Genomic DNA, 57,671 nt, shown 5'->3' on the forward strand with positions numbered 1-57,671 from the left:
AAAGGGCCGACCGCTAAGATTCTTATGGAATGGTGATTAAGCAAAACAAAATAATACAAGGCGAGAAAGAATATACATCAATAAGTATTTACTTATCAAGGCATAATTCATCTTTTTTAGAAAAAGTGACGCCCGATTACTGAGTCAATTGCCATATCAACGAATTTTGACAAATCAGCCGACTCATAAGTTGGCGACTTCAGGATTTTGCCATCGGAAATTCGATATCCGATCATACCATCCCGACCTTCAGCAACACGGAATGCCAGGTCATCTTTGTCGTATTTGCACTTCGCAACCAACTTCATGCGCAGTTCGGCGTCAGCCGGCCAAAGTTTCGTCATATTGCTGCGATGGACTTCGGCCACCAGATCAACGACAGGGACATTCATCAAATCCGCCAGGTGATAAACCATCTGTGACGCCACGTAGATGCGATTCATTGCGCCACGCAAATCCACGGCTAAACTGGTGGAGTCTGCATACCCAGAGCGGATTTTGGCCGCAATAACCTCAAGCTCTTCTGCGGCCACCCCAAACTGAGACAGCCCGAGGATGATATCTTCCTGCGGCTTTTTGCTATGAGCGTGGACGTAGCTGGTGTAAATATCTTCGCTCTGTTCTTTTGTGAAGTGAGCCATGGCGTTAACCACACCGCCACGCACGCTGATCAATGTGCCAATACCAACGTATAAACCATCGGCCATAGCATCCAGAACTTTATCCATGTCCAGATGTTCAACAGCTTCGGCAGCTTCGTCTACAGCCTCTTCACGGATGAGACCAGCACGAAGCTCTAAAAGCTCAGGCGTGATGTCGGCTGCGATCGGATGTTGAAATAGTTCGTGAAACTCTGACACCATCTCGCCGATTTTCATCGTAATGTCGGAGCCACCAGGGTAGATCTCGTAAAGCGTGTCTATTTTTGCGCCATTTTTGGCTTCAGATTTCAGGCGAGATTTCTCTAATACTTTCTTTAACATTTTTAATTCCGTGCATTTGAATGATGTGATTATTGTGACCCAGAGAGCCAGGCCACAAAATAAATCAAAAGGCTTACAGGTCGCCAAATCCGCCAAGCATTGATGTATCAACGGCTGCGTCAATTTGCCCCACCAGATACGAAGGGATCTCCGTTTCCTGCGGCGCCACCTGAACGTTGTCGGTGAACAGCCAGCTGTTCATCCACGGCAGCGGATCGAAAGTGACATCGTCAAACAGAGGGTTGAGATGAAGTCGCTTCATCGCCAGATTTGTGCGGTACTTCACGTACTGTTTCAGGATCTTCGCATTCAGACCAATCATCGAGCCGTCTTTGAACAGATAATCAGCCCAACGCATTTCCTGCTCGGCCACGTCGAGCATCGTCTGGTAGACAAACGGCTCTTCTTCTTCGGCGATCTGCTTCCACAGCAAACCTTCGCGACCATTTCGCATATTTCGCAACATGCGCTCAGTGCCTTCGCAGTGTAGCGCCTCGTCACGCGCAATCAGTCGCATAATCTTCGCGTTGCCTTCCAGCAGCTTTCGCTCGCCAAACGCGAACGTGCAGGCAAAACTGACATAAAAACGAATCGCTTCCAGCGCGTTTACAGACACGAGAGTACGGAACAGCTGGCGTTGCATCGGGTATGGCTTCCCGTCGAACTCAGACGCGTACAGACGCTCAAATTCATCTTCCCCGAGATGCTCGCGAGCGCAGACCATTTGATAAAGCTTGTCGTACTCTGCCGATACGCTCGATGCGCGGCTGATAATCTGTTCATCAGTTACGATGCCGTCGAAAATCTCGCTTGGATCATCAACCATGCCTCGAATGATATGGGTGTAGCTGCGGCTGTGAATGGTCTCGGAGAAGGCCCAGGTTTCAATCCACGTTTCAAGCTCCGGGATGGAAGCCAGCGGCAGCAGCGTAACGTTAGGGCTACGGCCTTGAACGCTGTCTAATAGTGTCTGGTAGCGCAGGTTACTGTTGAAGATATGCCGCTCATGATCGGCCAATTTCGTCATGTAGTCGATTCGGTCTTGCGAGATATCCACCTCTTCCGGGCGCCAGAAGAATGACAGCTGTTTCTCGATCAGCTTCTCAAATTCACGGTATTTCTGGATGTCATACCGTGAAACGTTGACTGAATTGCCGAGGAACATCGGCTCTTTCGTCGCGTCGTTTGCGCCGAGACGGAAAGTTGAATAAGACATGTGTTTCCCTTTGTTATTTAATAAATTCTATGCCACTTCAGCTATCGATAACGCCATGATATGTGGACTTAACAGGCTCTCAAACGGAGAAGAAAGGTGGGCTTTCGCCCACCTGGTTATCAAATTTTGCAAGCGCCACCGCACTCGTCTTCCTCCTCGATAAATTCGGTCGACGATGGAAGATGGGCCTGATGTGTGATCTTGTCGTCTTCGCGAGAGCCGGCACCATCGCGGGTGTTGTGGTAATAAAGCGTCTTCACACCCATGCGATACGCATCCAACAAATCAGTCAGCATCTTTTGCATTGGCACGCGACCGGAAGCAAAGCGCGCCGGGTCATAGTTGGTATTGGCAGAAATAGACTGGTCGATGAACTTCTGCATGATCGCTACTTTTGTCAGATAGCCAAAGTTATCCTCGATGTCCCACAGGTACTCGTAAGCGTCGCCGATGCGAGAAAATTCCGGCACGACCATCTTCACAACACCATCTTTGGACGACTTCACGGATACCGGGCCACGCGGTGGCTCAATGCCATTGGTGGAGTTGGTGATCTGACTGGACGTCTCGCAAGGCATTTGGGCGGACAGAGTGGAGTTGCGTAGACCGTATCGCTCAATATCTTTTCGCAACCCATCCCAATCCAGAAGAAGAGGGTGGTTGGCATTCAGTTCTGAGGCGTCCAGCTGCTTGCGGTAGTGATCGATAGGCAGCAAGCCTTTCGCATATTTCGTCTGACCAAACCATTCACATGCTCCCTTATCTGATGCAAGCAGGTTACTGGCCTTCAGCAAATAGAACTGAACCGCTTCAAATGTTTCGTGAACCAGTTTGTTTCCATCAACGCCGGAATACTTCGCGCCGTTCTTAGCCAGCCAGTAAGCGAAGTTGGTTACACCAATCCCTAAGCTACGACGCGCCTTGGCTGGTGTTTCCGCTGCAAACATCGGATAGTCCTGATAATCAAGCAGACAGTCCAGCGCAGAGACAGCGTAGAAGGCTACTTCTTCCAGATCTGCCAGAGACTCAAGGGCGCCAAGATTGAATGCGGACAGAGTACACAGCGCGATTTCGCCGTTCGGATCGTCAGTAAATGCCAGCGGCTTAGTCGGCAGGGCAATTTCGGCGCAAAGGTTCGATTGCTTAATGGGTGCCACAGCCTCATCAAAAGCGCCATGCGTATTCATATGGTCGATGTTGGCGATGTAGATGCGACCGGTCGATGCACGTTCCTGCATAAGCGAAGAGAACAGATCCACTGCAGGCACAGACTCTTTGCGGATTGACGGGTCATTTTCGTACTGAACATACAGACGCTCAAACTCATCCTGGTCAGCATAGAAGGCATTCAGAAGACCGGGGACATCGTGAGGGCTAAACAGCGTGATAGCCCCACCCTCGATCAAACGACGGTACATTAAGCGGTTCAATTCAACACCGTAGTCCATGTGACGCACGCGGTTACTGTCAACGCCGCGGTTGTTCTTCAGTACCAGCAGACTATTTGCTTCCAGGTGCCACAGTGGATAGTAAGCCGTTGCCGCCCCGCCACGGACACCGCCTTGAGAGCAGGACTTCACTGCCGCCTGAAACAGCTTCAGGAACGGAATAACACCCGTATGGGTCGCTTCACCGTTGCGAATAGGACTACCCAGCGCACGGATGGAACCGAAGTTAACGCCAATGCCGGCACGCTGGGAGATGTACTCCACAATGGCCGAGGTCGTTGCGTTGATGGACTTCAGTGAATCACCGGACTCGATCAGAACGCAGCTTGAGAACTGGCGAGTAGGGGTGCGAACGCCAGCCATGATCGGGGTGGGCAATGACAGCTTGAACGTACTGGTTACGTCATAGAAACCTTTGACCATTTCCAGACGGGTTTTGCCCATATCGCCATTATTCCAGTCCTGATATAGACACATGCCCACCAGCATGTAGATATGTTGAGGTGACTCATAAATTTCCCCGTTTACTCGATGTTGTACCAAATATTTGCCGCGCAGCTGGGTCGTTGCTGCATAGCCGAAATTATCGTCACGTTCAGGTTTCATGTACGCGCCCAGCTCGTCGATCTCTTCGCAGCTGTATTTATGCATGATTTCGCTATCATAAACGCCGCGAGTAACGTTCTTCAGGATGTGCTCGTAGAAGTCCGGGTATTCGTATTGGCCGTGAGCATCTTTGCGAATTTTGAAAATACTCAGACGCGCTGCAACCTGGCTGTAGTTAGGGGAGTCGGCACTGATAAGATCGGCGGCAGCTTTGATTAGAGCGTCGTGTACCTGGCTAGTCGTCATACCGTCAACGATACTCGCCGCGGCCCCCATGGCGACGGCAGAGGCGCTTACGCCATCAACGCCGTCCGTTGCCCACATAACGACGCGGTTATACTTCTCTTCAGACAGTGCTTCGGCACTGCCATTCCGTTTGATGATTCGAATCATGTTGTTGTCCAAAAGAAAAAAGCCACTAAATGTAGTGGCCTATAGTAATAAGTAAATGTTTACTTATCAATGAAGCAAACTTAAAAGAATGCTCTCATCATAGAAACAGCTTGGCGGTATTGATCTGTTTCCAGTCCGGTGTAAACAGCAGCCAATGCGTCAGCCGGGTGCTCGTTTTTACTGACAATGCTCACTTCACCTTTAACCTTCTTCGTAAACCAGCCAGCATCCGGGTGTTTAGATACTGCCCACTCAATGATGGTATTTTTGGAGGTGTCTTTTTTTCCGCCGATATGCATTTTGATGTCATTTGGTGTCAACTGAATAATAGGTTTATCGATACACGCCAGAACACCGAGGCACAGGCCGTAGGATGTTTGGGCGCGGGAGGACTGGCTACCCACTGGCAGCTCCGCAAACACGATATTTACGCTATCAACGATGGGCTTAATGCCGCGCCAGATTTCGTTTGCTCGACGCAGATCGTCGCTATTGGTTCGAACAGTTTTTTTTGCTGAAGTTGCCTCTGTTTCAATCAGTTTAATTGACACGTCGGTCACTTCAGCAGTATCCAGATTCAGCGAACCAGTGACGATCCCAAAGTTACGCAGACTTGGGTCAAACCCTGCGAATTTAATAATTTTATTACTCATGTGCTTTCCTTTGTTGTTACCACGTTCCCCAAATGGGGTTAGCTTTGCGAAGCTCTATCACCTCGCTAAATTCATCAAGTTCGCATCCCGATGCCTGAATCTCTGAGAAACCGGCAATGACATCGGGCCACATTTCAGCGATGCAAACGGCCAGTTTTTTCATAGTTTCACTGGCGTACTGAAGGCTCTCTTTTGCGTCATCTGGGACGGCAGTCGACACGATGAAACCTGTTTCAACTTTGTCATCGAAGCGTATGCCGAAGTGAAGAACACCATCGCCAATCAGCGTTACCGGCATTTCCACCTTCGAAAATGCCTTTGATTTATGTCGTTGCCCAAATCGAGCCATGTCATTCTGAACGCGACGAACAGCCATCCTCGCGCTCATATGCTGGATACGGTCAGACAAATGGGCAGACTTCACCTGGTTAAAAACAATATCAGTATCTTCCTTGCTCGAAACGATTATGCCGCCACCCATATGATCGGCACCAAATACATTCCCCATGTAGACAAGCGCTGAATCACCTATCCACTGAGCATCAAACAAGGCTTCGCTTGCCTCAATAATGCGCTGGCGTGTCAGCTCGTCTTTGTAATGGCTTGTGAAAGAGCCAAAATCTACAATACCGCCAAAGCGCATAGCCATTACCCGCGCTGCAGCAACGCAGGTAACGATCTGACCAAACTGATTGCCAGTCGGATTAAACGACATAGCTGCGACCCTCTTTGATCTCCAGCGTCACCGTTTCGCGGAACCACGACTTCATCTCCTTGTGCGAGACAATCATCACCGTGCCACGCTCACGTGCCTTCGCCTCCAGAATCCCCATTAGACGCTCAAGTCCTGCCGAATCCAGCGCATCGTCGATCTCATCGCCGATAAACAACTGAATGCTTTTGCTGGCCCGGTTCGCGACCATATCCTGAAGCGCCAGCGCACAAGCCAGACGCACTTTCCGCTTTTCACCACCGGACAGACCACGGAAGTCTTTGCTGAACCCAGCCTTCTCAACGGCAATGTTGAACTTGTCGCGGATCTCTCCTTTCTTCGTGGTGTCCATCGTTGACCATACCGCAGAGATATTGCCATCCGACATCGTACTCAGGTACTCCGCCGTTCTGTCGTTCAGGAATGGTGTTACTGCCGTCAGAATGTGCGAGCGAACGCCGGATGGGGAGTAAATCTGACGTGCCTTCTCAAGCAAAAGCGCCTGATCTTTCATCCCTTCGATTTCGCGTCGGATCTCTTTCAGCTTCTCTTTGTGGATTGCCAGATTTTCGCGATGACGGGAAATGGCTGCATTGTGAGGGTTAACTTCTTCCGAGATCGCTTTCACTTGTGCGTTTGCGCGAGCCAGAGCACTCTCTGCCGCTTTTATTTCGACTTGCCGTGACTTTACGTTACCCAGACTGCGGGTAAGCTCAGAAATGCGCTCAGTGATTGCGGAGACGTCGGGGGTCGAGGCGACAAGACGATCACGCAGCACGACGATTTTATCGTGACGCTCCGTTTTGGCCGCTAAATCCGCTGTTAGTGATTTAGCTTCGTCTACATACTTACGGACTTCGCCGACGTAGTTGTCATGAACGTGAGACAGATCACCGCTAGTGTATGGCTTACCGCACGTCGAGCATGGCTTGCCTACGCTTGAATTGACATTATCCGCATTCAGCTTGGCTTTTTTTGCTGCGCTAACGGCTCTGTCGCGGGCTGATTCAGTCGCTCGGATCTCCGCCGCTGCATCAGCCACCATTGTGTTCGCTGCCTGAACTTTCTTATCATGTTCAGCCCTGCCGGAAAGCTTTTTCTTTTCATCCGTGATTTGGTTCTCAATTTTGTTGATGGTGGCCGGGATGTCGGCCATTTCCATGCTGGCCTCCGTTACCTTGACTTCGATCAGCGTCGCTTCGGCTCGTGCTTCATCGAGCCTAACGGAACGTGTTCTCTCCCACGCCTCGGCAGCGGCTGTACTGGTCTCAATCTCCGTCTCTGTTGAAGTGATAAGCGATACTGTGCTTTCAGCCTGAGCGTTGGCTCTGTCGAGTCGAGCGCTCATCGCATTAGCTCTGTCGCGGGCGATAGCATAAGCCTTTGTCAGACGGTCGATGCCAGCTGCTTCTTCAACAATCGCCTTCAGGTTTTTATCCGTCATACCTGGCAAATCCGGCATGGCTTCCTGACTGGCATAGATGGATGCCATGAATACTTCTTTCGAAGAGCCGATCAGCCGCTCAACCAGTTCCTGAGTCAGCGTGTCCTTGCCTTTGGTCAAATCACCGTCTTCACTGCGGACAATGAGACGATTTTTGAATTCTTTGTGAGCACGGTGACGAATTACCGCATATTGCTTACCTTCGTCTTCAATGGTCACGGAAACGCGGCAGTTCTTTGGCGTCGTTGAGTTTAGAACGTCATCGCCCTTGTATCCAGTGGCTGTTTCCCCGTACAAACACCACATCAAAGCATTCATCAGCGTTGATTTGCCGGCGCCATTACTCGCTGCACTGGAGTCCGCGGCGTTAATGCCCTGAATCAGAACCAAGCCTCGGCTATCCAAATCAACGCTGGCCTCAGCAATGACCATAAAGTTTTCAACTTTCAGATTTAGGAATTTCATTCAGACGTCCCCGCGCTTTCCGCTTCTAATAGGATTTCGTTGCATAGTGAGTCGAGCTTAGCCAGATCGAAGCCGCCATCCGTATCGTGGACAACCTTGCAGTAGGCACTGATTGATTCAGAGAGACTGTCGATTTTGCTGGTGGATTCGGTGCTTGCAGTTCCAGCCATCATCGACGCTTTTTTGATGAGATTTGTCACAACACCCACGGCACCCAGCGTTGCCAGTTGCTCTTTTATTTGCACTGCCTCGGCGTCGTTCTCAATGACTGCGCGATAGCGAACATAATTGCCGCGAATGTCGTCTTCAGTCACATCGCCTTCCAGAGATACAAACTTCGGTGCCGATGTTTCGTGCTGCGTGAATGAACCGTCTTCCTGAACCAACATAAACCCGGCCAACGTACCAACGTCGCCCCAATTCTGGTGGGTTAACGCACCGACTGACACGACACCAGGGATTATCTCTTTGTGATTGTGATAGTGGCCGGAAAGAACCAGACGGAAGCCGAGTTCCTTCAGATCGTTTGCCTCAATCCCTGCGTCTGGCATTGTCGGTATGGCTTTGTTGATGCCTGTGTGGATCACAATGTCGTGAATGCCTGGGCCAGCTTTCTCACGAAGAGATTTCATATCCGCCAGCAATTCGGCATGACTGTTACGCCAGCTGATAAAGTGGACTGTTACATCATCAATTTTCACGCTCTGTGCCGGGCCACAGACGATATTTACGCCAATCGACTGCAATGATGCCGCCGCATTTGCCGAAAATACTGAGTCATTGGTTTCCAGGTCGTGGTTGCCGGCCAGCATCCAGACTTCCAGACCGATTTCGTTAACAATGGTTTTGTACGTTTCAGTGACGAAGTGGAGCACGGAAGGGGTGATTGAGCCGCGCGTATGGAATGTGTCGCCAGCAACAAACATGTATTTTGCGCCAGAAGCTTTGATCGCTTTTGCCGCCTCGATGGTTGCATCGAGCTGAATTTTTAAACGAGAATTCAGACCGCTGACGCTGATTGTCGAGAACGCAGACCAGCTATGATAGTGTGGGTCTGAAATCACACCGTATATCGTTTTCATGTGTTTTCCTGTTGTTGTTTTATTCGATGATAGAGTGGGTTAACAGGCCACCAAGCGACTTCATCAGGTGCATATTAAACACCAACAATAAGTAACCACTTATTTATCTAAGAGCATGATACCGAAGTGCGATAGGCTATGCTATATCTTTTGAGAGGGGGAGGTATGGCAAGGAGGTGGGTAGTCTATTGGCTACCCAGTTTGAATTTTAACCTCTGTGGATAATAGCTTCGTTGAGGTGGTGGATAACGCTATCGATGTAGCTTTTATCCGTACTGGTTAAGGCTTGGGACTCACCAGAAGCGCTATTTAAAAAGACAAGATATTCTGTTTTGAGGCCCTTGAACCAGAAGATGGCAAAGAGAACGACCAGTACACCGATTGCTTTAAACATCAGCGTAGCTGCTAAGAAAATCATTAAGATACCAATGATGCCAGTAATAATTGGGCCAACCTTGGATGGAATCTTTTCTCCGCGCTTTACTGACGTAACACCATGCATAGCGTAAGTCGTGCTGCCTACCATAAAACGAGCGTTAGTGATACTCACATTACCATTACGATAAAACTCTATTTCTTTATCTTCCATTGTTTATACCTATGTGCATACATGTACATTAGAAACAAATTGTAATTGTATTACGATAATAAGTGAATTTTTAAGATGTGCAATGTATGCCGTTGTTTTTTTGAAGATACACAATAAGAAAGCCCCTAAAACGCTCCCCTGAGAGATTTAGTGGTTACTTTGGGCGAGTTGGGGGTTAGAGAGAAGGCCCCTCAGAATAGCGGAGGGGCTGAATATGCGCGGTTAAATCTTCTCTTCGAATCTACGTCTTAACTCATCGAGACTCACGACGTTATCTGGCGGGGTGACGTCCTCCATCATTCGAATTTCTTCTTCGGTGTGATATTCCCAATCGTGCTCGTGCTTTAGACTCTTCAGGTAGATTACCGTCAGCAAGCTGTCTTCTTTCAGGAAGTGGCCGTATGACTTTTGGATAACGGTTTTTACCTCGTCCTGAGTTTTTCCGCCGAGACATAGATGGTTGAACCTGGCGTTTATCTTGAGCATTTTGTCGACGGGGCCAGAGAACACCTTTGCGACGCGCGCAAAGCGTATGATCTCACCGTTCTCAGCACCAACCAGGCAAACAATAGAATTTTCACTAACGCGGTTGACCCAGGTTACGCCGCTGCGCATTGTGTTGAAGTATGCCTCCTTTAAACCAAGATAAGGTTTTCTGAAGGAGATGAGCGGGACGTATCGTTTGCATGTATTGATTTCAAATGACGCTCCCTGTTCCAGCAGTGATGCCCGAGTCTTGTAGATCGGGCAGGCGGTTTTGATGCCGCAAACCTCACACATGTCCCTGGAAGCAACCAGTTTAGAGTCAGGCTTGATGGTGTAAGTCCCATCTTCAAGTCTTCTGATGTAACGCGACTGTTTGATATTCATTTGATGCTTGGCCTTGTATTTTTTATCACATTAAACCAAAAACAAGGCTCACGTACTAAAATGCCTTGAAAAGTTATCCACATATCAACTGGATAGATCCCAATAATAAGATCCCTATATAGATCATACATTAGATCAAAAGAGATCCCCGATCCTCGCAACCCGCGCCACGCCTGCTCTGAAAGACCATTGGCGTATGCTGTCAGCGGAAAAATATATGCTGCGAGCGGCGTGCGATATGCTGTGGACTGTTTTGTGTATGCTGCTAACGGTAAATGAAGTATGCTACCAGCGGTTTAAGCAATGAGGTGTCCACATGTCCACAGGCAAAAAAAAGAAGAAAGAAAACATACCGTTAATCGATGATGATGACGCGATCGACGAAAGTGTTCCGGCGTTATTCACAGGCGACCTCACCCCTAACAGCAACAATACCGTACAACCCATTGCGTTGATGAGACTTGGATTGTTCGTTCCCACGCTCAAAGGCACGAAGAATAGTAAACGAAATAACTCCAACCAGATAGACGCCTCAAAAGAACTGGTGCAACTGGAGGTTGCGAGATCTGAGGGTTATTCCGATATCAAAATAACCGGCCCACGTCTCGATATGGATCACGACTTCAAGACGTGGGTTGGTGTCGTCCGATCACTTGCCGAGTATGGGGAGGCCAGTGGGCGCGTTGAGCTAAGCATCACGAAGTTTGCCAAGTTCTGTGGGTATCCATCTTCCCAGATACGCAAGACGCTGCGAGACAGGATTACGAACAGCCTGCTGAAGATAATGCGCACAACGCTTTCGTTCCAGCGCACATACGAAGAGAAGAACGTGGACGGCTCGAACAAGATATCTCTGCTCATGGTTCATCTGGTGAATAGCGTGGATTACAATGAGAAAAATGACACCATCATATTTCACGCCGAACCAAAGCTGTCAGAGCTATACCGGTTTGACCACAAAGTTCTTCTCCAACTGAAGGTCATCAACAAACTTCCACGTAAAGAAACCGCCCAGGCGCTATACACCTTCATTGAAAGTCTTCCGGCGCGGCCGGCGCCAATATCTCTGGCTCGTTTGCGTGCGAGGTTGAATCTGAATAGCTCAAGCATCAGCTCCCAAAATCAGACCATTCGAAACGGTCTGAAGTCTCTTAAAGAGCTTGGCTACCTCGATTACTCAGAGGTGAAGCGTGGTCGCTCTGTATTTATTCAGATTCATGGACGCAACCCGAAACTTAAAGTCATTGGTGAAGAGAAGCCGTCGAAGCCTGAGAAGCCTGCAGAGCAAGTGGAAGGGCCACAAGAGAACGGCGAGCTGGAAGTCGTAAAACAAAACATGATCAAGAAGATAGCTGAACTTTCTGCGGATTTGACGCCTGAGAATATAAAGCTAATTGAGATACTTAGTAACGGTCTGAAGTTGCTTTGATATGCTCTGAGCGGTGCAATATATGCTGTGAACGGCAAATGGTATGCTGCCAGCGGTGATTTGACTATTAGATATGCTGTCAGCGGTGATTAGGAAGGTCTGGAATCGTTTATTCACACCAAATTTAAGCCCTCGAATAGAGGGCTTTTTTATTTCGTATGCTGTCAGCGGTTGTGGATATGCTGTCAGCGGCTCAATGTATGTTGCCAGCGGTAATTGATATGCTGTCAGCGGTACGCTATGCCGCCAGCGGTGACTTCGATCAGGAGTCATTTTTAGAGGGTTCCATTTAGCCCCCTAGTGGTTACTAACCTGTGAGACGTTGATATCAAAGGGTTAGTAACCACTAACATTTATCTAATGTCAGGTGATCGATGAGAGAAGATTGTAGAGACGATGTGATTTAGCCTTCGCCTTCGTCTCACCATTTTCAATCATCTGCCACGAGCGGTAGCGATACACAATCTGGCAGTCGTCACGCTCCAGTCTTGTTGAGAAGTCTTCCGGGCGAGTAAATCCTTTTGCACGCCAGTATGGTCTAATTTTTTCAATTTCCATGCTGTTAGCGATGTTGTTCATTACGCAACCTTTTCACATTCATCAAACACATATCCGAAGTCATCGTAAATAACACCAAAGGTGTCTTTACGCATAAAGTAAGCGGCGCCAGAATGGTAAGCGGCCAAATTGCCTTTGTTCTCCGATAGTATAGGTGAGCTGATTATTCTCTCACCTACAACAGCGTAGAACTGGTGAGCATCTGCCGTCAGGATAGCTTCAGCAACACGATGTGGCGTGCCTGACATTTCGCCATTTTCTATGCGCATAATGTTCATCTGGCATTTCATCACGGCTGAGTTGCCTGCATTCGGTAGTGCAATCAGGATAGCCAGGGTAGCTGCAAAAATCGTTTTCATGATTAGAAGAGCTTCCCAAGAGTGATAGCCAGAAACACGCCCACCAAAACATCTACAATCCGACCATTAACCGGCGCTAATGCTTTTCTAAAACTGCCAACGAATACGCTATCAAAGAGCAAAAAAACTGATGTAGCTAAATACAGGAACGGCATAATACACCTTATTAGATAAATGTCTACTTATCAATTAGAACGAGGAAAGACCAAGGATGCGGGTCAAATGTGCCGCATCTTCGTCGCTAATAAAGCGTAAGTCCTCGATATACCAGCATTCGCCGTTACTCCAGCAAACACCATCCTCGTCAACCGTAACGGTATCTTCGCTACCATAAAGCGATGGCAGGATCTGATTAGCGATTACCTGCAGGTCATCATCGCTCGTTCCTTCAGGCACGTCTAAAATAGAATAAGGTGAATATGACGTATTAAGTGATGCGCAAACTTGTAATAAAGCCTTCATGTGCTTTCCTTTGTTGTAATAAACAAGTTGTTATCTTATGTGTCTAAATGAGGTTGCAAAAATAAGTGACACGGTCACAGAATTATCTTTCTACTCACCTATTACTCTGTAATGTCACTGTTTTTTACCTCTGTGAATGTGCCATGAAGGGACGCAGCAAAAAAGACGAACGTATCGCGACCGAAGTCGTCTTTCGTGTGTATAGCCTGCCCATCAGCGTCTGAGTAACCGGAGTATGTTTTCCCCGGAGTAAACCAGTTGATGCCTGGGCGTGTGCCGGTGCATTCGATAGTGATCATGTTTTGCCTTTTATAGTTACAACATACTTTTAGGTAAGAGCTACATCACGCAGCAGCCGCGGATTTTTCTTGGCGTTGCTTTAGCACGCATTCGGCGTGAATGACTCGGAATCGACCTGCGAAGCGTTCAAAATGGCCTTCACCTTTGGCGACCCAATTTTTGCAGTAGTAGCAGCAACCTGGATATTTGTTACGCATTTGGTGTCCTTTCGTGCTTAGTGGAGAACGTGTTTAAAAAGGCTTCCTGCTGGTGGGCGCTCAACTCGCCGTTGAGCTGGATATTAGGCGTCATCACGAGCCTCCAGCATAAGTCTGATTGACTCGTTGAGATCGATGTCTGGCGCTGAAGTTATTTGCTCAAGACCCAGACGCATCGCGGCACCAGCCACATACGCCTCAACCTCTGCTTTGCCAGCTGAGACGATGTTATCGACAGCTTCCTGCGTGAGTTCCGCGCCGAACGCCATATTGCCTGGAAGATTGATTACCGCTCTGGACAGTGATTCGTAAATGGCGCGGAGATCGCGCTTGCCAGCCTTACCGGTAGCAATCAACGCACCGAGCTGGTCGACGAGATTCTCGATGTCGGCAACGTCTTTCCGAACCCGTGCAGCAATATCTTTAGAGAACCGCTCGTGCATCGTCTCAGCCTTCTCTATTTCGGGAAGGTGAACCAGCTTTCCGTCGCGGATCGATGAAAGAGTACATGGGACGCCCTCGCCAACGCCGAAACTGGACACCATCGCCGCCCACTGTGCTGCGCTGAGTTGAACCACCATAAGAGCGCTACGGTCTTCTGACTTTGTGATCCGGTAGCTGTAGCCATCTCGTTCGATAGCCGCTCGATGGAACGTTAATTCAATCAGCTCACTATGATCGATGTCTGAGTCGAACAGATTTGTACCGGACGAACTGACCCGGCCAACACGCACCAGGCCAAACGCTGGGTGCGTCACCATATCCCGGCCTTTGAACGATTCGCCGCTTCTCTCTTCAGGCTTCTGTTTAATTCTCGCCATTGTCTTCTCCTTCACACATTACGGGGTTTGAATCAGGCTCTGAGTAGTCGTAAGTTTCAGAGTCTGCATTGGGGCAGTGGATGACTCTCTGGTAGCCGTCACCCTCCATGGTTTCACCACAGTTCTTACAGACCATAAAAATCTCTGCTCACCTCTGCGGTATCAAACTTGGACTCCACCCAACCTCTTGAACAACCTGTGACGCTAATTACTGACCAATCCTTGCCCGTTGCTATTGTTCTGGCGTTGAACTCGTCCGGCGTCTGTTTCGACATGTAGTTAAATAGCCCGTGGGCATCGTAGACGGGTCTGGCGTCATGCTTGATTCTGGCGTTGGGGTTCTTCGGCGTTTTCTTTAGCCAATAACGGATAACCCCCTCTGCAAATGCCTCCACCTCTGCGGGCGTATTTCCGGGGATATTGGCGACAAGGTGAATATGCGGCATCCTCTCGTGCTCTGCCCATTCCAGCGCGTAGATATATTCTGCGCTGGCGGTTCTTAGACGCTTTATTAACCCTGTCATTGCCTCGTTGAAATATTCCGGTTCAATGTCGCACAAAGGCTTCAGCGTGAAGAAGTAAGGCGTGCCGGGTGTTTTGTTCAGATCGATAAGGCGGGCGTTTTTCCTGAACGTTATACGCTTTGCCGCGCTGTGCGAGAGCCGTCTGGCTTTTCTTTCGGCTTTGCCTGCTTCCATTAATGCCCGATGCTCCGCTGTAATGGTATGTCCTTTTCTGAACGCACCCACGCGAGCCACGCGGCCAGTTTTGGGTGTAGATACTTCCTCAATCGGTACGGCAATCAGGTTTTTGTCGATCCACGATTTATTCATACACACTCTCTAAACAAGTTGTTTTCTTATGGCTGATATTTTACGGAGAAAGAAAAGGCGCCAGAAGTGGCGCCTTTGGGACTGTTCGATTACTTGACGGTAACGAATGGGGTACTGGTCCCTGCGGTCATATACTGCGGTAGGGTGCCATTCCACTTATTGATGGCCTCCAGCTGCATAACTTCCGGGTTCTGGCGGAGAGCCTCGCCGCGGATGCGGATAGATTCAGCATCAGCCTTAGCCAGAGTTTCCTTGGCGTCAGCTTCACCCGCTGCCTGAGCGCGAACCATGTTTGCTTCAGCTTCTTTTTGCTTAACCTGCTGCTCACGTTGCAGCGTGGTCTGGTTCGCCGTTACTTTGGCGTTAATGGACTCGATAACGCTCGGCGGGTACTCCGGTTTACCCATCCAAGACAGACTGAGAACCTGAATTCCAACCGGCCCCATTTCGGTCTGAATAGCTTTCAGTGAATTATCCAAAAGTTCAGTTTTGCCGCCGTCGATAAAGCGGTCAGTGGTCATGCGACTGGCCTGTTTAATCAGTACGTCTGCGATCTTCTGCTTCAGATCGGTTTCGGTGATATCGTCGACGCCTTTACGGTAGGTCTGGAAGATGGTGGTGACTTTGGTCGGGTCTACTTTGTAAGTTACACCAATGTGGTAGCCGATCGCTGTACCATCGCTCATTTGGAAGTTGAAGGCGTCTTCATACGACTTCATCTGCTTGAAGGTAGGGAAGGTGTACAGAGTGGTATTCCAGCCAATCCATTGACGGCCAACGCCAACAACTTCACCAACACCTTTGTCGTCACCTAATTTGTTGACCTTGATACCCACTTCACCAGGCTTAACGTACTCACAGCCGGTCAGCATGGTCATTGAGGCTACGATAGCCAGTGCGATAATTCCCTTTTTCATTTTGTTTTTCCTGTAATTAGTTGATGGATAATGCTTTTAGCCGCTTTATAGGAAGCGAAGGGGGTTGCGAACATCAGCACGAAGCCAATCAGGACAGTGATGTCGCTTTTTTGAGAGATGAGATAGGGGATAACTAACCCTACCATCGTCATCGCAAACCCGATCGTGACGCAGATTTTCAAATACAGTTTTGTGGTCATGTGTTTTCTCTTGTTGAAAAGCTTACACATAATAGATAAGCACTTACTTATCATCAAGCAAAACATATTGAACCCAGTTTTTATCCTGCATAACATGGTCTTTTTAGCGGCCGGGAAGACGAATGACAGACAGAGAGTTGGCGGGGTTAAAAGCCATTGAGCTATGGGAGAATGGGGCCTTTGATGCTGACATGATCCTTATGGTGTTAGGAAAACGAATGGGCATGAGTTCTTCAGCTGAACTCGTTCATTGGCTTTCATCACAAGGCACGATCCGAGGCTCCAAGTCCAAAGAAAAAATTAATGAAAACAGGCATAAAGCTGCCGCGTTATGGATTTCAGGTCTGTATAGCGCTCCCGAATTACTTGAAATGTTTAAAGGCCGTCTGGGTATACAGCGCAAGGGATCTCTTCTTTTCTGGTTCCGGCAAAATGGATACGTAAGAAACTCGGAGTCGCCCGACGCTCCGAAGAATCCGCGAGCAACTTTGAGAGAAAGAGCCGTGGAGTTAAGGAAAGCCGGCCAGCACACAACCCGACAAATCTTTGATGAACTCTCTCCCGAGTTAGGTATGAAAAACGTCGGCGCACTTAGACGCTGGTTTAAGAAAAATGGCATCGTACCTGAGCATCCGAGAAAACCTCGTGAGAAGCCCCCTAAACCGAAACCGGTAAATCCTCGTGTTCAACTTAGAGCTGTATGTACTGATATGTGGGCATCTGGCGAATATACAGGTAAGGACATTCGGTCTCAAATGGGCGAAAAATTTCCATTTGCCAGCCTTGGCGCAATGTATGGTCATTTCTCTAAAGTTGGTGTTAGAAAGGGAAGTAAAGAGAGCGACTGAGGTCGCTCTCTAGTGATTTACGCGTCAGCTGGCTCTAATTCGTCCTTTGACTTCATCTTCGCCTGAATCGACTTAATAGCCTTCACGATTTCGCCCAAATCCTTCTCGCGGTACATATCGACGATCTGGGACTTTGTATACTTCTTATCGCCAATCTCGATGCGCCCGGTGGACGTCTTCGGAATGTATCCCTTATCAAGCATGTACTCTACAAGCGATTCTACGACGTCCAGACCACGCGAAGGGTCGAAGTAGAAGTTCCATTCACATTTCTGGAACGGTGGCGCCACTTTGTTTTTGACGCACTCTGCTTTAACCAACTGACCAACACGATCGCCGCCTTCTTTCAACTGACCGCCACCCAGCTTGATGCGGACGGAAGCGTAGAATTTCGGAGAGTCGCCGCCTGGGGAAGTGGTAGGGTCTCCGAACATTACGCCCATTTTTGTACGAACTTGGTTCAGGAAAATGAGACAGGCATTGTATTTCTGCGCCCACTTAGCCAGCGTTGGTAGATTTGCCGAAGTCGCGCGAGCCAGTGCCGTGTTGTCGTTCATATTCAGCTCGTCTTTCTCTTTGGCCGTGCCATCCGCCATCTTCTCGAACTTCTCGAACTTCTGGCGCGGAACCATTGAGGCCAGCGAGTCATAGACAATGACGATGGGCGCTTCAGCTGGGATCAGACTCTCCTTGCGAACCAGAGACAAGATTTGCCCGGTCAAGTCGATGGCGTCCTCAAAGGTGTCTGGCTGCTTATAGACCCAATTACCTTCATCTTCATCAGATTGAAGTCCCATAACTTCAGCCAGACCAACGTCAAAACTGTTTTCATGATCGAGGAATACGGCGATACCTCCGACCTTCTGCGCTGCAATCATCGCGCGGGTTGCGAGGAAAGTTTTGCCTGCAGACGGAGGTCCAAAAATCTCCACAATACGCCCACAAGGAAGACCGCCTTCCAGATCACCAGAAACGGCTTCGTTTAACGGGGGAAAACCGGTGTCCAGCCATTGCTCGACTTTCTGGATCTCATCATTTCCGCCGATACGTTTTTTCATGGCTACTGCTAATGGTGACTTTTTCATGTGTTTTCCTTTGGTTTTATTTAGTTATGCCGATTTCTTTCTCGGCTTGTTCACGATTAAACGTGATGGTGTCGCAGTTCATCATTTTTGCGGATCGCTCAATGATGGTGAGAATATGGCCTTTCACGATATCTACTTCACGTGCTGTCAGAGCGATTTTGTGACCGACGATGCACGCGTTAAAATCAGACACAACATACTCGCCATAGGTGAAGACTAACTCCTTCGCCAGCGCGGTCGGCGTAGTGGATTTTCCAGTAATAATTGACGCAATCATTCAGCCACCAACCCGCAGCGCTTAACGAACGGCACGACAAAAACATCCATATCGCTGATGATTGACTGGAAACTTAACTGCATACAGATTTGCTTAAATGTTTCCAGGCTTTGCTCACCGCGAATAATCTCCAGCTTCTCCGGGGCGAATTTGGTGTCGATGAGATCCATCAACTTAATATTCCGCATAAACGCTTCAAGCATCCGACAGCCGGTTTTCTCATTGAAAGCGTTCTTTGCCAGGTTATTCACTGCCGTTTTGTTGCGACCTTTGTCCATGACAATAGATCCATCGCAAATCCCCTTAACCAGCGTAACAATGGAGCCATACTCGTTAATCAGATCCATCGCGCCTTTGTCGCCAATACCGCCGACTTGCTGAATGTTGTCCGACTTATCACCCTGCAGCGCTTTACCTTCCAGATAGCCGCGTGGTGTTGGGTAGCCGGTTAACTCAGAAAACGCCTCGATATTGATGCGCTTATGCTTAGCATCCTCGCGCAAACTGACCCATGTTACCTTTTCGTCAACCAGCTGAATCCAGTCGGAGTCCGCGGTTAACAGGTAGATGTGCTCGACGTCTTTCGACGCAACATAACGCTTCTTCAGAATTCCGGCTAAATCGTCAGCTTCACCGTCGATTGCAGTAATCTGATCAACACCCAGCGAGGTGATTGCTTTTTTGATGAAGGGCTTTTGGACTGCAAAACCTTCTTTCATCTGTTTCATTTCTGCGTTGTCGTCACGATTGGCTTTGTAGTCCGGGTAAAACTCGCGACGCTTGTCGCTGAAACCATCCCACAGAACTATTGGTCGAGCCTTCAGAAGCGAAGCATAGCGGCGCATGTTGGTGATAAAACCAAACACTGCGTGGGTCTCCATATCGCCGCTATGGAGTTTTTTTGGTTGCTGCTGGTGGTAGTAACCGAGGCTATTTCCGTCGATTATTAAAATGTTCACGGCATTGTTCTCCACGAATAAATAAGGCGTCCGAAGACGCCTTTAAAATCAACGGCTGGCTTACATTGAAAGCGCGTTAAGTTGCGCGTAAATGTCATCCAGATCTTCGTTTTCCGGCTCAGCTGCTGGCTCGCTTGCTGGCGCTTCTTTTACTTCTTTTACCTCTTTCTCTTCTGGTTCGAATACGGTTTCTTTCGCGTATTCAACTTCTTTATCCAGTAAAGAGGCTTCGGCAGTTGAGTCATCTACGCCAGTAATGGACATGCCTGGAAGAGATGCAGCTGCTTTGCCGGTTGGGGTTGGCAGAGCGCCGGCGCTTGAACCCATAGACGCTGGCAGTGCGATTCCGGTCGCGCGAGCAATCATTTTGGAGGTCGCCATCAGTTTTGTCGGATCGGTCTGGTTTACAAACTGTTCCAGAGACGGCTGGTTGTCCCAGAACTTAGCCGGAACGGCTGTTTTGTTTTTACGCATCGGTTTGACTTTGTAGTCAGTATCCAGACCAGATCCGGTGCGAGTAATTTGATACGCGTAACCTTTTTCGCGGCTCAGCGGTTCGCCGATCTCATCGTTCATATCCTGCATAATGGCGTCCATCAGGTCGTCAAACACGGACATAGGCATATCGATGAGAGAAGTCTTGTCGGTGTCGCTGAAGTCTTCTTTCTGAGACCACATGCCGACAACAGCCATGCGCGGAGAGGCACGCATATCGTCAATGACTTTTTCCATGGCTTTGTTGCCTTTGTACTTCGCTTTAGCTTCCATAACCATTTCGCACATTTCGCACGGCTTATCATGGGTATGCTGAAAGCACAGATGAGCGCTGTATACGTCCTTCCCATCTTCGCCTTTAGATTTGGCATAGTGAATGCCGTACTTGTGGGAGAATGGAATATTGTCAGGGTCGTCTTTGTTCAGGATGATGCGAACGTAGTTTTCGCCTGGTTGCATCTTTTGCAGATCGTTCCCGCGATTGCCGCGTGCGTTTTTCGCAACTTCTTGGCTTTTCTTCAGAAGGTTCATTAAAGCGGACATGTGTTTTCCTTTATTGTTAATGGCTTTTATTGCACTTGGTTATGATAGATAAGCGATCACTTATTATCAAGATACATTTTTAGGGGCGTTAAATCGTTCAACACCTGTTCTTTCGTATTCGGAAATTGCCTTTTTAGACGCCTGAACGATCATGTCTCGACGGTGTCCGAGTGCGTTTACAACCTGCTTGTAAAACTCAGCGAGATACTTCGCGTCATCGTACTTTTGGCGAGCCGAAAGATACGCCGGAGACGACTTTATTTTGGCTTCAATCGTCGATTCGCTGATCTTCACACCGTCGAAACTCAGACCGGCACGCGTCGTCGAATAGAGACGTGCTTCGATGGATTCTAAATCTCGCTTTGCAGCATTCGCGGCGCTTTCAGCCTCAACCTGTTTAAAACCATAAATGGCGACAAGCTCCGGCTGACGACGCCAGACAGCGTCCAAATCATGCGTATCAAGCCTGATGTCATCCATCACTTCTTTGATGATCGCCTTATCCATTACCAGCTCCAGAAAGCGCTAACAAACAGTCCAATCGGCCAGAAGATGCAGCCGATTATCTTCAGCTCAACATCACCGCAACTCGCCGCTTCAGACCAGATTTTCGCGAAACCGATGCCAGCGATTAAGTAGGCTAAAACGAACATTGGAATGGTTAAATCCATAGTAAATCCTTACTTATCTTTGAGCTTAAATATTAACACGAACAATTAGGCTACGTACATTTCTGCCAGCGTTCTTTTTCCGACTCCCCGCCCGGTAATGGCTATACGCTGAGCACGCTGGAGACGGTAGTCTTTGACGCTGGCCGCTTTACCTACCTCGACAAATTCCTCCGCAACCTTTGATATCAGTCGGTCTCGATAAGCCTCAAACTCAGCAAGATGTTTTTTGACATTGCTTGATTTAGCTATCACAGCGACATAATCTCGAACCATCGGGTCGCGCACGCGCTTCAGAATTATCTTTGCTGCGCTACGTGCTGCGCTATTCGCTCGGCGCCCATCAAGCTCCGCCTGCCGCATAGCGAGACGAATGGTGACGGGACAGTCTGCGAACTCCCAGAATGCTGACTTATTTAGAGCGATAATGGCCTTATCGATATACTCCTGTGACACTGTAACCTCGCTCATGACAATGCTTCCTTAATGTCTTCCATAATAAGTTCCAATTTCTCACCTTCTTCCGGTCTGAAGTGAAGTATGCCCGGATTGAATCCGTAAAACACGGTCAAGTCCATTGCGCCAAAGTATTCCTTGCGTCCGACCAAATCCGTTGCCTTGGTTTTGTCGTTGAAGAGACTGGCCGATAGGCGACCACACGTCAGGACGTAGGTTGGTTTAACCAGCTCAAGCTCTTTCTTCATAAACTCGATGTAGGTGTTCTCTGCGTCGCGGGACAGTGGCAACTTCTTATCTTGCTTAATGACGCCGGTAACGTACACCTCGCTCATGCGCAGATCGCCATTAACGAGCATTTTCGCCTTAAAATCTTCGTAGCCGTTCTCCATGAAGATCCCCGTCCTGATATCGTTGCCGTTTGCTGTGTCGAGGATAATCATTATTTTTGGCGATACGCCGATATGCGGAGTAACCAGATCTTCGCCCACCCCGACCTCTTTACGCAGCTCTTCCATCAACATCGATACTTCTGCCTGGCGTTTCGGATTCATCTCGAACGGGCGACTCACTTTTACCGCATCGATAATGAGGCTTCCCATCAGCTCTGATTGAGCCTTGCGGCGGGATTCCGCCATCGCTGGTTCGCTGCCAGGCTCAATACTGGCAAATGCACCAACGGCGTCCAGCGCTTCCTGTACACGGATATTGCACAGTCTGGCTTCGATCGCCTCTTTGAATTGTGCTCTGGACTCAAACTTACCACCTACACGCTCGCGAGCACGCATAATGGCTAAGCTGCCTTTTTCAGAACAACCTTTGACAGCTGAGAAGGGGGCATATAGCGCCGCCCGGCCATCCTTCAGTTCGACTATTTCGATGCGGTCAGTTGAGAGATTGATGTCTGGCGGCATCACGATAACGCCGCGTGCCAGTGCATCCTTTACAACAGCTCGGTGTTTTTCATCATCCTGAATTGTCAGTGCGGCGGCGAAGAATGCAGCCGGATGGTGAGTCTTCAGATACATTGCCTGGTAGCTGATTGCGGTATAGGCCACGGCGTGTGATTTGTTAAAGCCATACGACCCGAATTTCTCGAAAGCATCCCAGACCTCTTTTGCTTTTGATTCGCTGAGTCCGGGCTTCTCTGAGATGATTTTAGTAATCTTCATGTGTTTTCCTTTGTCATTAAACAAGTTGTTTTCAGAAACTAAAAAACAACTTGTTTTCACATTTTACTTATTACTTAGAGGTGTCAAATTCAATAATGTCGGCATCTTCTTTCATGGCTTGCTCGACAGTGCGCTTCTTACCATCAGAGCACGGATGAAGCGCGGCGCGATGAACAGTGACAATCTGGCCGTCGTCAGTCTGGACTTCCAACCAACCAAGCTGCGCACGATCTGAAAAGTCGGCGCCAATCTTTTTCATCTTCTCGATGTCTTTTTTACCAATCGCCTTCCTTACCATATCTGCTTCCGACAGAGAGAAGCCGGCGAGGATCTGCGACGCTTTCATGATTTGTTCCTGATAGACCAAAACCCCGTTGGTTTCTTTGGTCAATTCGTCAAGGCTTGGGTGAAGTGAGTGAGCGTCCTCATAACCACGCGCAACGCTGACGTAGGTGTCCATCATGCCGGACTGCATTGGGCCTGGGCGATATAGCGCGGTAGTTGCGACGGCCATTTCAAACGACATTGGTTTGATGCCGCTTCCAAGGTTTTTAAGCAGGTTTCTCATGCCGCCAGACTCGAACTGGAACACGCCAGTTGTTTCACCCAACGCCATACCCTCAAGGACGCGTTTATCATCGAGAGGGATTGCGTCGAGGTTAACGTCGATCCCCTCGTTCTCTTTGATGTAGCGTTTAGCGAGAGCCAGTAGATCGAGCGTAGCCAGCCCTAACACGTCCAGCTTGATAAGCCCCATTGATTCACAGAAACGCTTGTCAAACGCGATACAGCGCACCCCGTTGCGTAACTCGACTGGTGTTCGCTCAGTCAGTGGTACGCCAGAAACGATGACACCCGCGGCGTGCTTACCATAGCTGCGCATCAGTGACTGGAGTTTGCACGCGGCGTCGAATGCTTCCGGGTTTGCTTTCGCGTATTTGTCGAGGGCGCCCAGCTGCTCGCGCGTCTCTTCGAGAGTTAATCCCTCATCATCGAATGGCTTCAGCTGCTTAGATACCGCCATATCTTCCGTTGACACGCCGTAGATACGCGCTGTGTCTCGGAGTGCCGACGCCATACCCAGATAAGAGAAGTTAGGAATGCCGGCCACGTATTTTTCGCCGTAGTGCTCTTCGAGATATTCAAGTACCCGAGGTCGTTGCGCCTGACTGAAGTCCAGATCCGCGTCAGGCAAGTCCAGACGTTCAGGGTTGATGAAACGCTCAAACAGGAGACCGTGGCGTAGCGGGTCGATGTTGGTGATCCCAATCGCCCACGCAACAAGTGAACCGGCGGACGATCCGCGACCCGGCCCGACCGGGATATCCTGTTTACGCGCCCATGACAGTAGATTTTCAACCATCAGGAAGTAGCCGCAAAATCCCAGCTTTTTCAGAACACTCAACTCATAACGTAAACGGTTGATGTAAACCTGATACTGCTCTGCTGGTGGCTTCCAACCAAATTCAAGCGTTGTTAAACGACGCTTCAATCCTTCTGCCGCCATTCGCGTCAACGTATCACCCTCATCTTCCGCCATAACTGGCAGACTGACCGGCATCTCATGCCAGCGCCAGCTGCACGCCGCAATGATTTCGTCCTGAGTCTCGTTAACCATCGCGGAACTAATACCCTCGATACCCATGCGTTTCGAGAATTCCATCAAGCGAACCAGCAAATGCTTGCGGTTCTGGATAGAGTTGTCGCGCTGGTGTGGGATGTGAAAACGATATGGCTGATCCGTTTTGATGTTATTGATAACCATATGCGCAATGTCGCGCAGGTCTGCGTCCTCTTCTTTCTCGTAATAAGCTGGATAGAACGCAACAGGGGCGATTTTAAGCGCATTAGCCACCTTCATCGCCTTCATGTTCAACTGATCGTAGAGAGGCGTAGCAATCGGATACACAACGCTGTAGAAGTTGTCACGCCCACCAACCTCCAGCAATTTAGTCAGGATTTTAACGAAGTCCTGCCGATGAAATATGCTATCGCGATCAGACGTCAGTAGAAGGATGTTGCCCTTTGAATACGTTTCGGCCAGCTGCTCCAACGAGATGCGCGGGAAAAAGTGAAACTGCTCGCGGCGGTTGCCCAACGTCATCAGCTCACAGAGATCTTTGTATCCTTCATCGTTCTTTATCAGCGCGGTGAAGCTGTACAGGCGCCCAAGTTTGCATACCGGGATCTCTGAACCTTCCTCTTTGGCTTTTCTGACCGCTGCTTCATAAAAAGGATTGTCACTAATGACCAGACGGACGCCGCAAATAACAGCCAGGTCATCGCCAGCCGACTGCTGCAGCGGGATGATTGAAGCCAGACTCATTGTGTCTGCGCTGATAATGGCTGAATAACCTAACTCTTTCGCAGCCTTCGCTACGCGGCTTGCTTTCAGCGCCGATTCACCAAGAGAAAAATCGGTGCGTACCATTAATGCCTTCATGTGCTTTCCTTCGTGGTTCTTTTTTTATTTTTAACGCTGTCAATCGGGAATCCGATAAACTTCCCAAACATAGCCTCAATGTTTTTACGGGCTTCATCATGACAGCGAGATCTGTCACCACATCGGGCGCAGATCTCGCTTTTTTCTGAGGCTGTCAATGCTGAGCCAAAGCAACCTTTATTCATCACCAAAGACGCGCTGCGCTATCTCGGTTGCGGATACCGCACTGGTGGACGGTAATTTATTGATGAAAGACTTCGTAACGCCTTTCTTGAAGTTTTTGTGCGCCATCCCGATCATTGCTGCATTGCGCAGTTCACGCGGCCCGATGGGTTGGCTAATATTTCCTGCCTCATACCCGCTACGGATTCGGGTTGCGAAATCGATAAGCATGGTTGCGTACACTTTCGGCAAACCCATTTTCTCAAGCATCGCGGACTCATGAGACCTATCCATGTACTTGACGTGTGAGACGATACCGAAACGAGAGAAGTTCGCTGCGTTCTGGATATTCGTACCCTGGTACAATCCAGTTTCATCACCGGAGCCATTGGTGTTGCCGGTTCCGATGAAAGCGAATCGTTTATGTGGCTCGACGTAGCGCCACTCCGGGGTTGCTTCTTTGATGATCAGTGGTTCACCTTCCAGCACTGGCTGGTAAACGCCAAGGATTTGCGGGAATGCGAAATCATATTCATCGGCCAGATAAACCCACCCGTTACGCATTGCACTTGCCAGAAGACCTGGCTCGAAATAAGTTGCACCACCACGCACAAGAATCTGGCCGCAGATGTGCGACTCTTCAGTGGACGCGGTGTGCTGCGCACGGATGATCGGTCGGTTTAGTCGAGCGCAAAGCTGAGTTGGTAGCGTACTCTTGCCGGTTCCTGCGTGACCCCACAGATATCCAGGGATACGCATCTCGATCATCATAAGCACGTCTTTAAGCAGCTCGATGTCGCCGAACACATAGTCAGGGTTTACTTTTGGCACAAACTCCGGGAATGGCTTATTGATGTTTACGGTGATGCGCAGCGGCTCGCCAGATGCCGTCTTCAGTAAGTCAGCATCGAGACCGAGTATTTCATGTACTGCGACCTTTTCGACCATATAGTCTTCGAAGCCGGCGTACCCAACGTGAACTGCAGCCGGTTCTTCTTTCTTTTTGGCCTGATGTTCTTTTAGACGTTTGGCGGCAGCGGCGGACATAGTCGGCGCTTCAGGAAATGCAGCAACATAGATTTTCATCAATTCATTAGGCGTCTTGTCTTCGTGTTCTTTCGGGATGCCAGAGCATTTTTTGCCAATAAAATGAGAACCGACATGATGGGTCTCGCCGCCACACCATTTGCACGAAATAGGCGTTTCTTCGATCTCGCGAGATTTTTCTTGTTCAGCGACTGTTTTGTTCTGCATTTCGACCGACATGTGTTTTCCTTTTGAAGTAGTTCTGATGTGTCAATGATACTTATATATAACAGGCAAGGAAATAAGTATTTACTTATCATCCTTGCCCAAAAAAACGGCTACGAAAGTAGGCGTTGCATTTGCTTGATGAGCGTTTCGGCTAAATCACCAACATTGTTCAGACAGATGTTGTCGCGGTAGAAGTGACGCGGAGCGTCTGTCAAAATCCCGATCCCCAGAAGATGGATATCGGTATCCTGCTCAATCTGTTTTGTGACCATTTTCAGGTGGCCAGTCAAACCACGCCCCTGAGCCGCTGGACTTCCGTCACTAAGCACAATCATGATTTTGCGATCTTCCTGGCGGCCAGAGAAATGTTGAAGCAAGGCCAGTATGCTTTCTCCATCGATATTTTCAGCCAGTATCATCGTACCTGCGAGAGCGCCAAGGTTGCATATCGTTTGTTTGCTGGATATCGGCGTCTCCCACCCCTTGATAATTGGCAGAAAAAGCGCTTCAGAGCGGTTAAACTCGGACTTCCCAGGCATCGCCAGAGAAGATGTTGTGAAGCCGGTTATCATAGTTTTCACGTTGATACGCGCCAATGCATCCGCCAGTGTGTAGGCTGCTGCACAAGCTGTCTTGATTTTTTGCCCTCTCATGGAGCCAGACATATCAATAACAATCTGCACGCATGAGTTGACCGCGCGTTTGACCTCCAGCTTGCGAAAAACTCGGTCATCATCGACGGACAGGCGATACAGACTTGGGCCATGCAGTCGGCCGCGACGCTGACCTGGGACAAACTGATTGCGGTTCTGGCTGGCTATCGTTCGCTCAAGATCTTTAGCGAGTGTCGCGACGATGTCATCGCCAATTAGAGGCTTAATATTCTTATTGAAGACGGCCTCATGTTTTGGGATCACCATGTAGTTATCAGCGTCACCGTACATGTGGAACCCTTTCGGCGAAGTGGCCAGAACGTTTCTGAAGAACTCCGATGCGTGCTCAAGCCTCCCCATAAAGTCGTAAGTGCGCTCATACGGACGATAGCCGGTCGACAATTCGGATTCGCTGGAAATAATCATCTTCATTGCCCCTTCCATAGACATATCCATGGCGCCTTTTGGTAGTTTGGTCGACTCCAGCTTTTCCAGATCGCCTTTTGTTGGTTTGGGAATATCACCCGTTCCGCTTTCTGCATCGCTCGGTTCGTCCCCGATACCATCTGACTTTTTGTCTTCTTCGGATTCAGCAGAACCGCCATCTCCTGCATCGGCCGATGCAGCTTCACTTCCTTCGCTCTCGGATGATTCCGGGGAACCATTTTCCTCCCCATCTCCAGGTGCGTCTGATTGTTCTTGCTCGTCAGACTCATCATGCCAGGGCAGATCGCTGCCACTACCACAATCGTCTTCGGACGGTTCGCTTGACGATTTCCCTTTTCCTTTTTCTTTGCTATCTGAACCGTCAGGTTCTTTGCTTTCCATTGGCTTGTCGACCAGCAGTCGGACAATTAGCGCGGCCACTGCCACACTGTCGCTCGTGCTGCTTATTTTGGGGATCATCTTATCGACACCATGTTTAATCAGGATTGATACCGGCTCTTTAACGCTTTCCCAGCGGTCTTCCATGTAGTCGATGAACGGCGTTTGATCATTCCAAGCACGCAGCACGGGAACCAGATAGAACTCCATAAACATGCGGGTCTGATCGCCCAGCTTTTCAGCAATGGCCTCCATTTCTTTAGGAATGAAAACCGTATCGATGACATGCTTTTGTGTGTTGATGAGGTTTGCTCTGGAGCCTTTGAACATCTCCCCCATTTTTCGCTCAATGAAGGTGTCTTCTACGGCGTTCCAGACGAAGCTGGTGGCTTTCGTACTGTCTGTGAAAAGGACGTGAGCGACTTCGTGATCGATGAATCCGCGTACCGCCATCAGGAACTTGTCGCTGGCGTCGTCGGGTATTGATGGTATGCAGATGCAGAGAGGTTCGCCGGCTTTGTTGTATTCAACATATGCCTTATCTCCACGTTCTATGACGGGGATGTTGCGTGCTACCAGCATTGAAACGACGTTTTTAATCGCCTCGCGAAACTTAGTGATATCTTTAACTGAAGTCTTTTTCATGACATACCCATAAATAAATGCTTATTATTTATGGGTATGATAATCACAATCAATGAAAGTATAAAGCCAAAAAGGAAGGGTAAATCTTAGTTGGTGTGAATGCAAATGAGAGTGTAGTTCGAAATTCCCTGTACTAAAGCGAAATCCTTATCTAGATGATTAATATGGAAAAAAAGATCATCGGAGCCTGCTATGTGTCCATCTTTCGCGCCCAGTTCGCAAATGATGTCGGCTCCGATCTGGTCACTCAAAGATATTGCTGATAGTTTTGTCGCCGTCGACATCCAGTTCAAAATTGCATTCATGTTAATACCATTAAATAGTTTATTGCTTATTAGTATGTCTTAAATGATTCATGTCAAAGTTACTATTATTTTTTTAAGATTACAACAAATTTGCACCAAAAAAGCAGACTTAGCCTATTGATTTTTATTCTATTTTGTGGTTATTTAGCGCCGTCACCCAAAGTTGGCGGTGTGTATTTACATTTTTGGTTCAGTGGTTTAGTCTTGAACAATACGTAAATATGTGATTACTTACTAAAATGATTTAATAGTATGTGGTTACTTACTAAAATAATTCAATACAAGGCAGACTATAACATGTACGAACCCAAAGGGCGTTACCGTCCGTTTATGACCGCAGCGATGCTCACCTGTGGCAAAACACAAGCTCAGATTGCAAAAGAAGTTGGATTTGAGAACGCTAACAACATTTCTCTCATCAAATCTGGCCGTGCTCATCTTTCGTTAGACAAGGTCATCCCATTCGCGAGAGCTGTTGGTGCGCCGCCAGACGATTTTATGATGATGTACTTATCCGAGAGATTTCCCGAAATATATGAATTTGTTAAAAAAATAAAGAATGAAAATGATGCTCTGAAGAGCAAGTTAGGCATTACTGATTGATCTTACATGTTTCAATTAAGAATTCAGAGTATGCTGACATTGCCTCGGACATCCGGTCAAGATAGTCGTGTCTGTCATAGACGCGATCTATTCCCTCAAGACTGTGGTTCATGATTTTACGAGCCACGTCTTGCTCTACACCGAGTCGAGAGAGTGTACTTCTGGCCGTCCTTCGTAAATCTCTGATTTCGAAGGGTGCCGGAAGGTTATCGGAAAGATAACCTCTACTCATAATTCTTCTTGATGCCTGAGCTATCAGAACCTTAGATGCAGGCTTCATTGCATTCTTTGGGGAGGGAACCAGCCAATCGCTGTTCCCGGCTGCGGCCATCATTTTATTAATGCACAGCTTCATTATGGGGCTAATGGGTAGTGAATGTTCACGACCAGACTTATTCCTACTACCCTGATTCCATACATCATTATTGAGATCGAATTCAGCTCGTTTAGCCCGGAGCACTTCATCCGGCCGTCTGGCTGAGCAGAGCACGAAACGCGCGGCCCAACGCGTGCTCTCTGAAACATCGGCAAAGTCCCACATGTGCCAAAATTTTTCCAGCTCATCATCCGACAACACACGCTCCCGCGGTCTTGGCTTCAGTCCACCGGCTACTTTGTTAAGAGACATCGCTCCAAGTGGGGAAGTCTCGATCACACCCTGGAACTCACACCACCCAAGGAACTGTTTTAAAACAGAAAAAACGCGCCGGCTTTGTACTAACTTGCCATCCAACACCAGGGCATTAATTAGTCTGTTAACTGTGAGGCGGTTGATGTCCGAAACTTTTTTGTTGCCGATCGCCGGCATTGCGTGAACGAGAATACAGTGAACACCTAGCTCTGGGCGCCGGCGCGTCACAAGGAGTGATAAGCGCGTGAAAAACATAAAGGCTTCACTGAATTTCGAATCGGCATCCATGGTCATCATTTGCGAACCGGTCATGGCTTGGCAGCGCTGGAGATATTGAACTGTTTCAGCAGAACAATTTTCCAAAGCTTTATCGATTTCGAACGAATTTAACATCGCTGCCTCCATGTAACTGTATGCATATACAGTATTTAACGGTATTTTAGTTATAAGGTCAACCAAAGATAACTGGTTTTTTACTGTGATTCCATACCTATAGAGTATGGAATCACAAAAGGGCGATTTGAATAAATTTAGAGGCTGTAGCACAATGGTTGTACATAACATTGGAGAATGCATATGGGCCTTGTGTCACCCATTGAAGAAGATGTTTATCTTGAGGAATCGGGATTCCGACGGAAAAAGTTTGTCTATGACAAGCGCGTTCATCATAGTTATATCTTTGTTGCCGGCGGTGAGGTTTACACCGTAGTTTTCGGGAGCATTAAAGATGAGAAGACGTTTCAGAAAATTGGCTACAGCTTAGAGCCTGGCATGGCTTTCCCTCACAATGGGATGTCAGAGGTTTACTTCGATATTTGGATTGATCGTGAGTCTTTCGGAGATTTCCGGCACGTAAAATTCAAAGGGTTGGCGGGTGGTGTTGTATTGGAACAAGTAGCTTTAGCAATGCTTCAACATTATCAAACCTTTGATATTGGAGGGTTTGTTTTCCAAGCTGCTTCCGGTGGCGTAGCCGATATTGATAGGAAAACTTCCCTCGAAGAGACATACGATTATATTCTTGGGTTAAAACACGAACAACGTTATAATAAGAAAACAGGATTACCTAAAGGTAAACCCAGGAAGCTCCTTCCAGACTTCCTGAAAGTTTACAAAGATGACTCAACCGGGAGGGCTTGTTATGCCGTTACGTCGCAATAAACAGAAGCGTGCACTGGTGCAGAATGGTGAGAAACACCTGCTGCAAAGCCTTGCTGCGGCTACTGCAGCGACCCGCAACGAACAAGTTCTGGTCTTAACGCCAGAAGGTGTTAAATATTGCAACATCATTAGAGAAGGTGGCAATGTTTCAACTACCTCATCCATGGAAGCTTTACACAATAGCTTTGCCCAAAGACAGAAGAAATCCTCTGCTACCATGTTGCGTCGAAAACTGAGCCAGGTATCTCTCAAACGAGAATTCCAGGAAATATAAACAAAGGCCCTGTTCGGGCCTTTGTTGTTTCTACCATTTATTGAATCCAAACTCATCCTTTTCACGCAGCAGTGGTTCGCCACGATACCGGTGTCCTTTCAATGAATCGCGCTTAGTTGGCACTTCATCATAATCAACAGCTGTCTCGAAAAAGTGATGCGCCTCACTCGGATCAGCAAAACACCAGCGATACCGGAATGGGGAGACCTCGTCAATATCCATACAGACTGACGTCGTGAATGCCAGTTTCAGCACGCCAATCCAGCTATCGTCGGCCAGCTGCCGCACTCTCAAAAAACCTTGCTGTAAAAGGTATTCATGCATCTCTTCGGGTGTCATTCGTTTAAAGCTCATTACGTGATCTCATTGGTTTGTGTCGTTTAATTTTAAGCGACTCAAAAAGGTTGACCATGAAAGAAGAGAGGGGCCAAGCGGCCCCTTTCTTAAAGGATGGATGCGATGGTCGCCAGTTCGGTGTATCCGCCAATCGGCTCGCCCTCGACGAAGATCTGCGGAACCGTTCGCACCGGCTTCCCGACCAGCTCGCCCAGAGCGACAGCGTCAATGCCGGCTTCGACAATGTCGATATACTCATAGTCACCATGACCCTGAGATTTTAACTGCTTAGCCAGCTCTACCGCACGTTTGCAGTAAGAGCAGCTGTCCTTTCCATAAATAACGATTTTCATGCTTTCCCTTAGCAAGATAAAGATGTGATGCTTTGACCAATGGGGCCACCACGCATTGACGCCAGTACGCCGATACTAGACGTCTGAACAGGCGGGGTCACTTTTTCAAACACCGTTTTCAGGTGATCTTTAATGCTATCCCACTGCGCTTCCGTTGGGATCTGACCGCCCAGCTCGACGAATCCCTGAAGCCAATATGCAAATTGCTCTGATGTCATATCAGCCTCAAAAAGTGGTCGGTTTTGCGATGCTGCGGATCACGGCCATAAAGCCTTTCTGCAGGTCAGTTTTACCGATAGCCAGCCAGCGTTTATCCGGCAGCTGAAGTGAGTTTTTGGCAAACTCCGCACGTTCCAGTTTCTCGACGAACTCACCCACTTTCTGGGCCAGCTCTTTGCCTTCGTTCATCAGAGCGATTTCTTCGGCCGACAGGTCGCGATAGCCTTTAATTTTGGTGTGCTGATCTTTCACGGCACCATCTCCACAATTACCCAATCCTCGGCCAGCATGTCAGTCTGGGATGCCAGCCATGGCACAAATTTGCCGTCAGCTGTTTTCATACCAATCCAGGGCGCCAGCTCCAGATCGCGAGCAATGCCGCAAGCGACGTCGTATTGTTTGCCGGACACCATGCGCAAGAACATACCTTTGCCGTTCCAACCTTTGCGAGCTACGCGATGGCCATCTTTCAGCATCTCGATTGCGATGCCAAAAGATGCACCTACCCTGGCGGCGTGAATAGTGGTTTCGACTGACAAATAGCCCGATTCAAACGGCCCTTTTGGCGAGTAGGACTCATAACCGTTTTCATAGCGGACGAAATATCCACCAACTTGAGGCTGGTGCTTGTCGAGATAAGTCTGATCTACTTCGACTTTTGCCACATGCTTGCGGAAGGATAACAGCATTGTCTGCCCCTCGATTTTCGCAATCTCAGCAGCTTCCACGATTTTAATGCTTTGGTACTGCGGTAATTTAACTTTTGTCATTTCAATATCCCTATTGATAGGCATTTAAAGCCACTTTGCAGAGTTCAGAGCGGACGCAATCGTCGGCTTCAAACTCAATCAACCCAACGTGCGCGTTTGGTTTAAAGCGGCGCAGTGCGTCGGATAGCCCGGACTCTTTATTACCAGGCAGGTCACACTGCGTCACATCGCCGTTCACGATAACCGTAACGTTCTCACCCATGCGGGTCAGGAACATCTTCATCTGTGACGGTGTAACGTTTTGCGCTTCATCCAGAATAACCACTGCGTTTTCGAACGTCCGGCCACGCATGTAAGCGAACGGGGCGATTTCTACTTTGGCAATCTCTGGCTTGAGACAGTATTCGAGGAAGGATGCGCCCAGACGCTTCTGGAGAACGTCATAGACGGGGCGGAAGTATGGGGCGAACTTCTCACCCACATCTCCCGGAAGGAAGCCCAGATCTTCGTCAGCTTGCAATACGGGGCGAGTGACGATGATTTTGCGGACGTCTTTATCCAACAGCTTCTGCGCGGCGACAGCCGTGGCAAGGAACGTTTTGCCGCAGCCGGCTTCACCGGTGGCGAACGTCAGAGGCTTGTTTTCGATGCTGATAAGATAATGCGCCTGAGCCTCGTTACGAGCCTCAACTGGCGTATTGTCTCGCTTTGGTCGTGGGGTCTGAGCGTCGGTCAGCTCATCGACAATAACGTAATCAACACGACGGCCGCGGAACGCACGATTCTCTTTTACTGCTTTACGCGCTACCTTACGCGCATGTTTGCGTGATGTACCCATTTTGATTCCTTTCAAATGGTTAGGTGTCGCAATAAATATAACTGCATTGGATAAGTAAATCATTACTTATTTTTGAAATAACAAAAAGGAGCCGCGAGGCTCCTTTGATTATTTGCGCTAAAAGTGTCTATCGTGATGCTCAATGGTCGCTGTGGGTCGAAGTACAGCTTAAAGGCCAATGTCGCCATCAGTCTTTAAGCTGTAGCCTCCGAAGAGGCTACGGCCACAATCAGTTCTTACCGGCGTTAACCACAACACCTGCACGACCGGCATCAGCTTTGGCGATTTCGAGGCGGGTTTCGCGCTCTGCGGTAATCTGTCCACGCAGCTCTGCAACTTGCGCTTCCAGATCGGAGATGCGTTGGTTTTTAGCAGTAGCCTGGGCTTTGTGCTCCGCCAGCTCAACTTTATGCTGGGATACCAGATCGCGGTTCTCAGCGCCAAATTTAGCAGCAGCAGCCTGATAACCAGCTTCACGCGCTTCGGATACTGCGTACTCGTTGTCGGTTTTGGCCGCGACCAGGTCGGAGTTTAGTGCATCCAGATCAGCGTGAGTGATAACGGCATAACCGCGTGCTTTCATCAGCTCGGCCAGAACCTTGTCTTCGTTTTCGATTACACGCAGACGCAGCTGGGCTTTGGATTCGCGCTCGGAGGCAGCGATCTGGTTTTCGATATCAGCCAACTGGCCCTGCTTAAATTCGATTTCTTCAGTCAGAGTTACGGTTGACTGAGACAGAGCGGCCAGATCAGCGAACAGCTTTTGGCCGTCGGCAACAACTTTAACCAGTGCTTTAGTAGAACGCTCAGCTACGGTAATAATCTTTTTGACTTCAGACATGTGTTTTCTCTTTGTAGTTTATTTGTATGGTTCGCAGCGTTACTTTTCTGACCGTACAGTCTGAATTTCACGCTACTTGCACTTTACGTTAGTGCCAGACGAGGCTTGTGGCTCGGGCCTAATGGCTGTTTATGCGGTTGATGGCCGCACCATTTTGGCCTCGACACTAAGAGATGTATGGAATCACATCATCTTAGATTTGGTGCCCAAGCAGGTGTTGAACCTGCATCATCGGACTCAGCATCCTCTCGACTTACCGTTTTGTCGCATTGGGCATTCAATCTGAAGGACTCTCGAAAAAGCCCTTTAGGTTGGCGCAAACAAGCGGAATCGAACCACTCTCTACCGGATAAGACGTCTTCCTCGGTCGCAGTCAACCAGACTGCTTTGTTTGCTTGCACCTCTTTTATCGTTAAGAGGAAACGGACTGAGCCTGTCACCAAACAGCGGAGGCATATTTGATGGCCTGGAGTAAAGATCGAGGCGATGAAAAAACCTCTTCAATCGACTAACATCTCAGTCTGCCGGTGTTCGCCACCTCCGGCTGGGCTATGGCCTACATATCAAGCTCTAAACGAGTCTATCAATAGCAGAAGAAAGTCCGATCGTTAGCACGCACTTTCTCAAAACCTTCTGCACGCTTTGAGAAAGGCGCTGCGTCGCAATTTCAAATTAACCCAAGATGAAATGAGACATTAAGTAATCACACACGACGCAGCTGTTTGGGCGGTCAGTTGCGGACTGAAACCGGGATATGGTTATTGAAAATGCTCCTAACCACCCAAACAGCTGAAACGTGGGAGAGTGACGCGGGAATCGAACCCGCAATCCTCAGCCTCAAATATGCTATTTGCATTTCACACATCAGGCATCGGAATAAACCTTTAAGTCACCAGACTTCGCTCGCCGACGCTATGCACAGCTAATCGACAAACTAAAAGGCCATCACCCATGTTCGCAGAGACTCGCCGTCTGACTCTATCGCGTGGTTAAGGGTACGTGGGTCAGTATCGCCTATTCACCAGCAAGTCTCTGCTATCCATTAGTAATCACACCGGATCAGTGCGCCGAATTTTTTAATGAGGAATCGGAAGACCTCACTGACTTATAGGCTGTTAAGCCGCCATCAGAACTACATCATCGTTTGCATTTACTTTGTTGGTCAGTTTCTAAAAAACCGCAAAGCCGCTTAACGTCGAAAACGAGTTAATCTTAGTGAAAACTTATAAATAAGTAAACACTTATTTATCTTTGTTTTTATTTTTTTTGACGGTTACGATGTAACCCTTTGTTGTTACTGTGTAACTTCTATCGTCTCGAATCCCATCCCAGCGGAGAGATGTTAAGCTAATCAACCTCGATACGACGTTTTCCATCATGTCGTCATTAACGAAAAACTTAACCGTCACCATATCGACGATCCGAGATACAGCTCTCGTCACGGTGTAAAAAACACAAACTAGAATAAATGCGAGCAAAATATAGTCTGTCATTTAACATTCCTTATGTCAGTTGAGTGAACCACTCGATATACGCGCCGCCCAAAGCAAATGACGCCAGTTTTAATTTCCTGCTTAATCAAATCGTGGGTAACAACTACGCCGAGTAGAAACCCGGCGATAGCTCCCATCAAAAGATATGGGATCAACTAAAAGCTCCTGCGTTGACAAGTTCAGCCAGAACAACCCTGCCTCTGGTCGTCAGCTGAAAATTCTTTTGCTTCCCTTCAGGGGAGATATTTTCAACGAATCCCATCCGCTCCAGTTTTGCACGAGTCTTCGGGCGCCAGTGTTCGTAGAATCTCTCCCACTGGCTTATTTCTCGAAGCGTGCTTTTTTCCAACTTACTTAACTGGATCATCTACACCTCCCACAGCTAATCCCTTTGCCTCAGAGGTCACATCGACGATTCGGTAGATTCGACCTCTGAACTCCATAACCCCAGCCTTGATACTGTCCTTCTTTATCGACACAAAAAACATTCCACCCAAAACAAAGCCCAGCAAAAAGGTCGACAGACCAAAGCCAATAAGGTCACTTATCATTCCTTATCCCCTATGCGGTCTTCAGTGTCACGCAGACAGGACGGCCATTTCAGACGAGGGTGACGCAAACTGCCGTCTGGCGTCTCTTCGTGGGCATTGACCTTCACGATGCGCCCGATGTACTTGTCCTGGTTGTTCCAGATCTCATCCAGGTACATGTGCTTAATGCCCGATGCCTCGACCTCAACACCGTTCTCCAGGCGAATAGTTACCGAGCCGAGAGTGTGGGCGAATGCCGAATCCTCTTTACCTGGCTTGAAGCCGATAATCTCACCGTCAGCTTCGATCTCGTCCTTCATCTTCCACCAGCTCTTGGTGCGCTTAAACTCGTAAACGGAGAACGGATCTTTCGCCATATAGCCTTCTTCGTTGGCGTCCAGAGCCGCCATGAACAAGTCGATAAACTCTTTATGGCTATGTACTAACTGGAAGTCATGCAAACGCACGTCGCCTTTGTACTGACTGTCCGGGCGGCTCTTCCAGTTTGTCCAGCTGCACAAGTCGATATGGCGGTCTTTTAACTTGCGGCCTTCTTTCTTGTACTCCTTGGTTTTGGCAATGGCTTTCCATTCCGGCAAGAAGTAATCGAAGACGTGGAATACGGCGCCAATAGCTGATACGCCTTTTTTACGCAGTGCTGAGATGGAATCGTTGAACGAACCGGCCGTCGCTTCGCCATCAAAGAAGATGTGCTTATGCGGCGTCATACGCGCCAAATCTAATACCGCTGGCTTCAGATGGTCGAGAGACGTTACCGGGTTGCCGGTACGAGACAGGAAGTTAACCTCTGCCTCGTCAACGATGACTTCGGCAATGACGCGCATCCCGTCCAGCTTGAGGCTGGCAATCATCGGGAACTTGGCTTTCGGGTTTTCCTTGAACGGGTACTTGTCGCCTTTTTCTTTGTACGACGTCGCCAGCTGAACCTCGAACACCGGAATCGGGTTGTCGAAGATTTTATTGCACAGGCTAATACCGATGCCGGCCTTCGGATCTTTAATCAGGAAGCGGCGGAACACGTCTTGCCCTTCCTCTGTCATGTCTGAAATAGCCTGCTCCACCATCGCAATAGCGCTGTTACCAGTGAGCTTACGGCTGGCCAAGGAGTTGAGAATATCGATAGCGTCTTCATCAGAGATTTTATTCTCAAGCGCAGGCTCCGCGACGCTGTATTTCTTCACCCCGAATCGGATGAATGGGTTAAGCATCAGTGACACCATGCTTTGTTCGAATGCGTCCAGCTCAGCCAGGGCTACTTTCTTGGCATTGGTTCCCATAGCTTTAATGGCGTCTAGTTTTCCACGCAGAGCAATCAACTTTTCCATTATTGAAGCTCTCCCGCAACAACGACAGGCTCATCCTGAGAATCGAGGATGTCGCACTGTTCCCTTTGCTCTACCATCGGTAGATCACTCGGTTTTGGTTCGTAGGCATCAAGAAAATCGACGGCGTCCATGGAGAAAATCTCATTGTCTTTGTTTTTGAAAATGACAGTCAAAGGGAAACCGGGCTTGGCGGTAAGCACGTTGCTAAGGCACACCATCTCGTAGACGTCGTCAGAGTCCTTAGCGGCCCACAGCTTACATTCAGGAACGATCGGGCGGAAAACGATGTTGCGGTTAATCTGGAAGCTGTCGAACCAGAGTGTTCTTTCACCTTCGTTGACAATGTCAATGCTCACGGCAATACCATGAGACGATGCTGCCTTTGGCAAGCAATTAATCCATTGCGGAACGTCCGCGGTAGTGTAGATCATCTGGCATACTTGGCCTACTTGTGGCTCGAACTGACTCATGTGTTTTCCTCTGTTTTATTAACTTCTGCGTTTACCGCTTCGGCGTAAATGTCGACGAGAACGGTTGGTTTTTTGATTTCCGGCTTTGGCGTCACTCTTGAGCCAAACGTCGCAGCACGCTTGTTGCGCGTTGCGCTTTTAGCTGCACGACTCTCAATTTCCTCTCTCAGCTTACGCATCTCTTCGAGGCCATCGATGAAGTAAATCCGCTCGCCTGTTTTAACTTCTTCCAACATCATCTTGACCGCACGACACTTGCCGGCACGAATGGCTGTCGCGCACGAATCGAATGAACCAGGCGGGAGTCGATTCTCTTTAAATGCCAGTACGGTGTGCTGACACACCGTATAGGAAGAGCGCGTCGGCGATCCGTTGATTAGAAGTTCCTCGCACAGCATCGAATAGCTATTACTGCCGCTAATTGACGGAAATTTGCTAAAGTTGGTTTTCATAGATACTTATAGTAAATGTTTACTTATCATTGCGCCAGTCTAATGCTCTGGCGCAGGCTTGAAAGATTTTTTACGAGGGGATTGTTACCAAGAACCCCAAAGAGGGTTTTCCGCGACGAGGCTGTGTACTTCTGCATGTTTTATCGCTTCACGGACGTGAGCGAGAGCGTAGCTTTTGCCTTCTGAGAGCATGGCAGCTTTGTCATAACCAAGACGGGTAATCATTTCACCAGGTCTTGCGAAAAGACCGCCGAAGCACTTCGACACGGCCTTAACCGACTCAATCTCATCCATTTCCCCGTCGTATTCGCTGAAGAGCTGCATTTCAATGCTTTCATTGAAACGGTTTTTTGCCAGAGACGACTTCTGGTCTAGGATCGCGTCAATGATGCCGCCAGGTGCTTTAAGTGAAAAGGCACGAGAATAGCCTGGCGTCTCGAATGCGCTCGAATGCACGGCAGACAAAGCCATTGCCCCGGTCATTGATACATCATCTACAACTTTAGGGATGTCCGGCATTGAAACAACTTCTGTCGTCATCGTAGCCCTAAGTGAGCGCAGGACGCGATCAAACTCTGGAGCCTGCAGGACGCCGCTTTCCAGCATATAGTTAGCGAAGTTTTTTACCGCTGCAGGGCCGACGTATGATTCATAATCCTCGGCTTTTATCATTATCGACTTCTCGTAGAGTGACATCGCCGGCCGCGGGCTTCCTGCATAAAAAATACCTTGGAACACCTTCGCCTTCAGATAGTCCTCGGCGACGTCAGTAAGGTTGACGATGACGAACAGCTCGAAGTTCCGATCAGCCGTTAAAGTTGACGAAATGTAAATCCAAGGCTCGTTAGGGGTGGATATGGTGACAGGCATCTTAATGCTGATGCGTTGATTCGCCTTTTCACAAGCCTCTTTAACTATCCGTTCTACATCTCCATCTTTAAAGATGTGCGCCGCTTCGCTAATGGCTTTTCTGACGGCTTCGTCGATGCTCTTGATATACATGTGCTCTCCTTTTTTTATGAATCTTATACAAAATGATAAGTAAGTGCTTATCTTTTTTACGGTCAGAGAAGTGCTTTAATACCGTGTAGTTTCGCCATCATTTCGAGCATCTTGGTGTATGGCTTCGCTCGATAGTAGGCTTTCAGAACCTGCTCGATTGTCGCATCGCCTGGGTCTAAGCCTTCCTCTCCGAGACACGCGATTTTCACACGTAACCCGATGCCGGCTAATCGCTTGGCTGCACCAAACGTGTTGTGTATTGCCTGTTTTTCGGAGTCCCACATCATGACGACCGTCTCTAATCCCTTTTGCTTCAATCTCAAGAATGCGCCAAGCTGATCCTCGGTTTCACCATCCAGCGTGCCGGACAAGTGCATACCGAACGTTCCTATCGGCTCCACATACTCTCTCAGCGATTCCTCAGCAAAAAGAGCACGCTTTATGCCCATAACGTCAAAAGCGCCCTCAGAAACGATTACAGTGCGCTTCCCGATGGCATTGTGTCCGTTGTAGAGGAACTTGCCAGATGCCGGCAGTGATATTGGAAAGAGATAACGACGATCTGACTCACCAGTAACGTCGCGCCCCTGAAACGTCCGCATTTTGCCGTCCAAATCGTAAATGGGGATCAAGATGCGCATATCGAAAGACTGGACGTGCGGTCGTCCATTTCGCTCATCGAGATAAACGTGCGTACCCTCGACGCAGTACCGCAGATCAAAGTAGGTCGCCAGCTCCGGGGAGATGTCACGATCAACAAGATACGTTGGAAGTTGGCCTTCAATTGGCAGCTGATAATGTGGAGGCAGGATAACTTCAGACGTCAGCTCAACATCCGACTTTAGCTCAATCTCTTCTTCTTTTGGGCGCCAGCCTTGCTGCATCAGTTCGTTGCGGATGTAACGCTGCAATCCGCGCCATGATTCGCCGGTATGGTATTTGATGAAGTTCAGCTTGTTAAACTGCACCTCCTCCGGGTGATCACCGGCGAAACACTTGCCAAGGCCAGTAGTCAGGTTGAAGTAAACCTTCCACTTACTACTTTTGCAGCACGGACATTCACGGATGTTGACTTCACGCCCCTTTGAAGTCCTTGAGCCACGACGATACGAGATCCCCTCTGTATCAAGCCACTGCTCAAAGTCGAATTCTTCCATTAGTTCTTTTAATTCTGACATTTGATAAACCTTGCATTTAGCCGGCCATAGATTAATATGGCAGTACATGTGTTTTCTTTTGTGGTTTTATTAGCAAAAGAAAGCTTGAATTTCTGTATTGAAATTAAGGCGTTCCGCTTTGGAGCGCCTTCATTTTTCCTACATAACGTCAATGATTCGCTTAATAAATCGCATCTGTTCCAGATCCTGAAGCACTCGCAGACTTACCCCGCCTTTCTGGTTACGAGAACCAGCAAAATACAGACGCGCCTCGCCTTTAGCTTCTTCCTCTTCGGTCTTGTTGATTGAGATAATCAGGTCACAGATACGCACCTTCTCGATGTTGTCCGCGGCGTGCATCATCGTCGCAACTTCAGAGGAACCACCTTCACGGTTGGTCTGGGACGCTGTCATACCCGCCACATCGTGCTTATCCATGACAGCACGTAAGTCGGTGTAGATATCCTTCACATCATTGCGCGGGTCTTTGGTTGGCGTGGTGGCACGCATCAGATCCGCATAGTCGACAATGACCATGTCAGGTATCATGCCATTCACTTTCATGTTGCTGAGTAAGCGGTCAAGGTCTGCAGGTGAAAATGTATTGGCGCGACGCTCAACAATCCACATGCTTCCGATTTTCCCATCAGCACCCACAGAGCGAAGCTTTTCCGCAATATCATCGCGGCGCTCAATAAGTTTTGACATTTCTGTTTCGGAGATACGGGCGTCCCAGCGATCTGACAGGATGTCTTTATGTACCTCCAGTGAGACATACAGGACGTTGTAGCCTTTCAGCGTGGCATTGATGCCGAACTCACCCATGGCCGTCGATTTGCCCGATTTTGCGAAGCCCATGAACAGAACCAGTTCTTTACGCCCCCAGCCTTTTTGGTGAAGCATTTTGTCCAGTAACGGAATGCCTGTTGTTACGCTGTTAGGCACGAAGTCATCGGACGCCTCGTATTCGCGACGCTCATGTCGTTCGCCGGAACGTTCATAGAAGCTGTACACGTCATCCATATCGGATGCGCCGACCATGTCCACCTTCTGCATGACCTGCATCGCACGCTCAAACTCGCCTTTCTCCTTCAGCTCCGCCGCCTTGATGAACGCATCATCAAAAGCAACCGAACGCGCAAAAGTCACGACGCGGTCAATCATGTAGCCGGTGTCTTCCAGCTTCTCGGTCAAAATACGCTTCATCGCATTAACGACTTCAGGCACGAACTCTTCTCGAATCTTTCCGCGCTTCTTCGCCTCCTTAATCATGTCGATGATGAACTCTTTCGACGGGGAGCTTTTGTACGAGCGGAAATAGCCGGCCACAATGCTGACCAGGTATCCATTTGCCTTGTTGGAGAATTGCTCAGGGAGAACCAGATCGCCGGCTCTGATCAGAAACTCTCTGTCTCGGCAGTAGTACGCAGTCAGGCGATCTTCAAACCCAGCGTCAAATTCTTCCGATAGCGGTCGTCCTGTGTGAACAGGCGTCTCAAGCGCTGAAGAGGTAGTGGTCATGTGCTTTCCTTATTGTTTTAAACAACTTGTTTTCTTAATTATGTTCAATCTTCGCAGGCGCTCAAATACAAGCCTTGAGCATCCTGAATAAGCTTTGGATACCGCTTTGCTGCCACAGCTTCCGGGATAAGACGACGGAGATAGACGGCTGACAGGACACCATTGACACGCAACGAAGGCTTCATCGCGTCAATGTGCTTAATGACCCACATGCAGTAATCTTTCTGCATTTCCGGGGCCACCAACTGCGGCATGTTGTGGTAGCTGAAGATGCTGTCATCGATGCGGATCTGAGAGCGGCGGGAAAGCTTCTGCTCAAATATCTCAACAAGATCGTCTTGCCAAAGATGCTGGGGGCGAGGGAGATTAGCCCACAGGCGCTGCGCCGCGATGCTCAGTATCGTTGAGATGTAATACTCATACGAACAGCAATACTTGTCCGCAAACTGGCGAGCACGCCACAGCGAGGTTTTTACCCCCATTCCGTGATCCTGATAGGCGACGCGCTTTAGTCCGGTACGATACGGAGCACGCTGGAAGTCGTCGCGACCGTGAGTCAGCATGATGCGTGCGTACTCGATCTTATAGATTTCAGAGAAAAGACAGGTGGCCACCAGCGGATGCATATTGCGGTAATCGAACCACTTTGTCGCAAACAACTCCGTCTCACCTGAGCAGCGAGAGAGACCAATGTTTTCGGATACCCATCTGTCCATGTCTGAGGTCGTCATCTCCTGCATGAACGCGTACTTTTCGCCGTCTGGTGTGTTTAATAATCTGTCCATACCTAAATAAGCTCTTACTTACTTTTTGGGGAGATGATAAACGCTGGCGTGGGGTTTTGAAAGCGGAAAAGACAGGTTGTTTGCTTGAGGCCCAAGGCGGTGATTCTGGCTTCCGTCATACCCCTTTATGTTTTAAAAACAAAGAAGAGATATATAATAACTACCAGAGCAAGGCTTTTAAATAACACCCCAGACACAAAGAATAAGGCGCTGGAAGCGCCTGATTCTTTCAGTATTCTGGGAGTTTTAGGAACCAAAACAGTGCCTGGCTCCTATATTATTTAATAGCTTTTTAAAGTCTTTAAAAGATAAAGGGGGGATCGCCGATCTACTGCTTCTGCTCCAGCTCACGGCGGATTTGTTCGCCGCGCATTTCTGCTTCAGACGCTGGAGTCTCGCGAAGCACGGCAATGGTTTCCGCAATACGCTCAGGCGATTCGCTGGCCAGATTCATGATGGCGGCACGAATAACGTCTGAACGCGTGAAGCGATTCCAGCGGTCAACGTTCTCCATGACAGAGATAAGGCTGATGAACTCATCCTCGATGCTCATCGTCCGGCTCTTGATACTGGACTTCCCACGAGTAGGTCTTCCCTGTGGTCGAGTCGGGGAGCGCATCGGTTGTTTTACTTCTGACTCCGTGGATTGCGAAACTTCTTCCGCGGCTTGTGGCTTTTTAGCCAGATCACCCATTTTCATTTTACTGCGCCTCCAGACTCATCAAATAATCAACCAACTCTTCAATCTCCGACTCCGCCTTTTTATCGCGGTCTTTTCCTTTCATTTCGAAGATAGACCGTCCAGCCTCTTCTGCATCGTCATACACGTTACGAGTGTAGATATTGGTTGGAACACATTTAATGCCGAAAGACTCGATAATATCTTTGGACGAAAGGATACGAGACACCTGAGACGGCAGTGACGGGCACTGATTCAAGACGGCACGAATTTGAACTTCCGGGTTTGATGATTTTACGCTTTCGAGCACAGTGTCCAGATCTCGCAGTGACTTCAGATCGCGCCGCTTTGGTCTGAGCGGTAGCAGAACGATGTCGGCAATAAGCATGGCCTCACGCTGAATTTCTGAGTCGAAGCCGCCAGCATCAACAACGATGTACTCATACCGGCCATTCAAAGACTGAAGGTGCTTTACAATGTCATTCTCAATGTAAGAAAAGGCGATGAGATCGAGATTTTTATTATTGCGGCGCTCTTCGCACCATGAGGTTGTCGTCTGCTGGATGTCGATGTCGGTAATGTGAACCTTTTTACCTCTCTTCAGTTGCAGACCTGCTGCTACCTGCTGGGCGACCGTAGACTTACCCGGCCCACCCTTCGTCCCGCCGACGATGATGAGTTTGGTTTCCATGATTATGCCTTGTAGTTTGTTTATTTTGAAAACAAGATGTTTTCTTATGTTTCTTATAGCCTAAAACAAACAAGGTATAGTGACAACAAAAACCATTCAACTAACTGGACGTATACTGGTCTATGTTAAAAACGCCCCTAAGCGATTTTGGGGCGTTTTCTCTTTAACTGGTGTGATTGCTTCTCCCCCATCCACAAACACGCTCACCGACGACGTCATGCGCCAGAATCTGTCTTTTGGTCTCCTGAGTCAGTACATCGTCTCGGGAAATGTATATCGGACTGGCCGTCTCACAGAATGAAAGGCTTTGATGTTGCTTAATCACGCATCCAGTTAGCAGAAAGCTCATCGTCCACAGCGCCATCACCCATGCGCCTGATCTTATCAGTCGTTTCATTTTTTACCTCAATAGTCGTGCTTAGCCGCTTATTCTCTTCACGTTGATTTTTAATCTCCGCCGATCGACGAGCTGCGCGGCCACCCAAAATATACGCCCCAAAAAGTACCGCAATGACGGCCGAAGCCGTCATTACGAACGCTTTGATACGGGCAATTAAGCCTTCAATCATTGCGCAACACCTCGCTGATACTTCCGCACCTGGGCTATGGCGATGAATACCGCTACGGCGATTGTCGCGATCCCAAAGACAATGCGAACAGTATCCCCGCTCGAAATATTGCCCTGAGCCTTATCCATTGCCGCACTGATCTGCGGAGCAACGTCGGCCAGTTGCGCCAGACCGATACCTGCCGTGACGGTTGCGCCGGCCGTTTCCTTAGTGACCGGAATGGATGCGGTGGTCTTCACGGGCTTAACGACACCAGCCCGGCGCAACCCTTCGTCAATGACGTCGATGTTGTACCAGGTGTTATCAGTTCGCAGCGGGCCTTTGCCGTTCTCATGGCGAATGATTGCCTCAACGGTCGGTCGCATAATCTCGTACTGATGCAGATCGATTTCCATATCAGGAGAAACGCCTACCGCTTTGGCGACAGTCTGAACATACGCCTCGGTGTCGTTTTCACTCGGCGGCGCCCAGCGTTCGATGACTTCGCGGATCGTGTCGATTCGTGAGCCGTCTTTTGCTTTGCGCTTGTCGTGATAGGTAATGAGCGTAACGGCCAGCGCACGCACACCCCACGTCGGATCTTTAAAGGTGGCAAAACGAGGCTCTGTCGGGTTTGTCACCAGACCTTGCCACGGATTCGTGTTATCCAGATTGCCTGGGTTGTTGTTGCGTATTCCTCTTGGAGTCATCCTTTTCCCCTTAGTTTCCAATGCCGCTTTTTACGCCATACGCTGCCAGTCCCAGCAGCAAGGCGGTGATCAGGAAAGAAGTAACTTTGGACACGACACCGCCGAAGAACCCACTTGAGATGGCGTCCATTCGGTTTAGTAACTTGTCCAGATTGGCGTGCTGAATACTGTGCTGGGTCGCGGTCATATCTCCCAGGTACGCTTTCAGTCGCTTATCAACTTCTTCCCCAACCTCGTCGCGGAGACCTTGCAAGACCTCTCTCGCGACAATTTGAGCGATGCGCTCCACCTCCTTGTGGCTCACACCGGGTGTTTCGTTTGACATTGTTAGCCCTCCATGACTGTCAAACCAAAATTCACCCGGTTATACCATATTCCTTAGATTAAGGTAAGTAAATGCTTACTAACTATTTAAGCGTAAGTAAATTGCGAAGCTCTGTATTCTCTCGTCTGATTTCTTCCATCTCACGTGACAGCACCTGGATAGCGCCAATAGCGTCCATCATCAAGGGGTTAGTGTCTAGTACAAGTTTTTCAATTGTCTCTATACGTTCTGGCTCAATCTCATTACCACTTTCATCCAAGATGGCAGGATGGTTTATTACTCCTTTGCTAACCTTCACATAACATGGGTCAATTTTCTGAATTTGTTGAGCAATAACACCTCGACGCAGACGCTGGCGTTCATCGTCGTTATAGATAAATGTAACCAGATCCATAGCGTTGATATTCTGCAATGACTGTAAACCATCAGTGGGTTTAATATCACGCTTGAAATTTTTATCTGAAGTTGCTGCCCATGCCACATCCCCACGTTGACTATTCCAAATCATCCCATCGCTGCGATGATGCCAATACTGAACCGCCGCACCATATCCCTTGACCTGAGTTACTAAACGGTGGTTATAACCTATGTGTTCCTCAAACCAAAAATTCGCGCCAGCGTTCCCGTTTCCATCAGAGCCTACAGTTGCGAATTGGCTACACAAGATTGGGGCAACTCGAATATCACCGATATTTCCGCCGGGGTCACTGTCATATTGCGCAATTAAACCAGCCCTACTCGCAGCGCGTACATACTTATCGGCTTTGATACCCTCCTGCGCGCGAATATTTTTGGAAACTCGAAGACTGCACTCGAACCCTAATGCGACCGGGTCATCCGCAATAATTCGGTGAGTATAGTCTGCCGTGCTATTCCCATAATGGAAGTCGATATACGGTGTTGTATAGGAAAGCTCGATACTTTGCGATCTAACCTGATAATCACTTTGTATAATACCTTTAGCATAAAGTGAATTCGCGACTTTGACGTCACCGTTAGCTTCAACGCCAAAAATTTCAGTCTGCCCATCAGTTGCCGATATCCGGTCTTGATCACTTCGAACGACTGAGAATCGAGATGATTTTCCCACCATAACCTTCCCATAGGTTCCGCTTTTCTTGATAAGACCTATGTCGCCATTTTTTCCGAGGATAAAACCGGAGTCGTCACTGTCGAGACTTTGTGTGCCGGTGTAATTATTACCTCCGGCAAGCTTCGCCATTCCCTTAATAGCAGGAACAGTAACTGACGTTCCGGTAATAGGATCAGTCATTGTAATGTTGCCTGTCGACGTCAGCGCGGTCGACCATCCTTCAACAACACTCCGCCACAGAGAAAAGGCGCTGGCGAGTTGGTTTGCAAATGCGGAGGTGCTGGCTGTCTCTGATGTGATAATGCCATAGGACGCCCCAGAGAACGCTGTCGTGATGTCTCGGGTAAGGGTCAGCTGCGTGTCACTGTCGACGGATTTAATCGCGTACAAGTCCGCGCTCCCGTTCCGATACACGACAAGAATGGAACCCTGTTGAACGCCAAGAGCGGTCTGCGACCACTTAGTCGTTACACCGGTCACTTTCGCCTGATTTGCAGCACCAGTTACGGTGCCTACTTCATACATACTCATTATCTCTTCCTTGAGATGCCGCCCACTTCCTGTAGGCGGCTTTAGTTTTAGAAAATCCCCATCCTCACACGGAGACGGTTGTTTGAATCATAGACTTCGATTTTACCGTTTGTAATTACCGTTCTGGAACTACCCGGCCCTGAGCCATTTATATTCATCGTTCCATCGCGAGAGATTCGCCAACCTCTAACGTTTTCTTGGAAACCCGAACTCATCAAATCACCGACCTTGGCGCTACCTATTGACCCATCCTTGATGAAAGCCGCGTTCATATAGGTTACACCATTATCAATCACAAACGGAGTCGTCGTATTGCCGTTCGATGTATTAATTAGCGCGAAGCGGTCTGCCTGAACCAAGAACTGGCTCTGCATATTTTTACCATCAACACCGAGAGCGATACCCGCCGCATACTTCTGCCCGTTGTTGTTGGTTTGCATTTTCACCATCCAGGTACTGTTCAGCGCGTCATTGTTTGAAACAGCCTCTTGCAGCGTCTGGATAGATGCAGATTGACTATTCAATGATGCGGTCATGTCAGTCTGCGTTTTTGCCATTGCGCTAATCTGAGTCGCCTGAGTCGCCTGAGTCGATTTGATAGACGCGATACTCGTTGTCGCCGAGTTCAGATCAGCCTGGTTTTTGATGTTGGCCGAAGCCTGGGCATCAATCTGAGACTGAAGACTGGTGTTCAACGATGCCTGAGTGCTCTGACTGTCCGAAATGGTCTTAGACAGCTGATCCACTTTCGAAGAAGACGCGTCTACCTTCGACTGCATGGAAGACAGTTGCGACGTTTGGGCAGTCACTTTCCCATCGATGTCGCTGACCTTCGTCTGCAACGATGAGATTGCTGTTGCGTTTGCATCCGCCGTAGCCTGTGCATCCGCAGCATCAGTGATATCGGTAATGACGAAATCATCAATGTACACCGCGTATCCAGGTGTGTTGGAGCCACTCTGACCACGAGTAGAAATCCATACATGGCTACGGGTAACGCTCGGACTCACTTTCACTACACCAGTAAACTTAACCCACTGGTCGCGACCGCCAAGACCAGCCTCGTTGAACGTAATGCCCTGCCAGTCATTCCCACCATCTTTGTTGATGGAGTGCAGACCAACGACCACAGTCCAGCCAGACGGCGGGGCTTCACTTGCCGGCATCATAGCCCAAAACTCAACGCGATATTTCGCGCTCTGGCGTACCGCAGAATAAGAGCCGATCGTCTTGTCGGAATTCCCACTGGTATTGGCCGGGCGAGTAACCTTCAGACATTTGTTGCCGCTGCTCTTGAAGTCCGTCGTAACAATCGCAGTGCTGCCGCCCAACTGCTGATTGTTGTCATAGGTTTCGAAAGTACCGTCGATCCACGGGTTACTCTGGACCTTCAGCGTATTCAGGCTACTCTTCAGGTCAGTGACACTGTCGCTCGCAGAAGACAAGTCTTTGCCTTGCTGCGTAACCGTGTTCTGCAGTGACTGAAGTGCCGAAGCGTCGGCCTTGCCAGAAACCGTGTTATTCAACGAATTAAGGCTATTGCTCAGATTCGTGATGCTTCCGGTGTGACTGGAAACAGTACCTTCTGCACTGGTAACTCGCGAAGTCAGACTAGCAACCGCATTGCTCGTCGCGTTGATGTTCACTATGTCAGTGATATCGATGAAGTAAAAATCATCGAAATACTGATTACCTGATTTGAGGGACGAGTTGATAGAGACATCAACACTACCAGATACCGTCGCCTTCCAAGTCCCGGAGATCTCCTTCCAGGTCGAGCCAGTAGGAAGGTCTGTCGGCTTAAACATGAAATCAGCGAGCAGAGACGAGTTGCCGATACGCAGTTTGTTATTGCTCTGATTATCGACAACGGTGCCAGACTGACAGCGAGCAAACACGCCGATTTTGTAGGTGCGATCTTTCGTCACTGCGATGCTTTGGGAGACTGTCCCCGTACCGGCCCCACATGACAGGATCTTACTTCCCGAATTTGGCGACTGAGCATCAATAACCTTTATAAATGACGCGCCGCCGCTGAAACCTTCCAGACCGCGCTCAAACGATGAGTTGGTCAGAAGGTTTCCAATGATTTTTTTCGACGCGTCACTGTCCGCAACCAGATTGGCAAGTCCGGTATTCGTGGCACTCAGGCTGTTCTGCAGGTTGGTGACATTACCGCTCTGCGTGGAAATATCCTTACCTTGCTGTGTTACCGTGTTCTGGAGTGACTGAAGCGCCGTTGCGTCAGCTTTCTTGTCGATGTTGCTGTTCGCTGCTACCAGTCCATTCTGGAGACTCGTGATTGCGCTACTGGACGAGGTAATATCTTTACCTTGCTGCGTTACTGTGTTCTGGAGTGTGGTAATCGCCGATGCGTTTGCATCTGCTTTCATCATCACGCCACCAGCTGCTCCAAGCCCCATCATTACGCCGTTCACGAACTCGACTGAGGTCGAAATGTGGGCGGTGCCGTCGCCACCGGTTGGCGCACGCAGTTCCAGACCATCGCCCGGTTTCATGCCTTTGCGGCCAAGGAGGATATAGGCACCACGATACGGCAGAGAGTTGACTACTTCGGATGTACCACCAAGAGATTCCAGAGCAGACAATATCTTACCTCGGTTGCCAGATGGCTCATCGAATGTCAGGACGCAAACGTAAGTGCCACTAGCCAACGCCTCGATATCAGCCGACATCGTGGCGCCATTATTCGCGCTACCAAAGACATCGTATGTTTTGGAGGTCGCAATCACCGTTGATCCGTCGCTTTGTTTTGCAAAAGTGACCAACGCCCAGCTGCGACCAGGGGTAAACAGGTTCTTGCCGCTTTCATCAAAAACCCCAGGAGTTACGCTGTTGCCATTCCCTTTCGCCGTTACCGTAAATACAGTGCGACGAGTCAGTGACGCTTGCATGGAGGTAATGTTAGTGCCAGCGGCAGAAATGTCTTTTCCCTGCTGCGTGACGGTGTTCTGAAGTGTCTGAACCGTAGTGGAATCAGCCTTCTTAGACACGTTGTCATTCGTCGTCTTCAGACTGTTTTCCAGAGATGTCGTCCGACCGCCCACAGAGCTGATTGCATCACCCTGCGTCTGAACCGTACTGGTCAGCGAATCAATAGCGGAACTATTGGCCATAGTTCCTGCGTCTCGACGAGTGACGACGACGTTATAGACTGTCAGACTCGCGGTAGCGCCAGTGTTCGGTTGCAGCCTTGCTGTGGTCGCGCCGACAGGAACGACAAACGTACCGCTTACAGCCTTCTTCTCACCAGCTTGATAACTCAAGTTGCTTGCGTAGATGGTGGCGTTAGAGAGACTAGGGCCGTCAAAACGCAACCCCCATCCCACAGTAATTGCCTGACCCGCAAGACACATCATGCTTAAATCCAGTGTATCACCCGGTGTCACTTCAAACAGTGGTGAGACTGGCTGCCATCCAGCTGAACTATTTACAGCCGCGTAACCGTCGACAGTTGTCGCCGCCCCACCCCAGCCCTGTGCGCCGTTGAGCATCTTGGCGTTAGGGATGAGGTTGGCGCCAGACGTCAGACTATTCTCGATGGACGTCACACGAGTTCCCTGGCTGGAAATATCTTTGCCCTGCTGCGTCACCGAGTTCTGTAGCGTCTGAAGCGCAGCTGAATCAGCCTTTGTCGAAACCAGATTGTTAGTGGTCGACAAATCACCCTGAAGCTTAGTGATCGCGGTATTCTGCGTGGAGATATTGTCTTCAGTTTTCTGGACACGAGAGGTCACAGACTGAATGGAGCTGCTATTCGCATCAACCGTAGTCTTCAGCGATGACAGATCGTTAGACGATGCCATATCGCTCGGCGCCGGAGACCACTCTGTAGGCATATTGCCAACTTCCAGCTTAGGGCTGGTGATAGAGACAGTCTGATCTTTCGTCGAAGATGCTTGGATGCGTGCAAGGATTATTCTCTTAGATCCAGTTCCCGGCTTCTGTTTCCACTTAACCCAATAACGAACCCACTCAGTTGTCAAAGTGAATGACATACGACCATCAACACTGCCGTCTGACACACCTTGACTACTAACCCCAGATGTCGTCGAGTTAGGGTTGTAGAAGTAAGCGGTCATGCTTTGACCGTTCTCACCACCTTTTGCAAAGAAACTGTAAACGTACTCTGCATTGTCGACTGGAGCGTCGAGAGTAATCTCCTTGAGATCTCGGTAGGAACTGCCCGCTTTAGTAGTCGCGCTAATCACCGCATTGCCACGGAAGATTTCATTGGTTTTACCAGACCACCCGGCCATGTCGCCTGAGTTTTTGATCAGGTTGACGCCACCAATAGAAACGTTACTTAGTGCGTTGCTGAGATTCGTAACACTGTCGCTTTGGCTTGCAATATCCTTACCTTGCTGAGTAACCGTGTTTTGCAGCGTCTGAAGAGCCGAAGCGTCCGCTTTCTTAGCCACAGCAGAGTCGGTATCACTCAGACTGTTCTTCAGAGAGGTGATCGCCGCGCTGTTGCTTGAAGTCTGATCTCCAACCTTATTGACATTCGAGTTGATCGAATTAATTGCCGTAGACAGAGAAGAAACACCCAGACCGGAATATAGTTCGGCAACTTTGTCACCCAGCTTGAAGCCCAGATTAATATAGGCGTTTCCCGTCCACTGATTCACCAAAAATTCAACGGTGTTCCAGCCCGAAGACAGTACAAAGCCAAGAGTAGCGGTGCCTGATATAGCGACTGCCTGACGCACGCCATTAACGTACACAGCGCCAGAATCATCAAATACGCGAGAACCCGGAGACACCGAGATGGTGGTATCCGCAGCAACACGAACCATTGCCTTGTAGTGCGCAACTACATATGAACCTGCACCCGAGAAATCCAGTTTTGCGGCGTCGGCAACTTCATCCATGAATACCGGGGAAAGTCCCTGAATATCGCTAAATGTAGGCTCAGCAGCGGCGCTGGATAACTGGCATTTATAGATGCGGCGTGACCAGGTGCCTTGCTTGCCGTTAACAATCTGATTAGACAGAGCGGTGATATTGCTGGTGTTAGAAGCAACATCTTTTCCCTGCTGATTGACGGCATTTTGCAACGTTTGCAGTGCTGATGCATCGGCCTTTGTGCCAATGGCTTTGTTTGCCGTAGCCAGGCCATTATTCAGGGTTGTGATGCTGTCGCCCTGCGAGGTGATGCTGTCACCTTGCTTGGACACGGTCGTCTGTAGCGTCGACACCGCACTCGCCGTCGCATCGGCTGTCTGCTGCGCATTGTAGGCATCAGTGACATCGGTGATGACGAGATCGTCGATCAGGAAGGAGTTTCCAGCCTTAACGCTGCTAACGTTAGGAATAGAAATACGCGCCATCGCCTGCTTGATGCCGCTCTTACTACTTTTCAGATAGCCACTGACTTTCGTCCAAGAGTCGGCGGACAGATCTTTCGCCGACTTAATGAGCGCCGGCCACTGCCACGAGTTGTCCTGGTACTGCAACGACATCCCGATCGCAATCTGAACTGCCCCGTCCATCGTCGTGCTCTTAGCATCCAACTTCACCCAGCACTCAACATAAAACACCGCATTATCTCGAACCTGGAATCCGCTGAAAATGTGGTTATCACTGTTGTCGGTCGCATTGGCATTGTAGTCGTTCGGACGCGTCACACGGATACATTTGTTTCCGCCGTGAGAATCGTCAGTAGTCACGATGACGCGACCATTGGTGATATTGTACCCGCTCGAATAGCTCTCGAACGTCCCGTCTGGCAGGATGTTTGCGCCGCGCTTAGACTGCTGATTCAGCGAGCTGTTCAACGAAGTGATGGCGTCACTGCTGCTGCTAATCTTATCTTCGGCATTACTAACCCGAGTGGAGAGGTTATTTAAAGCTGTCGCATCCGCTTTCTTAGCCACATCACCCTTTACAGTGTCAACGGTGTTGGTCAGAGTCGTGATTGCATTGCCTTGGCTGATCAGCGTTTTACCCTGATCAGTAACGGTGTTCTGCAACGTCTGCAACGCAGAGGCGTCTGCCTTTTTCGACACATCGGTCTTCGTAGAAGTCAGATCGTTTTGTAGCTTGGTGATCGACGTTCCCTGAGAACTAACCGTGTCACCTTGCTTGGTCACTTTCGTTGACAGATCGCTCAACGCGCTGGCCGTTGCATCGTTATTGACTGCATCAGTAATATCGAACACCTGGAATGAATCAATCCAGATTTCCGCGTTACTTGGGTGGCAGTAGATACCAAAAGCCTGACCATCCGCGCCAGTTCTCGGAGAGAAAGACGTATCCCATGTAATAGTCTGCCAGTCGCTCGTTAGCGTGACGTTTTTATCTTCGTAATTACCCTCAGCAGACCCATTGAAGTTCCAGCGGCGCAGAAGCATGTTCATCGAACCCGACACACCCTTGGCGCGAACGATATAGCGGAATTTGCGAGAGCCATTTACCGGGGTTGGTTTTTTACCATTGGCAAAAAGACCCGGAGAGGTTGCATTCACTTTCAGCATTCGAGCGCCAGCCGAGTTTTCACCGTATGCACCAAATGCAACAATGCTGCCTGTCGTGCCGCTGTTCTGCTGCGTCCTGAACGCTGAGCCATCACCTTCAAGATTGGCATCCTGAATCAGATTGTCGCCCATGTTCGTCATGGCGCCGACGCTGTTGTTCAGACTGGTGATCGCGTCACTGGCTGAAGTGATGTCCTTACCCTGCTGCGTTACTGTATTCTGGAGGGTATCCACCGCAGATGCGTCTGCCTTCTTCGAGACGTTCGCGTCTGTGGTCTTGAGATTGTTTTCCAGGTTCGTTGTGCGATTACCAACGCTGCTCAAATCTTTGCCCTGCTGCGTCACCGTACTCTGTAACGAAGACAGCGCAGAAGAGTCCGCTTTTTTAGCAACGTTTGCATCAGTTGTCGCCAGACTATTCTTCAGTAAAGAAATATCGCTGGACGCCGACGTTATATCCTTGCCCTGCTGAGTCACTGTGTTCTGCAGCGAGGCCAGTGCAGAGGCATCCGCCTTCTTGCTAACGTTAGCATTCGTCGCGGTCAGCTCATTCTGAAGCTGGGTGATGCTGTTGCCTTGAGACGTGATTGAGCCTTCGGCTTTAGTCACACGGCTATCAAGACTACTCAGCGCCTGACTATTGCCAGAAATCGCGTCAGACAGATCCTCGGAAGCCGGCGACCACGAGGTGCCCTTATTCCCTTCTTCCAGTTTCACCTGGTAGATCTGACAACCGGTCTTCTGGGACTTATCTTCAAACAGGAATCGCAATCCGGCAACGCCTACGAAAAGCGTCGAACCAGATTCAGCTGTAATTGTTCCAACCCATTTGTACAAGTCACCATCACGCGTAACGATGCCGTTCTGCGAATAGTAACGCAGAGACCATGAGTCAGTCCCGACAGCGGAACGACCGATGACTGCAGAAGTGAACGGCTTAGTTGTTCCGAAGCCATCCGCGTACTCTTTAAACCAAAGAGTCATCGTGTACTGAGTTTTAACAGCGATATTTTTACCAACCAGACCCGTAATCGCTTTCAGCTCATAACTGGTGAAGCCGGAAGTCGGAGACAGACACAGAGCCGGGGCGCCGCTCTTATCGGAGTTACGAAGAAGGTTGCTCGCGCCAATAGACAAGCTATCAACGTCGTTTTTAAGCTGGGTGATACTGTTACCCTGAGACGAAATGGAGCTACCCTGCTGCGTCACGGTGTTCTGGAGAGCGTTCAGCGCCGTCGCATCAGCTTTCTTTGCAACGTTGGCATTGGTGGTGCTCAGGTTGTTCTGCAGGCTTGCAATGCTGCTTGAGGCTGAAGCAATGTCTTTGCCCTGCTGGGTAACCGTATTTTGCAGCGTAGACAGCGCCTGTGCATCTGCCTTATTCGCTAGATTAGCGTTGGTCTGTTCGAGGCTGTTTCGCAGATCAGTAACGCTCTGCGAGGTGCTCGTGACGCGATCACCTACGGTGCTGACGTTTGAGGTGACGGCGCTAATGGCATTCGAAAGCGCGTTCATCCCAAGAGCAGAATTCAGCTGGGCTACCTTCTCGGACAGTTTAAAGCCGAGGTTAATGTAAGCCTGACCAGTCCATTGGTTTACCAGGAACTCAACCGTGCTCCAGCCAGCTTTCAGATCAAAGCTAACCGTATTCCAGCCTGCATTACCAAAGGCAACCCTAACACCGTTCACGTACACGGCGCCCGTATCATCAAAAACACGGGACCCTGGTGCCATAGTGATGGTGGTATCAGCATTAACCTTCACGAAGGCTTTGTAATGCGCGATCACGTAACTGCCGGCGCTCGCAAAGTCCAGTTTTGCCGCGTCAGGAACCTCATCGATCGAGATTGGCGCCTTACCGTTGATATCGCTAAAAGTCGGCTCGGTGGTATTGTTCGCCAGTTGTACGCTGTATACGCTACGCACCCACATGTTCTGGCGGCCGTTAACCATCTGGTTTGACAGCGAAGTGATGCTGGTGGACTGCGACGCAATATCTTTACCCTGCTGGGTTACAGTATTCTGGAGAGAAGACAATGCGGAGGCGTTGGCGTCGATTTTGACACTATCTGTCACATCGATGACATAGAAATCATCAAAGCAACGACTCCCGGCTGTCAAATAGTTACTCAGCGTAACCGGAAGCTTGGCTGTCTCCGTAGCCTTCCAGCGACCGGAAATCAGCGTCCAGTCGGAACCGATCGTCCCGCTATTGTACGGTCGCTCAAACACCGGCTGACCAGCGGAGTTACCGATCCGCAGTTTGTTGTTGCCTGCTCCGTTATCAGTGGTCGCTCCGAGATCCTTAACCCATACCCCGATTTCATACGTCCGACCCTGTACAAAGCTTACATACTGTCCCGGTGACACATTACCAGCATCAACCTTCAGCGCCCGTGTCCCACCATGTGGAGTGGAAATCTCAACCACACTGGTTGCCGCTGACCGTCCGGTATAACCATCCAGTCCTCGCTCAAACGACGGGTTTACGATGAGGTTATTCGGCATCGCGGCGGACGCGTCAGTATCGGCGATCGCGTTGTTC

At 49.1% G+C, this 57,671-nt stretch carries 53 protein-coding genes, 1 tRNA gene and 1 pseudogene (1 of these 55 only partly in view); 5 read left to right on the top strand and 50 right to left on the bottom strand.

Annotated features, from left to right (window positions below; all coding sequences use genetic code 11):
• Window positions 1–116: 116 nt before the first annotated feature.
• The 9 genes from HMPREF9538_RS15805 to HMPREF9538_RS15765 form a co-directional block, all read right to left on the bottom strand.
• Window positions 117–983 (bottom strand): nucleoside triphosphate pyrophosphohydrolase family protein, encoded by an 867-nt coding sequence (locus HMPREF9538_RS15805; protein ID WP_009484862.1) that lies wholly within the window; start codon window positions 981–983, stop codon window positions 117–119.
• Between the two features lie 73 nt (window positions 984–1,056).
• Window positions 1,057–2,199: a class Ia ribonucleoside-diphosphate reductase subunit beta gene (nrdB, locus tag HMPREF9538_RS15800; protein ID WP_009484863.1), complete on the bottom strand. Its 1,143-nt coding sequence runs from the start codon at window positions 2,197–2,199 to the stop codon at window positions 1,057–1,059.
• Between the two features lie 119 nt (window positions 2,200–2,318).
• Complete coding sequence (nrdA, locus tag HMPREF9538_RS15795; RefSeq protein ID WP_009484864.1) at window positions 2,319–4,646, bottom strand: class 1a ribonucleoside-diphosphate reductase subunit alpha; 2,328 nt, start codon at window positions 4,644–4,646, stop codon at window positions 2,319–2,321.
• Between the two features lie 80 nt (window positions 4,647–4,726).
• Window positions 4,727–5,299, bottom strand: a complete 573-nt coding sequence (locus tag HMPREF9538_RS15790) for a hypothetical protein (protein WP_009484865.1) — start codon at window positions 5,297–5,299, stop codon at window positions 4,727–4,729.
• 16 nt (window positions 5,300–5,315) lie between these two features.
• Entirely contained in the window at window positions 5,316–6,014 is a 699-nt protein-coding gene (locus HMPREF9538_RS15785; protein ID WP_009484866.1) for a hypothetical protein, read from the bottom strand.
• On the bottom strand, window positions 6,004–7,920 hold the full coding sequence (locus HMPREF9538_RS15780; RefSeq protein WP_009484867.1) for an AAA family ATPase: 1,917 nt from the start codon (window positions 7,918–7,920) through the stop codon (window positions 6,004–6,006). The genes HMPREF9538_RS15785 and HMPREF9538_RS15780 overlap by 11 nt, the downstream gene beginning before the upstream one ends.
• Complete coding sequence (locus tag HMPREF9538_RS15775; protein WP_009484868.1) at window positions 7,917–9,002, bottom strand: metallophosphoesterase; 1,086 nt, start codon at window positions 9,000–9,002, stop codon at window positions 7,917–7,919. Before HMPREF9538_RS15775 ends, HMPREF9538_RS15780 begins: the two co-directional genes overlap by 4 nt.
• A gap of 208 nt (window positions 9,003–9,210) precedes the next feature.
• Entirely contained in the window at window positions 9,211–9,591 is a 381-nt protein-coding gene (locus tag HMPREF9538_RS15770) for a DUF6232 family protein (RefSeq protein WP_009484869.1), read from the bottom strand.
• A gap of 222 nt (window positions 9,592–9,813) precedes the next feature.
• A complete protein-coding gene (locus HMPREF9538_RS15765) occupies window positions 9,814–10,461 on the bottom strand; it encodes a hypothetical protein (RefSeq protein ID WP_009484870.1) in 648 nt (215 codons plus the stop codon).
• A 316-nt stretch (window positions 10,462–10,777) separates the two neighbouring features.
• On the opposite strand from HMPREF9538_RS15765, the gene HMPREF9538_RS15760 reads away from it, so the two are divergent.
• Window positions 10,778–11,890, top strand: a complete 1,113-nt coding sequence (locus tag HMPREF9538_RS15760) for a RepB family plasmid replication initiator protein (RefSeq protein WP_009484871.1) — start codon at window positions 10,778–10,780, stop codon at window positions 11,888–11,890.
• Window positions 11,891–12,253: 363 nt separating this feature from the next.
• On the opposite strand, the gene HMPREF9538_RS15755 is transcribed toward HMPREF9538_RS15760, so the two are convergent.
• From HMPREF9538_RS15755 to HMPREF9538_RS15725, 7 genes are all read right to left on the bottom strand, one after another.
• On the bottom strand, window positions 12,254–12,469 hold the full coding sequence (locus HMPREF9538_RS15755) for a hypothetical protein (RefSeq protein ID WP_009484873.1): 216 nt from the start codon (window positions 12,467–12,469) through the stop codon (window positions 12,254–12,256).
• On the bottom strand, window positions 12,469–12,807 hold the full coding sequence (locus HMPREF9538_RS15750) for a hypothetical protein (RefSeq protein ID WP_009484874.1): 339 nt from the start codon (window positions 12,805–12,807) through the stop codon (window positions 12,469–12,471). The genes HMPREF9538_RS15755 and HMPREF9538_RS15750 overlap by 1 nt, the downstream gene beginning before the upstream one ends.
• 189 nt (window positions 12,808–12,996) lie before the next feature.
• Window positions 12,997–13,269, bottom strand: a complete 273-nt coding sequence (locus tag HMPREF9538_RS0127510) for a hypothetical protein (protein ID WP_032457074.1) — start codon at window positions 13,267–13,269, stop codon at window positions 12,997–12,999.
• Between the two features lie 580 nt (window positions 13,270–13,849).
• Window positions 13,850–14,587, bottom strand: coding sequence for a hypothetical protein (locus HMPREF9538_RS15740; RefSeq protein WP_048976473.1), 738 nt, complete (start codon window positions 14,585–14,587; stop codon window positions 13,850–13,852).
• 125 nt (window positions 14,588–14,712) lie between these two features.
• Window positions 14,713–15,420 carry a hypothetical protein gene (locus HMPREF9538_RS15735; RefSeq protein WP_009484878.1) on the bottom strand — a complete coding sequence of 236 codons (708 nt, stop codon included), beginning with the start codon at window positions 15,418–15,420 and terminating at the stop codon, window positions 14,713–14,715.
• Window positions 15,421–15,509: 89 nt separating this feature from the next.
• Entirely contained in the window at window positions 15,510–16,337 is an 828-nt protein-coding gene (locus tag HMPREF9538_RS15730; protein WP_009484879.1) for an SPFH domain-containing protein, read from the bottom strand.
• A complete protein-coding gene (locus HMPREF9538_RS15725) occupies window positions 16,334–16,537 on the bottom strand; it encodes a hypothetical protein (RefSeq protein WP_125050104.1) in 204 nt (67 codons plus the stop codon). Before HMPREF9538_RS15725 ends, HMPREF9538_RS15730 begins: the two co-directional genes overlap by 4 nt.
• A 122-nt stretch (window positions 16,538–16,659) precedes the next feature.
• Here HMPREF9538_RS15725 and HMPREF9538_RS15720 point away from each other — a divergent pair, with 122 nt between their 5' ends.
• The gene (locus HMPREF9538_RS15720) at window positions 16,660–17,385 is read left to right on the top strand and encodes a hypothetical protein (RefSeq protein WP_009484881.1); all 726 of its coding nucleotides are present in this window, start codon (window positions 16,660–16,662) and stop codon (window positions 17,383–17,385) included.
• A 17-nt stretch (window positions 17,386–17,402) separates the two neighbouring features.
• Here HMPREF9538_RS15720 and HMPREF9538_RS15715 read toward each other — a convergent pair whose 3' ends face one another.
• The 10 genes and pseudogenes from HMPREF9538_RS15715 to HMPREF9538_RS15675 form a co-directional block, all read right to left on the bottom strand.
• On the bottom strand, window positions 17,403–18,470 hold the full coding sequence (locus HMPREF9538_RS15715) for a recombinase RecA (RefSeq protein WP_048976477.1): 1,068 nt from the start codon (window positions 18,468–18,470) through the stop codon (window positions 17,403–17,405).
• A 16-nt stretch (window positions 18,471–18,486) separates the two neighbouring features.
• On the bottom strand, window positions 18,487–18,747 hold the full coding sequence (locus tag HMPREF9538_RS15710) for a hypothetical protein (protein WP_009484883.1): 261 nt from the start codon (window positions 18,745–18,747) through the stop codon (window positions 18,487–18,489).
• Window positions 18,744–19,706: a 5'-3' exonuclease H3TH domain-containing protein gene (locus HMPREF9538_RS15705; protein WP_032457081.1), complete on the bottom strand. Its 963-nt coding sequence runs from the start codon at window positions 19,704–19,706 to the stop codon at window positions 18,744–18,746. Before HMPREF9538_RS15705 ends, HMPREF9538_RS15710 begins: the two co-directional genes overlap by 4 nt.
• Before the next feature lie 60 nt (window positions 19,707–19,766).
• Complete coding sequence (locus HMPREF9538_RS15700) at window positions 19,767–20,744, bottom strand: hypothetical protein (protein ID WP_009484885.1); 978 nt, start codon at window positions 20,742–20,744, stop codon at window positions 19,767–19,769.
• A 66-nt stretch (window positions 20,745–20,810) separates the two neighbouring features.
• Window positions 20,811–21,251 carry a hypothetical protein gene (locus tag HMPREF9538_RS15695; protein WP_009484886.1) on the bottom strand — a complete coding sequence of 147 codons (441 nt, stop codon included), beginning with the start codon at window positions 21,249–21,251 and terminating at the stop codon, window positions 20,811–20,813.
• Window positions 21,251–21,415 (bottom strand): hypothetical protein, encoded by a 165-nt coding sequence (locus HMPREF9538_RS32220; protein WP_009484887.1) that lies wholly within the window; start codon window positions 21,413–21,415, stop codon window positions 21,251–21,253. The genes HMPREF9538_RS15695 and HMPREF9538_RS32220 overlap by 1 nt, the downstream gene beginning before the upstream one ends.
• Window positions 21,416–21,460: 45 nt before the next feature.
• Window positions 21,461–21,883 (bottom strand): hypothetical protein, encoded by a 423-nt coding sequence (locus HMPREF9538_RS15690; protein ID WP_009484888.1) that lies wholly within the window; start codon window positions 21,881–21,883, stop codon window positions 21,461–21,463.
• Window positions 21,880–25,483 (bottom strand): annotated as a pseudogene (gene dnaE, locus HMPREF9538_RS33335) (DNA polymerase III subunit alpha). Before dnaE ends, HMPREF9538_RS15690 begins: the two are co-directional and overlap by 4 nt.
• A gap of 177 nt (window positions 25,484–25,660) precedes the next feature.
• Window positions 25,661–26,899, bottom strand: a complete 1,239-nt coding sequence (locus HMPREF9538_RS15680) for an AAA family ATPase (RefSeq protein ID WP_048255589.1) — start codon at window positions 26,897–26,899, stop codon at window positions 25,661–25,663.
• A 110-nt stretch (window positions 26,900–27,009) separates the two neighbouring features.
• Entirely contained in the window at window positions 27,010–29,022 is a 2,013-nt protein-coding gene (locus HMPREF9538_RS15675) for a cobaltochelatase CobT-related protein (protein ID WP_009484893.1), read from the bottom strand.
• A 557-nt stretch (window positions 29,023–29,579) separates the two neighbouring features.
• On the opposite strand from HMPREF9538_RS15675, the gene HMPREF9538_RS0127520 reads away from it, so the two are divergent.
• Window positions 29,580–29,930: a helix-turn-helix domain-containing protein gene (locus HMPREF9538_RS0127520; protein WP_009484895.1), complete on the top strand. Its 351-nt coding sequence runs from the start codon at window positions 29,580–29,582 to the stop codon at window positions 29,928–29,930.
• On the opposite strand, the gene HMPREF9538_RS15665 is transcribed toward HMPREF9538_RS0127520, so the two are convergent.
• A complete protein-coding gene (locus HMPREF9538_RS15665) occupies window positions 29,920–30,954 on the bottom strand; it encodes a tyrosine-type recombinase/integrase (RefSeq protein ID WP_049129098.1) in 1,035 nt (344 codons plus the stop codon). The genes HMPREF9538_RS0127520 and HMPREF9538_RS15665 overlap by 11 nt on opposite strands.
• Before the next feature lie 183 nt (window positions 30,955–31,137).
• On the opposite strand from HMPREF9538_RS15665, the gene HMPREF9538_RS15660 reads away from it, so the two are divergent.
• On the top strand, window positions 31,138–31,722 hold the full coding sequence (locus tag HMPREF9538_RS15660; protein WP_100248991.1) for a hypothetical protein: 585 nt from the start codon (window positions 31,138–31,140) through the stop codon (window positions 31,720–31,722).
• Window positions 31,703–31,996: a hypothetical protein gene (locus HMPREF9538_RS31550; protein WP_049129099.1), complete on the top strand. Its 294-nt coding sequence runs from the start codon at window positions 31,703–31,705 to the stop codon at window positions 31,994–31,996. The genes HMPREF9538_RS15660 and HMPREF9538_RS31550 overlap by 20 nt, the downstream gene beginning before the upstream one ends.
• Before the next feature lie 30 nt (window positions 31,997–32,026).
• On the opposite strand, the gene HMPREF9538_RS15655 is transcribed toward HMPREF9538_RS31550, so the two are convergent.
• The 23 genes from HMPREF9538_RS15655 to HMPREF9538_RS28790 form a co-directional block, all read right to left on the bottom strand.
• Window positions 32,027–32,350 (bottom strand): hypothetical protein, encoded by a 324-nt coding sequence (locus tag HMPREF9538_RS15655; RefSeq protein ID WP_009484898.1) that lies wholly within the window; start codon window positions 32,348–32,350, stop codon window positions 32,027–32,029.
• Between the two features lie 89 nt (window positions 32,351–32,439).
• On the bottom strand, window positions 32,440–32,685 hold the full coding sequence (locus tag HMPREF9538_RS15650) for a GrxA family glutaredoxin (protein WP_009484899.1): 246 nt from the start codon (window positions 32,683–32,685) through the stop codon (window positions 32,440–32,442).
• A 225-nt stretch (window positions 32,686–32,910) separates the two neighbouring features.
• Window positions 32,911–33,156, bottom strand: a complete 246-nt coding sequence (locus tag HMPREF9538_RS15645) for a hypothetical protein (protein ID WP_009484901.1) — start codon at window positions 33,154–33,156, stop codon at window positions 32,911–32,913.
• The gene (locus HMPREF9538_RS31050; RefSeq protein ID WP_223366914.1) at window positions 33,153–33,674 is read right to left on the bottom strand and encodes a DUF2829 domain-containing protein; all 522 of its coding nucleotides are present in this window, start codon (window positions 33,672–33,674) and stop codon (window positions 33,153–33,155) included. The genes HMPREF9538_RS15645 and HMPREF9538_RS31050 overlap by 4 nt, the downstream gene beginning before the upstream one ends.
• 10 nt (window positions 33,675–33,684) lie before the next feature.
• Window positions 33,685–34,452 (bottom strand): phosphate starvation-inducible protein PhoH, encoded by a 768-nt coding sequence (gene phoH / locus HMPREF9538_RS15640; RefSeq protein ID WP_032410375.1) that lies wholly within the window; start codon window positions 34,450–34,452, stop codon window positions 33,685–33,687.
• Between the two features lie 229 nt (window positions 34,453–34,681).
• Window positions 34,682–35,293, bottom strand: a complete 612-nt coding sequence (locus tag HMPREF9538_RS15635) for a hypothetical protein (protein WP_009484904.1) — start codon at window positions 35,291–35,293, stop codon at window positions 34,682–34,684.
• Window positions 35,294–35,605: 312 nt separating this feature from the next.
• Window positions 35,606–35,688: transfer RNA gene (locus tag HMPREF9538_RS31555), tRNA-Arg, on the bottom strand.
• Window positions 35,689–36,937: 1,249 nt separating this feature from the next.
• Window positions 36,938–37,153 carry a hypothetical protein gene (locus tag HMPREF9538_RS15625; protein ID WP_009484906.1) on the bottom strand — a complete coding sequence of 72 codons (216 nt, stop codon included), beginning with the start codon at window positions 37,151–37,153 and terminating at the stop codon, window positions 36,938–36,940.
• Window positions 37,137–37,337 (bottom strand): hypothetical protein, encoded by a 201-nt coding sequence (locus tag HMPREF9538_RS28785; RefSeq protein ID WP_009484907.1) that lies wholly within the window; start codon window positions 37,335–37,337, stop codon window positions 37,137–37,139. The genes HMPREF9538_RS15625 and HMPREF9538_RS28785 overlap by 17 nt, the downstream gene beginning before the upstream one ends.
• Window positions 37,334–38,662, bottom strand: a complete 1,329-nt coding sequence (locus tag HMPREF9538_RS15620) for a DNA ligase (protein ID WP_009484908.1) — start codon at window positions 38,660–38,662, stop codon at window positions 37,334–37,336. Before HMPREF9538_RS15620 ends, HMPREF9538_RS28785 begins: the two co-directional genes overlap by 4 nt.
• On the bottom strand, window positions 38,662–39,132 hold the full coding sequence (locus HMPREF9538_RS15615; RefSeq protein WP_009484909.1) for a hypothetical protein: 471 nt from the start codon (window positions 39,130–39,132) through the stop codon (window positions 38,662–38,664). The genes HMPREF9538_RS15620 and HMPREF9538_RS15615 overlap by 1 nt, the downstream gene beginning before the upstream one ends.
• Window positions 39,129–39,584 carry a hypothetical protein gene (locus HMPREF9538_RS32590; protein WP_032457076.1) on the bottom strand — a complete coding sequence of 152 codons (456 nt, stop codon included), beginning with the start codon at window positions 39,582–39,584 and terminating at the stop codon, window positions 39,129–39,131. Before HMPREF9538_RS32590 ends, HMPREF9538_RS15615 begins: the two co-directional genes overlap by 4 nt.
• A gap of 84 nt (window positions 39,585–39,668) precedes the next feature.
• Entirely contained in the window at window positions 39,669–40,586 is a 918-nt protein-coding gene (locus HMPREF9538_RS15610) for a hypothetical protein (RefSeq protein WP_009484911.1), read from the bottom strand.
• Between the two features lie 62 nt (window positions 40,587–40,648).
• Window positions 40,649–41,764, bottom strand: a complete 1,116-nt coding sequence (locus tag HMPREF9538_RS15605; protein ID WP_009484912.1) for a hypothetical protein — start codon at window positions 41,762–41,764, stop codon at window positions 40,649–40,651.
• Window positions 41,765–41,902: 138 nt separating this feature from the next.
• On the bottom strand, window positions 41,903–43,264 hold the full coding sequence (locus HMPREF9538_RS15600) for a DnaB-like helicase C-terminal domain-containing protein (protein ID WP_009484913.1): 1,362 nt from the start codon (window positions 43,262–43,264) through the stop codon (window positions 41,903–41,905).
• A 44-nt stretch (window positions 43,265–43,308) separates the two neighbouring features.
• Entirely contained in the window at window positions 43,309–44,049 is a 741-nt protein-coding gene (locus HMPREF9538_RS15595) for a hypothetical protein (protein ID WP_009484914.1), read from the bottom strand.
• A 328-nt stretch (window positions 44,050–44,377) separates the two neighbouring features.
• Complete coding sequence (locus HMPREF9538_RS15590) at window positions 44,378–44,749, bottom strand: hypothetical protein (RefSeq protein ID WP_009484915.1); 372 nt, start codon at window positions 44,747–44,749, stop codon at window positions 44,378–44,380.
• A 1-nt stretch (window position 44,750) separates the two neighbouring features.
• Entirely contained in the window at window positions 44,751–45,419 is a 669-nt protein-coding gene (locus HMPREF9538_RS15585; RefSeq protein WP_009484916.1) for an AAA family ATPase, read from the bottom strand.
• Window positions 45,420–45,736: 317 nt separating this feature from the next.
• Window positions 45,737–45,988 carry a hypothetical protein gene (locus HMPREF9538_RS15580; protein ID WP_009484917.1) on the bottom strand — a complete coding sequence of 84 codons (252 nt, stop codon included), beginning with the start codon at window positions 45,986–45,988 and terminating at the stop codon, window positions 45,737–45,739.
• Window positions 45,985–46,677 carry a membrane protein gene (locus tag HMPREF9538_RS15575; RefSeq protein ID WP_009484918.1) on the bottom strand — a complete coding sequence of 231 codons (693 nt, stop codon included), beginning with the start codon at window positions 46,675–46,677 and terminating at the stop codon, window positions 45,985–45,987. The genes HMPREF9538_RS15580 and HMPREF9538_RS15575 overlap by 4 nt, the downstream gene beginning before the upstream one ends.
• 10 nt (window positions 46,678–46,687) lie before the next feature.
• The gene (locus HMPREF9538_RS15570) at window positions 46,688–47,002 is read right to left on the bottom strand and encodes a hypothetical protein (protein WP_009484919.1); all 315 of its coding nucleotides are present in this window, start codon (window positions 47,000–47,002) and stop codon (window positions 46,688–46,690) included.
• 82 nt (window positions 47,003–47,084) lie between these two features.
• A complete protein-coding gene (locus tag HMPREF9538_RS15565) occupies window positions 47,085–48,626 on the bottom strand; it encodes a tail fiber domain-containing protein (RefSeq protein WP_009484920.1) in 1,542 nt (513 codons plus the stop codon).
• A gap of 47 nt (window positions 48,627–48,673) precedes the next feature.
• On the bottom strand, window positions 48,674–57,671 hold the 3' portion of the coding sequence (locus tag HMPREF9538_RS28790) for a phage tail protein (protein WP_009484921.1). It continues 4,436 nt past the right edge of the window; the window shows 8,998 of its 13,434 coding nt (coding positions 4,437–13,434); its start codon lies beyond the right edge, outside the window — the gene reads right to left on this strand; the stop codon is at window positions 48,674–48,676.

The organism is Klebsiella sp. MS 92-3 (assembly GCF_000195655.1).
GTDB classification, from domain to species: domain Bacteria; phylum Pseudomonadota; class Gammaproteobacteria; order Enterobacterales; family Enterobacteriaceae; genus Klebsiella; species Klebsiella pneumoniae.

Bases quoted from the DNA above. Each gene is read 5' to 3' on its own strand.
- HMPREF9538_RS15805 (WP_009484862.1), bottom strand. From the start codon at position 983: ATGTTAAAGAAAGTATTAGAGAAATCTCGCCTGAAATCTGAAGCCAAA.
- nrdB (WP_009484863.1), bottom strand. From the start codon at position 2,199: ATGTCTTATTCAACTTTCCGTCTCGGCGCAAACGACGCGACGAAAGAG.
- nrdA (WP_009484864.1), bottom strand. From the start codon at position 4,646: ATGATTCGAATCATCAAACGGAATGGCAGTGCCGAAGCACTGTCTGAA.
- HMPREF9538_RS15790 (WP_009484865.1), bottom strand. From the start codon at position 5,299: ATGAGTAATAAAATTATTAAATTCGCAGGGTTTGACCCAAGTCTGCGT.
- HMPREF9538_RS15785 (WP_009484866.1), bottom strand. From the start codon at position 6,014: ATGTCGTTTAATCCGACTGGCAATCAGTTTGGTCAGATCGTTACCTGC.
- HMPREF9538_RS15780 (WP_009484867.1), bottom strand. From the start codon at position 7,920: ATGAAATTCCTAAATCTGAAAGTTGAAAACTTTATGGTCATTGCTGAG.
- HMPREF9538_RS15775 (WP_009484868.1), bottom strand. From the start codon at position 9,002: ATGAAAACGATATACGGTGTGATTTCAGACCCACACTATCATAGCTGG.
- HMPREF9538_RS15770 (WP_009484869.1), bottom strand. From the start codon at position 9,591: ATGGAAGATAAAGAAATAGAGTTTTATCGTAATGGTAATGTGAGTATC.
- HMPREF9538_RS15765 (WP_009484870.1), bottom strand. From the start codon at position 10,461: ATGAATATCAAACAGTCGCGTTACATCAGAAGACTTGAAGATGGGACT.
- HMPREF9538_RS15760 (WP_009484871.1), top strand. From the start codon at position 10,778: ATGTCCACAGGCAAAAAAAAGAAGAAAGAAAACATACCGTTAATCGAT.
- HMPREF9538_RS15755 (WP_009484873.1), bottom strand. From the start codon at position 12,469: ATGAACAACATCGCTAACAGCATGGAAATTGAAAAAATTAGACCATAC.
- HMPREF9538_RS15750 (WP_009484874.1), bottom strand. From the start codon at position 12,807: ATGAAAACGATTTTTGCAGCTACCCTGGCTATCCTGATTGCACTACCG.
- HMPREF9538_RS0127510 (WP_032457074.1), bottom strand. From the start codon at position 13,269: ATGAAGGCTTTATTACAAGTTTGCGCATCACTTAATACGTCATATTCA.
- HMPREF9538_RS15740 (WP_048976473.1), bottom strand. From the start codon at position 14,587: ATGGCGAGAATTAAACAGAAGCCTGAAGAGAGAAGCGGCGAATCGTTC.
- HMPREF9538_RS15735 (WP_009484878.1), bottom strand. From the start codon at position 15,420: ATGAATAAATCGTGGATCGACAAAAACCTGATTGCCGTACCGATTGAG.
- HMPREF9538_RS15730 (WP_009484879.1), bottom strand. From the start codon at position 16,337: ATGAAAAAGGGAATTATCGCACTGGCTATCGTAGCCTCAATGACCATG.
- HMPREF9538_RS15725 (WP_125050104.1), bottom strand. From the start codon at position 16,537: ATGACCACAAAACTGTATTTGAAAATCTGCGTCACGATCGGGTTTGCG.
- HMPREF9538_RS15720 (WP_009484881.1), top strand. From the start codon at position 16,660: ATGACAGACAGAGAGTTGGCGGGGTTAAAAGCCATTGAGCTATGGGAG.
- HMPREF9538_RS15715 (WP_048976477.1), bottom strand. From the start codon at position 18,470: ATGAAAAAGTCACCATTAGCAGTAGCCATGAAAAAACGTATCGGCGGA.
- HMPREF9538_RS15710 (WP_009484883.1), bottom strand. From the start codon at position 18,747: ATGATTGCGTCAATTATTACTGGAAAATCCACTACGCCGACCGCGCTG.
- HMPREF9538_RS15700 (WP_009484885.1), bottom strand. From the start codon at position 20,744: ATGTCCGCTTTAATGAACCTTCTGAAGAAAAGCCAAGAAGTTGCGAAA.
- HMPREF9538_RS15695 (WP_009484886.1), bottom strand. From the start codon at position 21,251: ATGGATAAGGCGATCATCAAAGAAGTGATGGATGACATCAGGCTTGAT.
- HMPREF9538_RS32220 (WP_009484887.1), bottom strand. From the start codon at position 21,415: ATGGATTTAACCATTCCAATGTTCGTTTTAGCCTACTTAATCGCTGGC.
- HMPREF9538_RS15690 (WP_009484888.1), bottom strand. From the start codon at position 21,883: ATGAGCGAGGTTACAGTGTCACAGGAGTATATCGATAAGGCCATTATC.
- HMPREF9538_RS15680 (WP_048255589.1), bottom strand. From the start codon at position 26,899: ATGCAGAACAAAACAGTCGCTGAACAAGAAAAATCTCGCGAGATCGAA.
- HMPREF9538_RS15675 (WP_009484893.1), bottom strand. From the start codon at position 29,022: ATGAAAAAGACTTCAGTTAAAGATATCACTAAGTTTCGCGAGGCGATT.
- HMPREF9538_RS0127520 (WP_009484895.1), top strand. From the start codon at position 29,580: ATGTGGTTACTTACTAAAATAATTCAATACAAGGCAGACTATAACATG.
- HMPREF9538_RS15665 (WP_049129098.1), bottom strand. From the start codon at position 30,954: ATGTTAAATTCGTTCGAAATCGATAAAGCTTTGGAAAATTGTTCTGCT.
- HMPREF9538_RS15660 (WP_100248991.1), top strand. From the start codon at position 31,138: ATGGGCCTTGTGTCACCCATTGAAGAAGATGTTTATCTTGAGGAATCG.
- HMPREF9538_RS31550 (WP_049129099.1), top strand. From the start codon at position 31,703: ATGCCGTTACGTCGCAATAAACAGAAGCGTGCACTGGTGCAGAATGGT.
- HMPREF9538_RS15655 (WP_009484898.1), bottom strand. From the start codon at position 32,350: ATGAGCTTTAAACGAATGACACCCGAAGAGATGCATGAATACCTTTTA.
- HMPREF9538_RS15650 (WP_009484899.1), bottom strand. From the start codon at position 32,685: ATGAAAATCGTTATTTATGGAAAGGACAGCTGCTCTTACTGCAAACGT.
- HMPREF9538_RS31050 (WP_223366914.1), bottom strand. From the start codon at position 33,674: ATGACAAAAGTTAAATTACCGCAGTACCAAAGCATTAAAATCGTGGAA.
- phoH (WP_032410375.1), bottom strand. From the start codon at position 34,452: ATGGGTACATCACGCAAACATGCGCGTAAGGTAGCGCGTAAAGCAGTA.
- HMPREF9538_RS15635 (WP_009484904.1), bottom strand. From the start codon at position 35,293: ATGTCTGAAGTCAAAAAGATTATTACCGTAGCTGAGCGTTCTACTAAA.
- HMPREF9538_RS15625 (WP_009484906.1), bottom strand. From the start codon at position 37,153: ATGATCCAGTTAAGTAAGTTGGAAAAAAGCACGCTTCGAGAAATAAGC.
- HMPREF9538_RS28785 (WP_009484907.1), bottom strand. From the start codon at position 37,337: ATGATAAGTGACCTTATTGGCTTTGGTCTGTCGACCTTTTTGCTGGGC.
- HMPREF9538_RS15620 (WP_009484908.1), bottom strand. From the start codon at position 38,662: ATGGAAAAGTTGATTGCTCTGCGTGGAAAACTAGACGCCATTAAAGCT.
- HMPREF9538_RS15615 (WP_009484909.1), bottom strand. From the start codon at position 39,132: ATGAGTCAGTTCGAGCCACAAGTAGGCCAAGTATGCCAGATGATCTAC.
- HMPREF9538_RS32590 (WP_032457076.1), bottom strand. From the start codon at position 39,584: ATGAAAACCAACTTTAGCAAATTTCCGTCAATTAGCGGCAGTAATAGC.
- HMPREF9538_RS15610 (WP_009484911.1), bottom strand. From the start codon at position 40,586: ATGTATATCAAGAGCATCGACGAAGCCGTCAGAAAAGCCATTAGCGAA.
- HMPREF9538_RS15605 (WP_009484912.1), bottom strand. From the start codon at position 41,764: ATGTCAGAATTAAAAGAACTAATGGAAGAATTCGACTTTGAGCAGTGG.
- HMPREF9538_RS15600 (WP_009484913.1), bottom strand. From the start codon at position 43,264: ATGACCACTACCTCTTCAGCGCTTGAGACGCCTGTTCACACAGGACGA.
- HMPREF9538_RS15595 (WP_009484914.1), bottom strand. From the start codon at position 44,049: ATGGACAGATTATTAAACACACCAGACGGCGAAAAGTACGCGTTCATG.
- HMPREF9538_RS15590 (WP_009484915.1), bottom strand. From the start codon at position 44,749: ATGAAAATGGGTGATCTGGCTAAAAAGCCACAAGCCGCGGAAGAAGTT.
- HMPREF9538_RS15585 (WP_009484916.1), bottom strand. From the start codon at position 45,419: ATGGAAACCAAACTCATCATCGTCGGCGGGACGAAGGGTGGGCCGGGT.
- HMPREF9538_RS15580 (WP_009484917.1), bottom strand. From the start codon at position 45,988: ATGATTGAAGGCTTAATTGCCCGTATCAAAGCGTTCGTAATGACGGCT.
- HMPREF9538_RS15575 (WP_009484918.1), bottom strand. From the start codon at position 46,677: ATGACTCCAAGAGGAATACGCAACAACAACCCAGGCAATCTGGATAAC.
- HMPREF9538_RS15570 (WP_009484919.1), bottom strand. From the start codon at position 47,002: ATGTCAAACGAAACACCCGGTGTGAGCCACAAGGAGGTGGAGCGCATC.
- HMPREF9538_RS15565 (WP_009484920.1), bottom strand. From the start codon at position 48,626: ATGAGTATGTATGAAGTAGGCACCGTAACTGGTGCTGCAAATCAGGCG.